General features: G+C 31.0%; 52 protein-coding genes (2 of these 52 cut by a window edge). 23 read left to right on the top strand and 29 right to left on the bottom strand.

What is annotated here, in order from left to right; genetic code table 11:
• The 6 genes from csm2 to MJ_RS08855 form a co-directional block, all read left to right on the top strand.
• Positions 1–183: the 3' portion of a type III-A CRISPR-associated protein Csm2 gene (csm2, locus tag MJ_RS08880; RefSeq protein WP_010871194.1), read on the top strand. The gene continues 219 nt to the left of window position 1, outside the view; 183 of the gene's 402 nt are visible here — the last part of the coding sequence; the start codon falls outside the window, past its left edge; it ends in the stop codon at positions 181–183.
• Positions 184–209: 26 nt separating this feature from the next.
• On the top strand, positions 210–956 hold the full coding sequence (gene csm3, locus MJ_RS08875; RefSeq protein WP_010871193.1) for a type III-A CRISPR-associated RAMP protein Csm3: 747 nt from the start codon (positions 210–212) through the stop codon (positions 954–956).
• Positions 957–1,007: 51 nt separating this feature from the next.
• Complete coding sequence (gene csm4, locus MJ_RS08870) at positions 1,008–2,138, top strand: type III-A CRISPR-associated RAMP protein Csm4 (protein ID WP_010871192.1); 1,131 nt, start codon at positions 1,008–1,010, stop codon at positions 2,136–2,138.
• A complete protein-coding gene (gene csm5, locus MJ_RS08865) occupies positions 2,128–3,249 on the top strand; it encodes a type III-A CRISPR-associated RAMP protein Csm5 (RefSeq protein ID WP_064496894.1) in 1,122 nt (373 codons plus the stop codon). Before csm4 ends, csm5 begins: the two co-directional genes overlap by 11 nt.
• Entirely contained in the window at positions 3,249–4,646 is a 1,398-nt protein-coding gene (gene csx1, locus MJ_RS08860) for a CRISPR-associated CARF protein Csx1 (protein ID WP_010871190.1), read from the top strand. Before csm5 ends, csx1 begins: the two co-directional genes overlap by 1 nt.
• A 127-nt stretch (positions 4,647–4,773) precedes the next feature.
• The gene (locus tag MJ_RS08855; RefSeq protein ID WP_010871189.1) at positions 4,774–6,150 is read left to right on the top strand and encodes a PFL family protein; all 1,377 of its coding nucleotides are present in this window, start codon (positions 4,774–4,776) and stop codon (positions 6,148–6,150) included.
• On the opposite strand, the gene MJ_RS08850 is transcribed toward MJ_RS08855, so the two are convergent.
• Entirely contained in the window at positions 6,147–6,827 is a 681-nt protein-coding gene (locus MJ_RS08850; protein WP_010871188.1) for a hypothetical protein, read from the bottom strand. The two genes, MJ_RS08855 and MJ_RS08850, sit on opposite strands and share 4 nt — an antisense overlap.
• Positions 6,820–7,434, bottom strand: a complete 615-nt coding sequence (locus tag MJ_RS08845) for a molybdenum cofactor guanylyltransferase (RefSeq protein ID WP_010871187.1) — start codon at positions 7,432–7,434, stop codon at positions 6,820–6,822. The genes MJ_RS08850 and MJ_RS08845 overlap by 8 nt, the downstream gene beginning before the upstream one ends.
• A gap of 94 nt (positions 7,435–7,528) precedes the next feature.
• On the opposite strand from MJ_RS08845, the gene MJ_RS08840 reads away from it, so the two are divergent.
• Positions 7,529–9,196 (top strand): ABC transporter ATP-binding protein, encoded by a 1,668-nt coding sequence (locus MJ_RS08840; RefSeq protein WP_010871186.1) that lies wholly within the window; start codon positions 7,529–7,531, stop codon positions 9,194–9,196.
• A gap of 47 nt (positions 9,197–9,243) precedes the next feature.
• Positions 9,244–9,804, top strand: a complete 561-nt coding sequence (gene pdxT, locus MJ_RS08835; protein ID WP_010871185.1) for a pyridoxal 5'-phosphate synthase glutaminase subunit PdxT — start codon at positions 9,244–9,246, stop codon at positions 9,802–9,804.
• Positions 9,805–9,822: 18 nt separating this feature from the next.
• On the opposite strand, the gene sepS is transcribed toward pdxT, so the two are convergent.
• The 10 genes from sepS to topA form a co-directional block, all read right to left on the bottom strand.
• Positions 9,823–11,442, bottom strand: coding sequence for an O-phosphoserine--tRNA ligase (gene sepS / locus MJ_RS08830; protein WP_064496988.1), 1,620 nt, complete (start codon positions 11,440–11,442; stop codon positions 9,823–9,825).
• Positions 11,443–11,455: 13 nt separating this feature from the next.
• Positions 11,456–12,529, bottom strand: coding sequence for an ATP-binding protein (locus MJ_RS08825; protein WP_064496893.1), 1,074 nt, complete (start codon positions 12,527–12,529; stop codon positions 11,456–11,458).
• Between the two features lie 13 nt (positions 12,530–12,542).
• On the bottom strand, positions 12,543–12,902 hold the full coding sequence (locus tag MJ_RS08820; protein ID WP_010871182.1) for a DUF5402 family protein: 360 nt from the start codon (positions 12,900–12,902) through the stop codon (positions 12,543–12,545).
• Positions 12,899–13,897 carry a peptidase U32 family protein gene (locus MJ_RS08815; RefSeq protein ID WP_010871181.1) on the bottom strand — a complete coding sequence of 333 codons (999 nt, stop codon included), beginning with the start codon at positions 13,895–13,897 and terminating at the stop codon, positions 12,899–12,901. The genes MJ_RS08820 and MJ_RS08815 overlap by 4 nt, the downstream gene beginning before the upstream one ends.
• 56 nt (positions 13,898–13,953) lie before the next feature.
• Positions 13,954–14,667 carry a fumarylacetoacetate hydrolase family protein gene (locus tag MJ_RS08810; protein WP_010871180.1) on the bottom strand — a complete coding sequence of 238 codons (714 nt, stop codon included), beginning with the start codon at positions 14,665–14,667 and terminating at the stop codon, positions 13,954–13,956.
• Positions 14,668–14,807: 140 nt separating this feature from the next.
• Positions 14,808–14,969, bottom strand: a complete 162-nt coding sequence (locus MJ_RS09540; RefSeq protein WP_162484773.1) for a hypothetical protein — start codon at positions 14,967–14,969, stop codon at positions 14,808–14,810.
• A 94-nt stretch (positions 14,970–15,063) separates the two neighbouring features.
• Positions 15,064–15,615, bottom strand: a complete 552-nt coding sequence (hpt, locus tag MJ_RS08805; protein WP_010871179.1) for a hypoxanthine/guanine phosphoribosyltransferase — start codon at positions 15,613–15,615, stop codon at positions 15,064–15,066.
• A 17-nt stretch (positions 15,616–15,632) separates the two neighbouring features.
• Positions 15,633–16,232 carry a PCI domain-containing protein gene (locus MJ_RS08800; RefSeq protein ID WP_064496892.1) on the bottom strand — a complete coding sequence of 200 codons (600 nt, stop codon included), beginning with the start codon at positions 16,230–16,232 and terminating at the stop codon, positions 15,633–15,635.
• 142 nt (positions 16,233–16,374) lie between these two features.
• Positions 16,375–17,532, bottom strand: a complete 1,158-nt coding sequence (locus MJ_RS08795; RefSeq protein WP_010871177.1) for a class I SAM-dependent rRNA methyltransferase — start codon at positions 17,530–17,532, stop codon at positions 16,375–16,377.
• Between the two features lie 15 nt (positions 17,533–17,547).
• The gene (gene topA / locus MJ_RS08790; RefSeq protein WP_064496891.1) at positions 17,548–19,821 is read right to left on the bottom strand and encodes a DNA topoisomerase I; all 2,274 of its coding nucleotides are present in this window, start codon (positions 19,819–19,821) and stop codon (positions 17,548–17,550) included.
• Positions 19,822–19,921: 100 nt separating this feature from the next.
• Here topA and MJ_RS08785 point away from each other — a divergent pair, with 100 nt between their 5' ends.
• The 3 genes from MJ_RS08785 (at position 19,922) to MJ_RS08775 (ending at position 23,063) form a co-directional block, all read left to right on the top strand.
• Complete coding sequence (locus tag MJ_RS08785; protein ID WP_064496890.1) at positions 19,922–20,701, top strand: SAM hydrolase/SAM-dependent halogenase family protein; 780 nt, start codon at positions 19,922–19,924, stop codon at positions 20,699–20,701.
• A gap of 86 nt (positions 20,702–20,787) precedes the next feature.
• On the top strand, positions 20,788–21,897 hold the full coding sequence (locus MJ_RS08780) for a 60S ribosomal export protein NMD3 (RefSeq protein ID WP_209320030.1): 1,110 nt from the start codon (positions 20,788–20,790) through the stop codon (positions 21,895–21,897).
• A gap of 8 nt (positions 21,898–21,905) precedes the next feature.
• The gene (locus MJ_RS08775) at positions 21,906–23,063 is read left to right on the top strand and encodes a class I SAM-dependent rRNA methyltransferase (protein WP_064496889.1); all 1,158 of its coding nucleotides are present in this window, start codon (positions 21,906–21,908) and stop codon (positions 23,061–23,063) included.
• Here the strand turns inward: MJ_RS08775 and purQ are convergent.
• The 7 genes from purQ to MJ_RS08740 all read right to left on the bottom strand — a co-directional run bounded on the left by purQ (position 23,060) and on the right by MJ_RS08740 (position 30,297).
• Positions 23,060–23,752 carry a phosphoribosylformylglycinamidine synthase I gene (gene purQ, locus MJ_RS08770; RefSeq protein WP_010871172.1) on the bottom strand — a complete coding sequence of 231 codons (693 nt, stop codon included), beginning with the start codon at positions 23,750–23,752 and terminating at the stop codon, positions 23,060–23,062. The two genes, MJ_RS08775 and purQ, sit on opposite strands and share 4 nt — an antisense overlap.
• Positions 23,753–23,895: 143 nt before the next feature.
• Positions 23,896–24,186 (bottom strand): DNA-binding protein HmvA, encoded by a 291-nt coding sequence (gene hmvA / locus MJ_RS08765; RefSeq protein WP_010871171.1) that lies wholly within the window; start codon positions 24,184–24,186, stop codon positions 23,896–23,898.
• Positions 24,187–24,251: 65 nt separating this feature from the next.
• On the bottom strand, positions 24,252–24,875 hold the full coding sequence (locus MJ_RS08760; RefSeq protein WP_064496888.1) for an orotate phosphoribosyltransferase-like protein: 624 nt from the start codon (positions 24,873–24,875) through the stop codon (positions 24,252–24,254).
• Positions 24,876–24,911: 36 nt separating this feature from the next.
• Positions 24,912–25,643 carry a 7-carboxy-7-deazaguanine synthase QueE gene (locus tag MJ_RS08755; RefSeq protein WP_010871169.1) on the bottom strand — a complete coding sequence of 244 codons (732 nt, stop codon included), beginning with the start codon at positions 25,641–25,643 and terminating at the stop codon, positions 24,912–24,914.
• A gap of 15 nt (positions 25,644–25,658) precedes the next feature.
• Positions 25,659–26,183 (bottom strand): DUF996 domain-containing protein, encoded by a 525-nt coding sequence (locus tag MJ_RS08750; protein ID WP_064496887.1) that lies wholly within the window; start codon positions 26,181–26,183, stop codon positions 25,659–25,661.
• A gap of 156 nt (positions 26,184–26,339) precedes the next feature.
• Complete coding sequence (gene smc / locus MJ_RS08745) at positions 26,340–29,849, bottom strand: chromosome segregation protein SMC (protein ID WP_010871167.1); 3,510 nt, start codon at positions 29,847–29,849, stop codon at positions 26,340–26,342.
• A complete protein-coding gene (locus tag MJ_RS08740; RefSeq protein ID WP_010871166.1) occupies positions 29,812–30,297 on the bottom strand; it encodes a DUF2507 domain-containing protein in 486 nt (161 codons plus the stop codon). The genes smc and MJ_RS08740 overlap by 38 nt, the downstream gene beginning before the upstream one ends.
• 385 nt (positions 30,298–30,682) lie before the next feature.
• On the opposite strand from MJ_RS08740, the gene MJ_RS08735 reads away from it, so the two are divergent.
• Both MJ_RS08735 and trmY read left to right on the top strand, forming a co-directional pair.
• Positions 30,683–31,528 carry a PhoU domain-containing protein gene (locus MJ_RS08735; RefSeq protein ID WP_064496886.1) on the top strand — a complete coding sequence of 282 codons (846 nt, stop codon included), beginning with the start codon at positions 30,683–30,685 and terminating at the stop codon, positions 31,526–31,528.
• A 129-nt stretch (positions 31,529–31,657) separates the two neighbouring features.
• Entirely contained in the window at positions 31,658–32,275 is a 618-nt protein-coding gene (gene trmY, locus MJ_RS08730; RefSeq protein ID WP_010871164.1) for a tRNA (pseudouridine(54)-N(1))-methyltransferase TrmY, read from the top strand.
• Between the two features lie 14 nt (positions 32,276–32,289).
• Here the strand turns inward: trmY and MJ_RS08725 are convergent, their stop codons facing one another.
• Positions 32,290–32,694, bottom strand: a complete 405-nt coding sequence (locus MJ_RS08725) for a hypothetical protein (RefSeq protein ID WP_162484772.1) — start codon at positions 32,692–32,694, stop codon at positions 32,290–32,292.
• A gap of 177 nt (positions 32,695–32,871) precedes the next feature.
• Between MJ_RS08725 and MJ_RS08720 the strand changes: the two genes are divergently transcribed.
• On the top strand, positions 32,872–33,654 hold the full coding sequence (locus tag MJ_RS08720) for a DUF7411 family protein (RefSeq protein WP_010871162.1): 783 nt from the start codon (positions 32,872–32,874) through the stop codon (positions 33,652–33,654).
• Here MJ_RS08720 and MJ_RS08715 read toward each other — a convergent pair.
• The 3 genes from MJ_RS08715 to MJ_RS08705 form a co-directional block, all read right to left on the bottom strand.
• On the bottom strand, positions 33,640–34,989 hold the full coding sequence (locus MJ_RS08715) for an ATP-binding protein (protein WP_064496885.1): 1,350 nt from the start codon (positions 34,987–34,989) through the stop codon (positions 33,640–33,642). The genes MJ_RS08720 and MJ_RS08715 overlap by 15 nt on opposite strands.
• A gap of 127 nt (positions 34,990–35,116) precedes the next feature.
• Entirely contained in the window at positions 35,117–36,088 is a 972-nt protein-coding gene (gene mch, locus MJ_RS08710) for a methenyltetrahydromethanopterin cyclohydrolase (RefSeq protein ID WP_010871160.1), read from the bottom strand.
• A 63-nt stretch (positions 36,089–36,151) separates the two neighbouring features.
• On the bottom strand, positions 36,152–37,396 hold the full coding sequence (locus MJ_RS08705; protein ID WP_010871159.1) for an RNA-guided endonuclease TnpB family protein: 1,245 nt from the start codon (positions 37,394–37,396) through the stop codon (positions 36,152–36,154).
• 199 nt (positions 37,397–37,595) lie between these two features.
• Between MJ_RS08705 and mptE the strand changes: the two genes are divergently transcribed.
• Together mptE and MJ_RS08695 are read left to right on the top strand one after the other, a co-directional pair.
• The gene (gene mptE, locus MJ_RS08700) at positions 37,596–38,321 is read left to right on the top strand and encodes a 6-hydroxymethyl-7,8-dihydropterin pyrophosphokinase (RefSeq protein ID WP_010871158.1); all 726 of its coding nucleotides are present in this window, start codon (positions 37,596–37,598) and stop codon (positions 38,319–38,321) included.
• A gap of 116 nt (positions 38,322–38,437) precedes the next feature.
• Positions 38,438–39,865, top strand: a complete 1,428-nt coding sequence (locus MJ_RS08695) for a DHH family phosphoesterase (RefSeq protein ID WP_064496884.1) — start codon at positions 38,438–38,440, stop codon at positions 39,863–39,865.
• 14 nt (positions 39,866–39,879) lie between these two features.
• Here the strand turns inward: MJ_RS08695 and MJ_RS08690 are convergent, their stop codons facing one another.
• Together MJ_RS08690 and glgP are read right to left on the bottom strand one after the other, a co-directional pair.
• A complete protein-coding gene (locus MJ_RS08690; RefSeq protein ID WP_064496883.1) occupies positions 39,880–40,569 on the bottom strand; it encodes a radical SAM protein in 690 nt (229 codons plus the stop codon).
• A gap of 16 nt (positions 40,570–40,585) precedes the next feature.
• Positions 40,586–42,145 carry an alpha-glucan family phosphorylase gene (gene glgP / locus MJ_RS08685; RefSeq protein ID WP_010871155.1) on the bottom strand — a complete coding sequence of 520 codons (1,560 nt, stop codon included), beginning with the start codon at positions 42,143–42,145 and terminating at the stop codon, positions 40,586–40,588.
• Between the two features lie 446 nt (positions 42,146–42,591).
• Here glgP and MJ_RS08675 point away from each other — a divergent pair, with 446 nt between their 5' ends.
• The 4 genes from MJ_RS08675 (at position 42,592) to MJ_RS08660 (ending at position 49,101) form a co-directional block, all read left to right on the top strand.
• Positions 42,592–46,002 (top strand): DNA-directed DNA polymerase II large subunit, encoded by a 3,411-nt coding sequence (locus MJ_RS08675; protein ID WP_064496881.1) that lies wholly within the window; start codon positions 42,592–42,594, stop codon positions 46,000–46,002.
• A gap of 33 nt (positions 46,003–46,035) precedes the next feature.
• Positions 46,036–46,914 (top strand): MBL fold metallo-hydrolase, encoded by an 879-nt coding sequence (locus MJ_RS08670; protein WP_010871153.1) that lies wholly within the window; start codon positions 46,036–46,038, stop codon positions 46,912–46,914.
• A gap of 287 nt (positions 46,915–47,201) precedes the next feature.
• Positions 47,202–48,548 (top strand): ABC-ATPase domain-containing protein, encoded by a 1,347-nt coding sequence (locus MJ_RS08665; protein WP_010871152.1) that lies wholly within the window; start codon positions 47,202–47,204, stop codon positions 48,546–48,548.
• A 97-nt stretch (positions 48,549–48,645) separates the two neighbouring features.
• Complete coding sequence (locus tag MJ_RS08660; protein ID WP_010871151.1) at positions 48,646–49,101, top strand: UPF0179 family protein; 456 nt, start codon at positions 48,646–48,648, stop codon at positions 49,099–49,101.
• Here MJ_RS08660 and rqcH read toward each other — a convergent pair whose 3' ends face one another.
• A complete protein-coding gene (rqcH, locus tag MJ_RS08655; RefSeq protein ID WP_010871150.1) occupies positions 49,102–51,117 on the bottom strand; it encodes a ribosome rescue protein RqcH in 2,016 nt (671 codons plus the stop codon).
• Positions 51,118–51,172: 55 nt separating this feature from the next.
• Here rqcH and MJ_RS08650 point away from each other — a divergent pair, with 55 nt between their 5' ends.
• Both MJ_RS08650 and MJ_RS08645 read left to right on the top strand, forming a co-directional pair.
• Positions 51,173–53,245 (top strand): ligand-binding sensor domain-containing protein, encoded by a 2,073-nt coding sequence (locus tag MJ_RS08650; protein ID WP_083774556.1) that lies wholly within the window; start codon positions 51,173–51,175, stop codon positions 53,243–53,245.
• 98 nt (positions 53,246–53,343) lie between these two features.
• The gene (locus MJ_RS08645; RefSeq protein WP_064496879.1) at positions 53,344–53,730 is read left to right on the top strand and encodes a toprim domain-containing protein; all 387 of its coding nucleotides are present in this window, start codon (positions 53,344–53,346) and stop codon (positions 53,728–53,730) included.
• Positions 53,731–53,851: 121 nt separating this feature from the next.
• Here the strand turns inward: MJ_RS08645 and MJ_RS08640 are convergent, their stop codons facing one another.
• Together MJ_RS08640 and MJ_RS09400 are read right to left on the bottom strand one after the other, a co-directional pair.
• Positions 53,852–55,390: an FIST N-terminal domain-containing protein gene (locus tag MJ_RS08640; protein WP_010871147.1), complete on the bottom strand. Its 1,539-nt coding sequence runs from the start codon at positions 55,388–55,390 to the stop codon at positions 53,852–53,854.
• Positions 55,391–55,606: 216 nt separating this feature from the next.
• On the bottom strand, positions 55,607–56,005 hold the full coding sequence (locus tag MJ_RS09400) for a transposase (protein WP_244409523.1): 399 nt from the start codon (positions 56,003–56,005) through the stop codon (positions 55,607–55,609).
• A 1,026-nt stretch (positions 56,006–57,031) separates the two neighbouring features.
• On the opposite strand from MJ_RS09400, the gene MJ_RS09800 reads away from it, so the two are divergent.
• Positions 57,032–57,205, top strand: a complete 174-nt coding sequence (locus MJ_RS09800; RefSeq protein ID WP_010871146.1) for a hypothetical protein — start codon at positions 57,032–57,034, stop codon at positions 57,203–57,205.
• 36 nt (positions 57,206–57,241) lie between these two features.
• On the opposite strand, the gene MJ_RS08625 is transcribed toward MJ_RS09800, so the two are convergent.
• On the bottom strand, positions 57,242–57,671 hold the final stretch of the coding sequence (locus MJ_RS08625) for a B12-binding domain-containing radical SAM protein (RefSeq protein WP_010871145.1). Its footprint extends 1,088 nt past the window's final position; the window shows 430 of its 1,518 coding nt (coding positions 1,089–1,518); its start codon lies beyond the right edge, outside the window — the gene reads right to left on this strand; its stop codon occupies positions 57,242–57,244.

Here is a 57,671-nt window from a genome sequence, read left to right as displayed (position 1 = left end):
AAATTAGCCTATAATTACGGAAAAGAGACAAATAGAAGAAAGAAAGAAGCATTGGAAAAATTAGCTGGGACATTTAGTGAGATTATCGACAAAATAGATAATGATTTGAATAAATTTAAAAACTTCAAGACATTCTTTGAGGCATTGGTTGCTTATCACAAAATCTATGCAAAATCACAATAAAATAAAATAAGTTGGGGGGATAAGTTATGGAAAACTTAACATTAAAAGGTAAAGTTATCTTAGAGGGAATTATTGAATTAGAGACAGGGATGCACATTGGGGGAACAAAAGAAACATTAAAAATTGGCGGAACTGACAACCCAGTTATTAGGGATGCTTTTGGAAGAATCCTAATTCCTGGTAGTTCATTAAAGGGAAAGATTAGGGCATTATTGGAGAGGAAAGATGGAAAATATAAAGAAGACGGTAGGGGAAATTATCTACCTCACGATTGTGGAGAATGTGAAATTTGCAAAATATTTGGTCCTCATGACTCAAAAAATATTAAAGAACCAGTAAGGGTTATAGTTAGAGATGCATACTTACAACCAGAGGAAAATAAGAAGGATTATGACTATTTGGAGATTAAAGTTGAGAATACAATAGATAGATTAAAAGGAACTACTATAAAAGGAGGAATTAGAAACATGGAGAGAGTTGTAGCTGGAAGTAAATTCAAATTTGAAGTTGTATTCAACATTTACAAAGAAAGTGATAAAGAATTAATCAAAAAATTCATTGAAGGAATGAAGTTGTTAGAGGATGATTATTTAGGAGGTTCAGGAAGTAGAGGTTATGGAAAGATAAAATTTAGGGATATAAAACTTATCTGCAAGCCAAAAGAATATTATGAAGGAAATGAAAACAGTAAAAAAGAGTCTGATGAAGTTGAAAGTTTAAACGAGTTAGAAAGTGAATTAGATAAAATTTGGGGAGGGATTAATTTTAACTAACAGTTTTAATTAATTTTAATTTTTAACTAAACTTTTTTATGGTGGGCAGAGATGAAAATGGTTGTATTGAAACCAAAAATAAACAGTAAATTTCATTTTGGGGAAGGAAGTTTGGAAAGAAACAGTAAAATTTTTCATTCAAATAGTTTGTTTTCTGCAATAGTGAATAATTACATTAAGCTATATGGAAGGGAAGATTTAGAGAAAAATATAGAAAAAATAAAGAATATTAGATTATCATCCCTATTGTATAAAATAAAGAACATCTACCTAATTCCAAAACCAGAACATCCAGAATTTTATAAATTAAAGGGAAATCCTGGAATTAAACCAAAAGACATTAAAAAAATTCAGTTTTTCTCAATAAAGGCATATAAGGAATTATTAGATAATGAGTTGGATTGGAAGAATAAAATAAAGCATATTGTTGATTATCAGACAATAAATAAGAGCATTGTTATTTCTGAAAAGGAAATTGAAGAAATAAAAAGAATTTTTGGTATAAAAGCAGAGAAACTTAAACATGCAAAAATTAGCTTAATATCAAAACATTTAGAGCAAAAAGTTGCTATAGATAGGTTAAAAGACATTACATTAGAAAAAGATGACAAAGGGCAACTCTACAACATCGAATTTATAAAACTAAATGAAAATGTTGAGTTCTATTTCTTAATTGATTACAACAATGAAGATAAAGAATTTATCAAAAAATTAGAGGCATCAATAAAATTAATAGAAGATGAAGGTTTAGGGGGAAAAAGAAGTATTGGAGCAGGATTTTTTGAGAAGGTTGAGATAGTTGATTTACCAGAGGATTTTAATGAAATATTGGATGAAAATTCAAAATACAACAATCTAGAATATAAAATGCTCTTGGGAGTTGGAATTCCTAATAAAGATGATATAAAAAATATTGAATATTACAAATTAATTGAAATTGGTGGCTATATATACTCATTGGAATGTTTAACAAAGCCAAAAAGGAATATTTTAGCTTTAACTGAGGGCTCAATTGTGAAAAATGACTTTATAGGGGATGTTAAAGACATATCCCCTCAAAATGATGATGACGAGCAGAATAAGAATAATGAAAACAACAATAAACTTAATCATAAGGTCTATACCCATGGAAAACCAATATTACTCCCATTTAATCCAAAGAGGGATAACTATGGAAGTTAAATGTGAATTAATAACTCCAATTTTCATTGGTTGTGGGGAGGAATACAGTCAATTAGATTATTTTATAGAAGATGGATTAGCTCATATAATTGATTTGGAAAAAGCAGTTTCTGATTTGGATGATTTGGAAAAGGTTGATTATATAAGTGGATTAATAGTTTCAAATATAGACAACAACAGGTTAAATCTAACAGCTAAAGATATTTTAGAAAGTGTTGGATTAAATCCTTATGATTATGTTATTAGGAAGATAGAAAGTGAGATTTTTAGCAATAAAAAAACAAGAGTTAAAAAATTTATTAACCAAAATAACACCTATTATATTCCAGGAAGTTCAATAAAAGGGGCTATAAGAACAGCCTATATATTCAACTATTATGATAAAAACCTTCCTGAATTGCTAAAGATATTAGACGATAGAAATATAAAACTACACGATAAAGGAAAAGAATTAGAAAAAAATGCAATATCAAAAGACATTCCAAAGGATTTCTTTAAATATCTTAAAATCTCAGATAGTTTAAATTTAGAAGGTGAATTTAAATTCATACATACAAAAAGATGGAATTATAGAAAAAAGAAATTTGATGTTCCAATAAATATGGAAGGGATGACAAAAGGAACATTTTCAATAAACATAAAAATTGAAGATGAATTTTTTAAAAATATCAATAAAAGACTAAAAACAAATTACAATCCAAAAGATGATGAGAAGAAATTTGACATATTAAAAAATCTCTGTAACAATTTTTCAAAAACAGTTGTTGAATTTGAATTAAAGAAAAACAATCCTGTTTATGTTGAAAAATCCTATGAAAAACTCTTAGCTGATATAAACAAAGATGATGCAATCTATTTGAACTTAGGATTTGGAGGGGGCTTTTTAAATAAAACAGTATATCCTTTATTATGGAAAAATGACGAAAATCATCTTTACTTTAGAAAAATAAAGAGTTTGTTTATCGCTCTAAGTGGTGGAAATAAGAACTTAAAAAATGCATGGTTAAAGGCAAATAGTTATTTAGATTTCCCAACAACAAAAACAGTTTATGTCAAAAATAACTCTGCTATTGCTCCATTAGGATGGATTAAGATGACATTGGTGGAATAATGCAAAAAATATTAATTGCTCCATGGGGAAATTTTTCAAGTTGGAAAAAAGTTATCTACTCATTTAATGGAGTTGAAAAAGAATCAAAAAGCTCTTTATCTGCCATTTATGATAAAATAAACCCAGATAAAGTTTATATATTGGTTTTAGATACTTTATCTAATTTAGAATCAGAAAATTATGGAGATATTGTAAAAGAAGTTAAAGAAAAGACAGAGAATTTTATAAAAGAAAATTTAAACATTGATAATTACGAGGTAATTGTATGTCCTGGAGTTGGGACATTTTATAACAAAGATTTTGAAAAATACTTTAAATTTTATGGGAATTTGACTGATTATTATTCTTTTGCCCTTTATGAATTGTCTAAAAGATTGGATGGAGATTTGGAAGTTCATTTGGACTTAACACATGGATTAAATTACATGCCTGTCTTAACCTATAGAGTAATTAAAGACCTCTTAGAAATTTTAGCAATAAAAAATAAGGTTAGATTAGTTGTTTATAACTCAGACCCCTATGTTGGAAGAGAAAAAGAAATATTAAACATCCACACTGTGGAAGATGTGATTATAAAACCGTCCTATGACATTAAAGGTATGACTTTGGATTTTTTAGACGCAACCAAATTTGTAGATAAAAAAGAAATAGGAAAAATAAAAAAAGAAATTAACATGAATCCAAAGATAAAAGAATTAAGAATAATGAAACAAAATATAAATGCATTTATAGCTTCTATTGTTTATGCTCTACCTTTAGTTTATTCAACATTCTTTGTAAAGAAAGATAAAATTGAGATTTATTTAAATGAACTTATTGGAGCATTTATTTCAAATATAAAAATTAATCCAGAAGATAAAATATTAAAAAGATACTTATATTTCGGAGAAGGATTTAATAGCTTGGTTAAAGCATATTTTGCTTCAAAGATTAGCGAAATTCCTCAATTGATAAAAGACGAGCTATCTTTAGAAGAGATTGATGAATTAAAAAATACCTTATTCAAAGAAAATCCAAACTCTCAATATATCAAAAATGAGATTTCATCCCTTTATAACATAATAAACACCAAATATAAAGAAGAAGAACTTAGTGAAATCTTAGGAAATTGGACTCCAATATATAAAATTAGAAGGGAGAATATTGACAAATTCAAGATTAGGAATTTCTTAGCACATGCTGGGTTTGAAAAAAGTGTAACTGAAATTTATATTTCCGTAGAAAATAAAAATGGAAAAATTGAACTTAGTGAAAAAACTTCGCTTAGATATAATAAGAACTACATAGAAGAAAAAAATGGAATCAAAAGGTTCATATTTAAATATAAGGACAAAAATGGAAAAGTAGAGGAGATAAATATCTTAGAAAAAATTGAAGAGATTCTACTAAACAAATAAAATCTCTTTTTAATAAAAAGATAAATATATTCCAATTTAATACTTTTTAATAAACTTAATAATAACTAAGTTTATATAATAAACTGTTTCTTAATTATGGATTAAATTAATTTTTATAGGGATAACCATGTTCAGACCAGAAGAGATTATAGAAACAATCAAAATGATTAAAATGGAAAACTTAGATTTGAGAACAGTAACGTTAGGATTAAGTTTGAGAGACTGTGTTTCAAAAGATTTAGACGAATTAAAGGAAAACATATACAACAAAATAACATCTTCAGCTGAAAATTTAGTAGAAACAGCTGAAAGAATCTCTGAAAAGTATGGGATTCCAATAGTTAATAAGAGAATAGCAGTTACACCAATATCATTAGTCATCGGTGGAGCTATAAAGGATTTAGATAAAGAAGAGCAAATAAAAGCTTGTGTTGAGGTTGGAGAAGTATTAGATAAAGCTGCTAAGAAAGTTAGAGTAGATTTTTTAGGAGGATATTCAGCATTGGTTCATAAAGACGCAACAAAGGAGGATAGAGCTTTAATTGACTCTATCCCATTTATGATGGAAAAGACAGAGAGAGTTTGCTCCTCAGTAAATGTTGCCTCAACAAAGACAGGAATTAATATGGACGCTGTAAAGAGAATGGGAGAGATTATTAAAGAGACAGCATTCAGAACAGAAAAGGCTATTGGATGTGCTAAGCTTGTAGTTTTTGCCAATGCTCCTGAAGACAACCCATTCATGGCTGGGGCATTTCATGGAGTTGGGGAAGGAGATAAGGTTATAAACGTAGGAGTTTCAGGGCCTGGAGTTGTTAGGGCAGTTATTGAAAAACTGCCAGACGCTGATTTTGGAACTTTGGCAAATGAAATTAAAAAGGTAGCTTTTAAAATTACAAGAGTTGGGGAATTGATTGGTAGAGAAGTATCTAAAGAGTTGGGAGTTAAGTTTGGAGTTGTTGATTTGTCATTAGCTCCAACTCCAGCAAGAGGAGATAGCATTGCCAACATCTTAGAAGCTATGGGTTTGGAAAAGTGTGGAACCCATGGTTCAACAGCAGCATTGGCTTTATTAAACGATGCCGTTAAAAAAGGAGGGGCTATGGCTACAAGCTATGTTGGTGGATTGAGTGGGGCATTTATTCCAGTCAGTGAAGATAGTGGAATGGTTGAGGCAGTTGAGGCTGGAGCCTTAACCTTAGAAAAATTAGAGGCAATGACTTGTGTTTGTTCTGTAGGGATAGATATGGTTGCCATTCCAGGAGATACCCCAGCATCAACAATCTCTGCAATAATAGCTGATGAAATGGCTATTGGAGTTATAAACAACAAAACAACTGCTGTAAGGATTATTCCAGTTCCGGGCAAAAAGGCAGGAGAGTATGTTGATTATGGTGGTTTGTTAGGAAAAGCTCCAATTATGGAAGTTAATAAATACTCATCTGAGAAGTTTATTAAAAGAGGAGGTAGAATCCCAGCCCCATTGCAGGCATTAACTAACTAAATATTAAAAATATCTTTTAGCTCTTTAAAAATCTTATTCTTCTCTTTCTCAATCAATTTATCAAGTATGTAAATGTTGTATTCTTTAAAGATATCTTCCTTTTTTAAATTTCCATAGAAGCCCTTTGTTGAAGCTAAAACGCCAAAGTTAATATTTAGTATTTTCATAATACCATAAAGCTTTAAAATGGCATTTGAGCTTATATGTCTGTTTTTACATTCAAAAATAAAGTTTTTTCCAAAAACATCAACAAATAAATCTATTTCTGTAAAAATATTTCCTTTATAGCTAACATCCAAGTTTCTAATAACCTTTGCATCTATGTTATTTTCTTTAAAGAACTCTATGAGAGTGTAATACATAAATAACTCAAATAGAGTCCCAGCATCTAATGAGCAGAAATCTTTAAAATCCTTTTTTATTTCATTTATAAGCTCTAAAAAGTAAATATCATTTTCTTTAATTTTTTCAGTTATTTCTTTAGGTTTATGGCTTTCTTTAATTTTAGGCAGCTGAAAATTATGCTCCAACATGGCTTTTCTATATCTTATCTTTGATAGAGTCAGATTAAAAAGTTTGTAAAGATTGTTTCCATTATCAGAAGAGAACCCAGTAAGTTTATATTCCCCAAATTTAATCCTAACCTCTTTCTCATTTTTTAGCTTTAATTTATTCATTATCCATCAACTCTTCTATTGTATTTATATTTTTGAAAATTCTCTTACTCTCATCCAATTCTTCAGCTTTTATGTATAAAGGATTTAAATATGAGATAAAATACCTAATCGATAAGTTTTTATCCTCCATAATAATTTTATTTAGAATAGATAACGCATCCCTTTTATATAAAGCAAAGAGTGGCTCTATATATCCATTTTCATGTTTCGGAATTATACATAGATTGTTGTTTTTTTCAGCTATACTAATATTAGATATTAATTTTTTTAAAGCTTCTTTATTTATATAAGGGCAGTCACAAGGCAGAACAACAAACCACTTGGCATTTAAAACTCTCATGCCGCATAAGATACCCATTAACGGCCCTTTACCTTCAATTAAATCAAAGGATATTAAGCATTTATATTTGGTTAAATATTCTTTCTCCATCTCTAAATCAATAGAATTTTTTGCAAAGACTGTAACAAAAGGGATATTTAAACTTTTTAAAATATCTGATGGATAGTTTATTAGATATTTCCCATTAAAAACTCTGAATGGCTTTTTCCCACCAATCCTCTCTCCCTTACCACCAGATAAAATTATGCCAGCAATGATGGTTACCACCTAAAACCTAAAACTTTTTGCTAAGTTTATAAGTTATTAACATATTTAATAATTATTACTGCAAATATTATCATCACAGTTATGGGTGATAACCATGATTACAGTTAAAGTAAAAAATCTAACAAAAAAATACGGAGATTTTAAAGCGTTAGATAAGGTTTCATTTGAAGCTAAGAAAGGAGAAATCTTAGGAATTGTTGGAAAAAGTGGAGCTGGGAAATCAACATTAATAAGAATTTTAAGAGGAAGTTTAGATTATGATGAGGGAGAGGTTGAGATTTTAGGTAGAAAAGACAACTTTAAAGAGATTACAGCTATACACTTGCAAAGAAACTTCGCACTATGGGCAGAGCCAGTTATAAACAACATAATTAGAAAGCTTTATGCAATAAGAAACAATGCTGATGAACAACTTCCACTGGAAGAAGAATGGGAGGAGTATGAAAAAACAGCTATAGAAATTTTAAAATTAGTTGGTTTAGAACATAAAAAAGATGCCTTTGCAAATATACTGAGTGGAGGAGAAAAACAAAGGCTAATCTTAGGAAGACAGATAGCTAAAATCTATGAAAAAGGAGAGGGAGTCTTATTATTAGATGAACCAGCAACAATGGCATGCCCAGCATCAAAACAAAAGTTATTGGATGTGATTAAAAACATCAGAGACAAGTTAGGAATAACAGTTATAATAACCTCCCATTTACCAGAAATCCACAGATACCTTTGCGATAGGTTAATTCTATTAGAAAATGGAAAAGTAAAAATGGATGGAGATGTTGAAGAAGTTTTAAATGAATTCTTAAAGAAGATGAAACCCCCATACAAAAGAACACCTAATATAAAAGATAACGCAATAATACAAGTTAGAAATGTTTCTAAAAGATATTACGTTGTGCATGGGGGAGAAACATTAAACTTAAGAAACGTCTCATTCGATGTTAAAGAGGGAGAAATTCTATCAATTATTGGGCCAAGTGGTGTTGGGAAAACTGTAATTATGAGATTAATGGCTGGTTTAGAGTTACCAGATGAAGGAAAAATTATAGTTGATGGTATTGATATAACTAACTATGGATGGGAGAGAATAGAGCTTAGAAAGAGAATTGGAATTATGCATCAAGAGTTCTCCCTCCCATATTACCAAACAGTTGAAAATCTATTAAAGTATAGATTAGGACTTAAAGGAGAGAAAGCTATTGCCCATGCAAAGGCAAAGGCTGAAGAACTTGGATTATCTCCAAAGATTGTTGATGCACTCTACCAATTAATAGACGTCCCAGAATCTGAGAGAATTTCAAAGCTTCAAAAGATGGGATTGACAGAGGATATAATCTATAAACTCTTCCCACCAGTAGTTGAGAGCTTTGAACCAGAAGAAATCTTAGAGGCTTTAGATTTAGGAAAAGATATTTTAAAGAAAAAAGTTATCGAACTAAGTGGAGGGCAGAAAGTTAGAGTAGCTATGGCTTTACAGCTGATAACAAAACCAAAAATCTTGTTCTTGGATGAGCCGTTTGGAGACTTAGACCCAATAACTTTAAGAGATGTTGCCAACTACCTAAAGATAATCAATGAGAGATTTGGAACTACAATAGTTTTAGTTTCACACTGTGTAGAGTTTATTAAGGAGATTAGTGATAGGGCTATACTCTTAGATGAGAACAGATTAGTTATGGAAGGGAATCCAGAAGAAGTTTGTGAAGAGTTTATAAGAAGAAGTAACGCAAGGTTTATGAAGGAAGAATTGAAATGCAAAAATTAAAATAATTTTAAACAATATCTATCGGCTAAATTTCAAAGAGGGATAATATGATTATTGGTGTCTTAGCAATTCAGGGAGATGTTGAAGAGCATGAGGAAGCTATTAAAAAAGCTGGTTATGAGGCAAAGAAAGTTAAAAGAGTAGAGGATTTAGAAGGAATTGATGCCTTAATAATTCCAGGAGGGGAGAGCACAGCTATAGGCAAATTAATGAAAAAGTATGGATTATTAGAAAAAATAAAAAATTCTAATTTGCCAATATTGGGAACTTGTGCTGGAATGGTTTTGTTATCAAAAGGGACTGGAATTAATCAAATTCTACTGGAATTGATGGACATTACAGTTAAAAGAAACGCCTATGGAAGGCAGGTAGATAGCTTTGAAAAAGAAATTGAATTTAAAGATTTAGGAAAGGTTTATGGAGTATTTATAAGAGCCCCAGTGGTTGATAAGATTTTAAGTGATGATGTTGAGGTTATAGCAAGAGATGGAGATAAAATTGTTGGTGTTAAGCAAGGAAAATATATGGCTCTATCATTCCATCCAGAGCTATCTGAAGATGGATATAAGGTTTATAAGTATTTTGTTGAAAACTGTGTTAAAAAATAAAAGATTAAAAGATTATTTCTATTTTATCTCAACCTTTGCATTTAAGAAAACTGGTCCCCTAACATCTATAACCTTATTCTCCCCCATTATCTGTTTTAAAGCCAATTCATCAATTTTTAGGTTTATGTCACTCAAACTTCTAACTATTGGGACTCTGAACTTAAATTCATCCACATTTGAAACTAAAGCCTCTTCAATCTTAGCTACTAATTTATAGATAATCCCATCTATGTATCTAATGTTTGTAGAAACTCCTTCTTCCTTAGCTTTCTTTAAAATTGGGATATACTGTTCTTTAACCCCTTCAAACGTTGGCGGAATGCCATATATATTTCCATCATAGACATAAACCTCATTTAACACAGAAGGACCTAAAAGCTTTTTATTTGGTTCATTCTCAAATATTTCTACTTTAATTACTCTTCTCTCCCCATTGAAATTGAATTCCCTTTTAACTTCAACTGAACATGGGCTTTCCTTATCTTTATTTGCTATGCATATATCAATAAGCTCATTTGCAAAGTTGTAGAATTCATCCAATATAGGAACTTTATCAACTCTTATCATCCCAGCTATATCTCTATCACTCAACCTGTATTCATAAAATTGAGGATAAACCATTGCCCTAACATCCTCATAGCCGTAAATAATCATTGCCAACCTCTCAACTCCTAAGCCAAGGTTCATAACTGGCACATCTATGTTATATTTAGCTAATGCAATTGGTGAATAAACTCCAAAGGTTGCTACTTCAATCCACTCTCCCAACTTTGGATGATAGGCATAAACCTCTGTTTGAGTTTCTGGTGTATAATACTTACTCTTTTTCTCATCTGGCTTAAACTTAAATTTTGTAAATCCAAATTGAGCCAACAATCCTTCAGCAACTACCTTTCCATCATCTACACTAACATCTTCACCAACAACTACACAAGATGCAGAGTGATAACTCATTAAATGGCTTCTATCCTCTCTTTGCTCCCTTCTAAAACATCTATCTATAGAGAATAACTTTAAAGGCAGTTTTCTCTTCTTTATTAAACTGCTTAGAGTTATAAACCACCCAGATGTCATGTGGCTTCTTAAAGTTAGAGTTGTTGATTCTGGCTTCAAATCTTTAAATTCAGGAAATGCAGTTTCTAAAACCTTCAATCCCATTTCATTACTCACATTTAAAGCTTTGGCAATCTCAAAGACTAAATCATCCCCATCTATAGCTCCTTTTTTGTATAAATGTAAAACTTCTCTCAACCTCTCTTTTTTCTCCTCATCTATATCTATGCCCAAATTTTTTATAATCTCAACCTTCTCATTTCCTAAACCAACATCTGGCCTTGGTAATCCAGCCAAGTAAAAACATCTATCTAAAACTGCCATTGCTTCTGGTCCAAATTGCTTATAAATCTCCATCTCATCAACGATAACTGGATTAATCATCTCTTCAAATCCCATTCTTAGATAAGCTTGTCTTAATCTCTCTATCGTCTCCATCACTGGATGTGGCTTTCCATAGACAGGCTTTAATCTTGGATATTTATTGTCAATATGTTTATCCTTTATTAATGCCCTTGTCTCTCTCCATGCCGTCTCAAAATCCTTCTCTGCTAACTCTAAAACCTTTTTTATATCAAATCTCATTTTATCATCCCTTTTATGTTTTAATTTCATCTAATATCTCTCTAATTGCTAATAAATCTAATTTACTTTGAGGCTTTAAGATGCCTTCCTCAATATTCACAAATAGGATGTTTTTCTTAACAGTCCAAACAATCTCTTCACTTATCTTTTCATAAAATATCTCATCCCTATTTTTAAAGTTTTCAAATAGCTTAATAACTCTCTCAAATAGCTCTTTATTATCATCCTCCAAGGAATATAGCAAATCCTTTAACTGCCTCTTTCTAACTCTAAGAGATTTTTTGCAGAATTCTTTAACATCCTCTCCTAATAGTTTTTCTTGAATTGCCTCAACCAACTTTATTGGTTTGCCTCCAAAGTAGTGCCAAACAATATCTATCTCTTCATCATTAAAGTTATGCTTCTTTAAAAAAGCCTTTGTTGTTTTATAGTCAAAGTCATCAACTAAGTAGTATTTACACCTATCTTTTAATGTTCCTTCGTTATAAACCCTCTCTATAAATAAACTATCTGAACTTAGGCAGAGGACGTGGCATAGATGTTTCTCCTTAGTTAAATCTATAAAGAAGTTAAACAACTCATAAATTAAAAAGCCATTTATTTTTAAGTCCCCTATTTTTTGTAGTTCATCTATAATTAGAATTGGTTGTTTGCCTTTCTTCTTAATATCTTCAAAAATTTTAGTTAAATATTCAAAAACATTTTCAGAATTTTTTGTTGATAAAAATTCATTTAAGGTATTTTTAGGGACTGGAATTCCAGTTAATATCGTTGATTTAACATCAATATTCTTTGGTAAATCATTAATAAAACTTAAAAGATATTTTTTAAGCTTTTCAATAAATGTCTCCTCATAGGTATTAAACAAAACTTCAATAAAATCCTCATACTTAGAAATAAAATGCTCTCTAAGGTTTATGTAAAAAACAACATACTTATCCCTATCAAGCTTATTCTCTATAATATGCTTTATTAATGTAGTTTTACCACTGTTTATAGGGCCATAAATAAAATAAATCAAATTAGGCTCAAAAGATAGAACTTTAACTAAATAATTGATTTCTTTCTCTCTGTCAAAGAATTCCATACTATCAACCAACTTAAAACTTTAAGCTAATTAAATCTGGCCTTGGCTTCTTAAATCTATATTCCTCTCTGCAAATATTACAAAACTCTCTAACTCCAATATTGATGATGTCATCACTTCCAGGCAGAACTCTAACAAATATCCAATCAGCATTTATATCATAACTTTTAGCCAACTCCTCCAACTTATTTAAAATCTTCTCTTTAAATATCTCAACGTCATCAACAAAAAGCCCCCTAACAGTTATCATAATTCCAACACAACCACACCTTGAGGCAAAGATATCCATTTCTGAAATAAAAATCTCTCTACCCAATAGCTTTATAAAAAACTTTTCAATCTCTTCCCTATCCTTCAAAATCTTATCTTTCAATATTTCACCTTTAAAGCCTTCTCTGCCAATTCCTTACAAAAGTTGCATTTGCTACATAATTTATTGCATGATTTCCAATACTCAATAGCTCCATCTAATGCCCTATTGTCCAAATAATAGAAATGCTCCAACTCTCTTGGGCAGTCCAACAACTCCATCAAATTACCATCCCACCTTTCATTTAGATAAGCATTTATAACTCTCTTTATCCAGCCAATTGGATGGCTCCTTCCAGATATCTTAAATATATCAACTAAACCTTTATAATATTTCAAATCCTCTGGTCTTATGAAGGGGCTTTTTATTATTAGCTCTTTCTTTTTAATTCTTAGGTTTATGCATTTGTTGTAATAGTAATCATCCAACGCTGGGATATTCTGGGCGTTTGCATGTGAGAAGAAATTAAAATGCTGTATTCTCATGGGACATTTGTATAGACAAGCTTCATTAACTAAAATCTTTAGCTTACAGCTAACATTCTCCCTAATCTCTTGGATTATATCAAAGTGTCTATTTATTGAACTATCTAAGGTTATAGCATAAACTTCCTTCTCATCCCAAAACAGGGCTTTATCTAAGCTATCCACTAAGGCTATGCATGAGACATTAACCTCTAATCCATTATTTTTAGCTAAATCTACCAAATAAGGGTCTGATAGGGCAACACTATCAACACCAATGTTTTTTAGTTGGCTGAATATCCAGTTTATATAGCTAATGCCTTTTGGTGTTAAGTGCATTCCACCAATGCAAGATGCGTTTATAACAACCTCAAACCTAACGTTATGTTTTTTGGCATAATTAACTTGTTTAGCCAAGTCTTCAAAATTTGGTTTATAGAGGGTTGCTCTTCCAGTTCCTACAAACTCTGGAAAGCCTACATAGACTTCAAAACTCTCCTTTTTAAGCTTTTTATTTATCTTTCTAAGTTTGTTAATCTCATTTACAATGATTTTTAAAGATTCAAAGTCTCCGGGATGTGAGATAGAGAACAATTAAATCACCATAAAATTGTTTTAAAGTAAATTAATAAACAAATAGAATTTAATACCTATTCTTCATCTTTAACATAGTTTCTTAAAATCCCAATACCTTCAATCTCACACTCCACAACATCTCCAGCCTTTAACTCTCCAACACCTGGAGGAGTACCAGTGGAAATGATATCTCCAGGATAGAGTGTCATTATTGAAGCGACAAACTCAACCAATTCATAAACATCGAAAATCATATTTTTTGTGTTTGATTTCTGCTTTATTTCTCCATTAACCCTACACTCAATATTTAAGTTCATTGGGTCTATGTCTTTAACTATTCTCGGTCCTATTGGGCAGAATGTATCAAATGATTTAGCTCTTGTCCATTGTCCATCCTTCTGCTGTAAATCTCTCGCTGTTACATCATTTAAAATTGTATATCCCATTATATAGTCATTTGCCTCATCTTTTTTGATATTTTTGCATTTTTTTCCAATAACTATGGCTAATTCAACCTCATAATCAACTCTCTTAGATATTCTTGGTCTTATTATGTAATCTTCGTTATAGATAATTGCTGAAGTTGGCTTTAAGAATATTATTGGATACTCTGGAATTTCCATATTAAGCTCTTTTGCGTGGTCTATGTAGTTTAAACCTACACAGATGATTTTTGTTGGCTTAATCTCTTTTATATTCAAGCTATCACCAATCTTTTGCTTTATTGAATTTAAATTTAAATCAATTATTTTATATTTTTCTCCTAATTTCTCAAATGAAATAATCATCTCCCTAAATGCATCTAAAACTCCCCTACTGAATTCATCACCCTCATCTAAATAATCATCAACATAGTCCTCTAAAATTATAAAACAATCTCTTAAATAATAAGTTAATGATTCATTATCAACCTCTGTTTTTGGGAACTTTAAAATCTCTTTTTTAACAGCTCCATTAATTCCTCCTCAAAATCAATATTAAGAGATAGTTCTTCAATATCAAAACCAAAGCTTATAGCCTCATCTCTAAAAGTGTCTAAAATAATACACAAATAAAAGTCCATTGTTATATAGATTAGGATTTTTCTCACAGATTGATTTTACTTCAAAAGCTTTCTTTATCAGTTTTTCAAAAAATGATTTTAATAGAGATTTTAAGGACTTTTTCATATTCCCCATCCTTAATTATAAAATAACAACCTTTCCATCTACAACATCAATTTTAACCAAGGTTTTTATCTTATATCCGGTTTTTTCTTCAACTATCTTTTTCCCTTCTCCTCTTTCAATAACGCAAATAATGTCTTTTATCTCTGCTCCAGCCCTTTTTAAAGCATCTATTATTGCAATCATTGTTCCCCCAGTTGAGATGACATCATCTATAATAACAACTTTATCTCCCTTCTCTATTCCGTTTAGATAGAGTTGCCCTTTGCTATATCCAGTAGATTGAAAGACAGGAATCTCTCCTGGTAATTTATATTCTCTTTTCCTCATAATCACGTAAGGTATATCTGTGTATAAAGAGAGGGTAGTTACCAAAGGAATACCCATTGCTTCAGCTGTAACTAATTTGGTAGCTCCTTCAAAGTCTCCTATCTTTATTATTCTTGTTGCTACCTCTCTCAATAACTTTGGCTCAACAACTGGAACTCCGTCACTTATTGGATGAATAAAGTAATGATACTCCCCTCTTTTAACAATTGGGCATGATTTTAATGTTTCTTCTAATAACAATCTTCCACCTCCAAAGGTTATAATACCTTATAAACACCAGGTCTTGGTTCGAATATGTCTCCTGATTCTTTCAACTCAGATAAATATTTTTCTAAATCCTCTTCTGGGATGTTAATTTTTTCAGCAAGTTCTTCATAAGTAATTTCACCAACATTTTCAATAATAGCCAAAATCTTATCTTTTATGACATCAGAATTTAAAATTTCAGTATATACTTCCTCCTCTAAACTCATCTCCTCATTCTCCTCTTCATAAAGTTCAGCCCTCTCTAATAAATATTTCCTTGTCTTTTTAATTTCTAAATCTCTAAGTTTTATCCATCTTTCATCTCTCTTTCTAATAATCTCAGCCATGATATATTTCTCTCCATCATAAGTTCTTGGTCTGCCAATGACATCAACTATGTCTCCCTCTTCAATATACACTGGCTTTTCTTCAAAGTATCTGACATTAACTCCATCCACGTAAAAGGATATGATGTTTCCAACGTTTATATTCTCAACTTTTCCTAAAATTCTAACTCTCCTAACTTTTCTTCCCTCAATAATTAGGGCGTTATCAACAACCTCATTATTTAAAAACTCTTCTGGATAGATTTTATAAGCAACATATCTCATTTTTTCACCTGTTTTATATATAAGTGGGACATTAATTGGGGCTGAAAGCCCCAACTTGATGGGCGTCGGGTATCCCAATAAGGCGGAGCCCTATGGTAAGCTACATATCTCATTTTTTCACCTGAAACCTTTAGTTAGTAATTTAAATTTCTTCTACACTTAAAAATAAGCATTTTAGATACTCAGTCCCTTTAGAAGTTATTGGATGGTCTGGGCTTTGAGAACCATACTTTATAATCTTAGCCCATTTTTTTGCCTTTAAGCAAGCGTCTATAACCAAAGCTTTAAAAGCGTCTGGTTCTAAGGGTTGAGAGCAAGAGCATGTAACCAACAACCTATCAGCTAATTTAGCTCCAAATCTATTTAGCATGTGATATCCTTTTATAGCAGATTTTAAAGCTTTCTTTGATTGAGCAAAAGCTGGAGGGTCTAATATAACAACATCAAACTTCTCCCCATCCTCTATAAACTCCTCCATAACTTTAAAGGCATTCCCCTCAATAAATTCATATCTATCTTTTGGAATATTGTTTAACTCCATGTTTTCTTCTGCCAATTTTAATGCCTTTTTTGATAAATCCACTCCTACAACCTCAGCTCCTCTTATCGCTGCATGAACTGAAAATCCACCAGTGTAACAACATATATCCAAAACCCTATCTCCCTCTTTTATAAACTTCTCAAGCTCTAACCTATTTTCTCTCTGGTCTAAGAAAAAGCCAGTTTTCTGCCCATCAAATGTAACTTTAAATTTTGCCTCTCCCTCTTGAATGATAGTTTCTGTTTTCTCTCCAGCCAATATTCCTTCTACTTCTGGTAATCCAGCTCTCTTTCTATTCCTTCCAGAACTTTTTTCATATATGCTGTCAATGCCTAAATCTAAAAGAGTTTCAACAACAACATCCTTCATCTTCTCAATACCATAGTTAAATATCTGAACTGTAGCTATGTCATTGTATTTATCAATAACTAAGCCATTTAACCAATCTGACTGAGTATAAACCATTCTATAAGTATCTTTAAATCCTAATTTTAGTCTATATTCATTTGCTTTAATTATCTTCTCTCTTATGTAGTTTTCATCCAAATCTTCTTTTCTCAAAGTCATTATTCTTACTTCTTTTGGATTTTTAAAACCTCTCCCTAAAAATTTTCCTCTCTTTGAGTAGATATCAACAACTTCTCCAATCTCAATACTGTCAAAGTCCTCTTTATTTAAAATATTATCCCTTGGAATGATTAAATTTCCTTTTTCTATAGCAGAATATCCTCCAAAATCAACATATAGCTTTGTAGTCATAGCTAATTCACCATTTTATTTTTCTTCTTTTTCATTTAGTTTTAGTTTTTCAGTATATCTACACTTTGGATAGTTAGAGCAACCAACAAACTTTCCAAACTTACCTTCTCTAACAACTAAATCTCCTCCACATTTAGGGCATTTTCCTACAACTTCTTTTTTATTTATTGGTTCTGTATATTTACACTTTGGATAGTTTGAACAACCATAAAATGCTCCATAAACTCCTTTCTTTAAAATTAGCTTAGCTCCGCACTTTGGGCAAATCCTATCTTCTTCTTTAACCTCTACTTGTTTTAAAGGACATTCTGGATTTATGCATATCTCTCTATCTCCTATTTTTAAAATAGGTGATTTACATGCATCACAAACTTTGTTTGGAATTTTTATCCTACCTTTATCTGGTAAGGAGTATTTTACATCACATTCAGGATAGTTAGAGCAGCCAACAAACCTGCCCTTTTTATGTCTTATTAAAATTAAGTCTCCTCCACATTTAGGACATTTTCCAACAATTTTTGCTTTTTTATTTGTGGCATCTAAGTTTTTGATAAGGTAGATTCCAATATCTTCCTCTTTCTTTTTAAATTCTTCCAATATTTTTCTTAATCTTTTTTCAGCCTCATCTAAAACATCATCCTTTTTAATTTTTCTAAACTGTATTTTCTCCAACTTTTCCTCTAAATCCCTTGTCATCTTTTCATCGATAATTTCTGGGCAGAATCTTTTTAATGTCTCGATTACTGAAATTCCTAAGTCAGTTACTTTTAAAGAACCATCATCAATGACATAGCCCCTTTTTATTAATTTGTCTATGATCTCTGCCCTAGTGGCTTTTGTTCCCAGCCCTCTTTTCTCTAATTCCTTAATTATGCTTGCAACAGTGTATCTTTTTGGTGGTTGCGTTTCTTTTCTTGTTATTGTTATCTTTTCAACTTTAATTATGTCATTTTTCTTTAATGGGGGCAATTCAATCTCATCAAATTTTGGGAAGTAATAAATTTCATGCCATCCTTCTTTTACTGTCCTTGAACCAGATAACTTAAACTTCTCTCCTTTAATGTCAATTTTTACATTTAAATATTCCCTCTCTGCATTATCCCAAAAAGCAGCTAAAGTTCTTCTTGCAATTAAATCATAAATCTCCTTCTCTTTTTCTGAAAGTTCTTCCTTTGGAATATCTACAATGTGTATAGCTGGATGTGCAGGGTCTTCTTTCTTTCCTTCAACTGGTTTTAAATTCTCTTTTAAAATTCTCTCTGCCCATTTTCCATAAACTGGATGATTTTTTATTATATTTAGAATATCTTCCAAATACTTTCTATCTTTTGGAAGTTTTTGGCTGGATGTTCTCGGATAGCTAATTAGAGCATTCTCATAAAGCTTTTGGGCAATTTCTTGCGTTTCCTTTGGAGATATTTTAAAATAACTATATGCCTCTCTCTGTAGAGTTCCTAAGTCAAAAGGTGGAAGTGGCTTTAACTTTCTTTTTGTTTTCTTTATTTCAACAACTTTGGCAGATTTTTCATCTTTTATTTTTTCATAAACATTTTTTGCCTCTTTTTCATTCCAAAATTTCTCTTTCTCGTGTATTGCCTTTAAATTATCTTTTAATAGTGCCTCAATAACCCAATACGGCTTTGGGATAAATTTTTTAATTTCCAATTCTCTTTCAGTTAAAAAAGCTAATGCAGGACCTTGAACTCTTCCAACACTCATCGTTTTCCATCTATTCACTGCCCTTATGGCGTTCATCAAAGCTCTCGATAGGTTTATACCAAAATACCAATCTAAAATATGCCTGCTCTCTCCTGCATCAACTAAGCCGTAATCAATCTCATCCGGATTTTCAAATGCTCTAACTATCTCTTTTTTTGTTAATGATGAGAATCTCATTCTCTTTGCCTTTTCTCTTCCACAACAATATTTTAATGCGTGATAACCTATTAGCTCCCCTTCAATGTCCCAATCTGTTGCTATATAGAACTCATCTGCATCTTTTGATAGTTTTTTTAATGCCTTTATGTATTTATTTACATACTCTTTTCCCTTATCAACACTTGCAGGCACCCATTTTATATCAAATACTGGATAAAAGCCAAATTCTTTATTCTCTTTTTCAACTAAGGTAAATAGATGCCCAACAGCACTTGCTACTATAATTTTTTTCCCATCTCTTTCTAATTCATAGTATGGAACTCCATCAATGCTTTTTTTCTTAGCTTTTCCTAAAGCGTTTGCTATCTTTTTGGCAACACTTGGTTTTTCACAGATTATTAACGCTGTCATAATTTCAGCCACGCGTATCTAACTGAATATATTATAATTTATATATGATTTCTTTGTAATTAGTTGTAGTTGTGGTAAATAAATATTTTTGGGGATTTATATGAGGGATGATATTTTAGATATCATAACCTTAACAACTGACTTTGGAACTAATGAGGGATATGTTGGAGCTATGAAAGGTAGAATTCTAAATATTTTAAAAAAGTATAATAAAGATGCAAAAATAATTGACATCTCTCATGAAATAAAACCATTTAATATATATCACGGTGCTTATGTTTTATTAACAGCTATTCCATACTTTCCTCCTTCAGTTCATGTTGCAGTTATAGACCCAACGGTTGGGAGTGAGAGAAAATCCATCGTTATTGAAACAAAAAGTGGGTATTATTTAGTTGGGCCTGATAATGGATTATTTACCTACGTAGCTGAAAAATTGGGGATAAAAAGGATTATTAAAATTGATGAAGAAAGATACAAACCATCTTCAACATTTCATGGAAGAGATGTTTATGCTGTTGTAGGAGCTGAGATTTTAATCAATAATGGCTATGATGGGGAAGAATTGGATGAGATGGTTAAGATAGATGAAACAAAAAAGAGAGTTATACACATTGACAGATTTGGAAATATAATAACGAACATAAAAAAGGATGAAGTTACATTTAAATATTATGATACCATAATGATAAAGATAAGGCATAAGAATGGCATTGAAAAGATTATAAAATGTAAGTTTGTTAAGTCCTATTTTGAGGAAAAGAACAACTTTATATGCTTAATAAATAGTGAAGGATTTTTAGAAATCTCCAAGTTTATGGACAATGCCTCAAAGTTATTGAATGTTGATTATTTAGATGAGATTGAGATTATTTATTAAATGTATTTCATGAAAGAATTTTATTTTATTTTTATACCTACATGATAATGGTAAATTTACGGATAATAAATTTTATTGGTGATATTATGAAGATTAGGGGAATTTGCTACAGATGTGGAGCTGAAGATGAACTTATAGATGGACTCTGCCCAATTTGCTATGCTCAGGAGCATCCATTAATTGAAGTTCCAGATAGAGTTGAGATAGAAGTTTGTCATATGTGTGGTTCTTACAAAAGAAAAATTTGGCAAACACCAAAAAGTGAAGAAGCATTTGAGATATTGAATGAAATTGCTTATTATGCAACAAAAGACGCTATTAAAAAGAAAAGTGTTATGGTTGAAGTAGAGATTTATCCTGAAGTTACCCAACTTCCTGGAGGGAAGAGAAGTAAGTTAATTATTCCAGTGCATATTGTAGCCAGGGGAAGATTACCGGGAGAGAAAGAAGACAGAACCTATGAGAAAGATATAGAAGTGCATTTAAGGATGGTTCAGTGTCCAAGATGTTCAAGATTTATGTCTAACTATTATGAGGCAACCTTACAAGTTAGGGCTATGAATAGATATTTAACTGAAGAGGAGAGAGAGGAGTTGGATAACTTTGTTAGAGAAGAGTTGGCTAAAAGATTAAAGAAGGATAGAATGGCATTTATAGCAAAATTCATTCCACAAAAAGAGGGATTGGATTATCAGCTTGGTTCAGTTGGAGCTGCAAGGAATGTAGCTCAAAGAATTAAAGAGAAATATGGTGGAAAGATTACTGAAACTGCTACATTAGTTGGAGTGGATAGAGATAGTGGAAAAGAACTTTATAGAGTTACTGTTTCTGTAAGGGTTCCTGAATATAAAGTTGGGGATGTCGTTGAGTATAAAGATAAATACTACTTAGTTACTGCGATAACTGAAGATAAGGTTTATATGAAATCTATTGATTATAAAAGAGAAAAAATCGGATTAGCTTGGCATATAGCAGAGAAGGAAACAAAAATGGCAAAAAAGAAGGATGAATTAGACACTGCAACGGTTATAGCTACAACTCCAACCATTATGGTTATGGATGACAAAAGTTATGAGGTTTATGAATTTGATAACATTGGAGATGTGAAGATTAAAGAGGGTGATAAAGTTAAGATATTTAAAAAAGAAGGGGTTTCTTATTTGGTAAATAAAATAGAGGGAAAAGATAAACAATAACTTTGGTGATGATATTGATTAAATTAGAGATAGACAGAAGGGCTTACAATTCAATAAAAAATTTTTCAAGGTTAGTTTATACAAAAGCCATAAAAAATAGAGGGGATTTACCAAAAAAAGAGGAAATCGTTACTTTAACTTATAATGGAAAATTTGTTGCTAAGGCTTTATATAACCCTAAATCAGTAATTTTAAAAATTTTAACTACTGAAGATGAAGAAATTGATTATGATTTCTTCTACAAAAGAATATTTAACGCTAAAATTTATAGAGAAAATATTTTAAATTATAAAAACACTTACAGATGGATTTATGCTGAAGGAGATGAGTTACCAACAATAATATTTGATAAATACAACGAGCTCGGAGCTATGCAGTTGATGTCAAAGCTCATTGAAAAGGAGTATTTAAAAGATATTGTTGATATTTTATTTGAATTATCTGACTTAGAAACAATATATGTCAAAAGAGGAAAGAAAGGGGAAAGAATTAGGGACAAAATCTTTGGAGATAAAAATAAATTTGAAACAGTTATTAAAGAAGGAGATGCTAAATTTAAAGTGAATGTTAGAGGGCATAAAACAGGCTTTTTCTTAGACCAGAGGGAGAATAGATTATATCTTGAGAAGTTTATAAAAGAGGGAGATAGAGTTTTAGATATCTGCTGTTATACTGGAGGTTTCTCTGTTCATGCAGCGATAAGAGGAGCTGAAGTTGTAGGAGTAGATTTGTCCAAAAAGGCATTAAAATTGGCAGAAGAAAACATAGAGTTGAACAATATTCCAAAGGACAGATATGAGTTTATTGAAGGGAATGCCTTTGAAGTTATGAAAGAGATGATTGAGGATAAAGAGAAGTTTGATGTTGTTATATTAGACCCTCCAGCTTTTACACAGACAGAGGATGACATAAAAAATGCCCTAAGGGCTTATGCATCTTTAAATTATTTGGGGATAAAGTTAGCTAAAAGAATATTTGTCACTTGCTCTTGCTCTCACCATGTAGATAAAGAAATGTTTAAAAGAACAGTTATATCTTCTGCCTTTAGAGCAAAAAAAGAGTTAATTATGATTGATTATAAAGGACAAGCTCCAGACCATCCAATATCTATAGGAAATAAAAATCTTGAGTATTTAAAATGTATTTTCTTTTATGTTAAGAATTAAATCCTCTTAGCATAATCTATCATGCCCTTAAACATTTTCAACCCATCATCTGAACCAAGAATCTTTTCACTTGCTCTCTCTGGGTGTGGCATTAATAAAACGCAGTTTTGATTTTCATTGCAAACTCCAGCTATATTATCAATAGAACCATTTGGATTTGCTTCTTCAGTTACTTCACCAGTTTCATCACAGTATTTAAAGACAATCATGTTATTTTTATACATATAATCTAAAGTCTCATCATCTGCATAGAATCTTCCCTCAGCATGGGCGATAGGAATTTTTAAAACCTCTCCTTTTTTATAATATTGAGTGAATGGTGTTTTGTTATTTTCAACCCTAATATAAACCCATTTACAGATAAATTTTGCATTTAAGTTGTTTGTCAAAGTTCCTTTTGAAAATCCCGCCTCTAAACCAATTTGAGCACCATTACATATTCCTAAAACTGGCTTTCCTTCTTCAACCATCTTTTTTAGACCTTTAATTATAGGAGTTCTTGCACTAATTGCTCCTGCTCTTAAATAATCCCCATAGGAAAATCCTCCTGGAATAACTGCTCCTTTATAGCTATCTAAATTTTCTTGAGTAAAGAAAACAAGTTCTGGCTCTCCACCAGCTAATTTAACTGCATGACATACATCTAAATCACAATTAGTCCCTAAGAATTTTGTCACTGCTATCTTCATGCTCTCCCCTTGTTACTAATCCTGATGTTATTAATCTATAGTTCTTTTCAAAATATTTTGTAATAACTAAGGCACTGATGAACTCCTTCCTAATGGAAGGAGTTCAAACTTCCTTAATAAATTTTATTCACTTTTGAAAAGAACTATAATTCAGATGTTATTACATTCAACATCTCTTTAATTAATATTGGCATCTTATCAGTTCTTTCACTAAGTTCCATAATCTTTCTCTTTAATCTTTCATCATCACACTGTTTAATATCTCTTGCTTTAATTGTTTTTCTCCCTTCCTTTCTTGCATTTTGCTCTGCAACTTCAGTTGTTATCTTTATAATTTCTTCAAGCATATTACAGAGTTCATCAACCGCCTCTGCAGAGATGTTAAAGTCTGTGTGTTGTTTCATAATCCTCTTTACTGTAGCTTTTGGTAACATAAATATATACCTCCAAAAATTTTTGAAATAAAAATAATAAAAATAAAGATAATAAAATGTTTATTTTATTTTTGCTCTACATTTACAGCCCCTATTCTAATCAATGGAATTAAAGGAACGCCTTCAATCTCATCCAATCCACTTTTATCTATCAATACAACTACTAATTTTGGGCTGCATACTTCTTTCAACTGCTTTATACACTCCTTTAAAGTGCTTCCACTTGTTACAACATCATCTATGATAACAGCTCTCTTGTAATTTACAGCTGAGAAGTTTTGTGATATTGAACCAGTTATCTTTTTCCCTTCTTCAGATATATGCTTCTTTGGTATGTAGATAGTTAATTCTTTACCTAATTCGGAAGCTACCAAAGTAGCTATAGGAACTCCACTTGTAGAGACTCCAACAACGGTATCGAATTCGATATTCCTGCTCTTTAAAATATCAACTATTATTGAGCTAATGTATTTTAACCTATTTGCTGAGCTACCAATATTTTTCCAATCAATGAATATATCAACATTTTCAAGCTTTATAGCTTTTTCCTCCTCTTTTAACAATTTCTCAGCATTTAAAACCAAATATCTTGCTGTCTCCATTGATACATTTAGTTCCTCAGCAATCTCTCCAATTGTAAGTCCATTACTTTTTAACTCTATAACCTTTTTTAATAATTCTTTATTCATAATCTCCCTCATTCAATAATGATTTTACAGTATATGTTATAACATCCCCAAATACTTATGCATTTGTATTGTTAGCATAACATTATCTTTCAAATACTCTCCACATGCTTCCATAATTTCAAACAATTTCCTTTGAGAAGGAGATTTTATATTTCCATGGGGGGTTACTGGTTGAATGCATAAAGTTATATTTCCTATATCACTCAAATCCTTTGCTATTATTTTTACATCCTCTATATTTGTCTCTTCCATTATAACAACCTTTGCATAAATATCAGAATTTAAATTATACAGCTTTTTTATTGTTTTAAGCTCATTTTTATAGAGTTTTTCATAATCTTCATCTTTTATATACTCAAAATGCTCTTTCAACTTTATATCAATGGATGCGATATCAAAATAAAAAATTCTCTCTGGAAACATCCCATTGCTCTCTAAGAAAGTTCTGTATCCTTTATCTTTTAAAATTTCAGCGATTTCTTTTATTTGTTTATGGTAGAGTAATGGCTCTCCTCCTGTAAAAGATACTGCAAACAAATCTGGTGTTTTTAGCTTATCTATAGCGTTTATTATGTCTTCAATCTCCATCTTTTGCAGAGTTTCAAATTCTCCACTTCCAGGGATTTTTTCCACTCTATTAAAATATCCTTTGCTCTCTTCATCGCAATAAACACAGTTTAATGGACATCCAGCAAATCTCACAAATATAAACCTTCTCCCTATATATTTTCCTTCTCCCATTATTGAGTTAAAAATTTCCCTTATCATCTTACCCCATTTTATTTAATTCTCACTTTTTAAATCATCAGGTAAAGAGAAATATGCAACAATCTCTAAAATTTGGGCAACAATTATTACAATAATCCCAACAATCACTATTAAAAGTAGTGTTCCAATAAAATACAGCAATCCACAAATTCTAAATGAATCAACACCAGTGTAATATGAAACCTTTTCATAACTTTTCTTTATAAAGTAACCTCCAATAACTGAAAGGATATAAAACAAAATAACACCAACTAAAAAAGATGACATTGCCGTTAGTCCATAATCTAGTGGGATAAATGAAAGAGATACAAAAGAAATTCCTACTGCAAAAATTACAATTAATACAGCTATTATCCATAAAACAACACCATATAAATATTTTTTAAACACCTCATCATCATTAAAAATCTTTGAAATCTTATTTAATGCCAGCAGTATTAAAACATATCCAGCAATAGCTAAAATTCCCCCAACTGCATAAGAAACTAAATTTAATACCGCCCCAATACCTCCTAAATATTTAGCTTCTTTTAATTCCATTTTAATCACCTAAAAATAAACTAAAAATAAGCCTCTTAGAATCTATAATCTAATCCCTACAACTTTACTTAATCCATTTTCACACCATAGGGCTCTGCCCTATTGGAATATCCGGGATGCACTGCCTCGCTAACGCTTGGCAGTGCCTCTTAAACCTTATAATCTAATACCAACAACTTTACTTAAACCGTTTTCCATATAAACACCATAAACAACATCTGCCTTACTAACCATCTGTTCTCTATGGCTTATAACTATAAATTGGCTGTCTTTAGAGGCGTTTTTAATCATATCAGCAATTAAAGAGACGTTTTTTACATCTAAAGCGGCATCAACTTCATCCAATACATAGAATGGCGAAGGATTTAGCCTTTGAATAGCAAATAAAAATGCTAAAGCTGTTAATGATTTTTCTCCCCCACTCATAGCATCTAAGCTTAAAAGCTTTTTGCCTCTTGGAGATGCATCTATCAAAATCCCTCCTTCAAATGGATTCTTCTCATTCTCTAAGCTCAGCTTCCCAATACCTCCAATCTCCTTATATACTTCCTCAAAGTTCTTAGCTACCTTGTTAAAAACCTCCATAAAGACTTCTTTCTTTTTATTTTCAAGCTCTTCCATCAATTGGAGATATTTTTTCTCATCTCTCTCATACTCTTTTCTTTTTTCTATCAACTCCTTGTATCTCTCTGCCACATAGTTATAGTCTTCAATAGCCCTCATATTAACTGGTTCTAAGCTTTTTATCTCATTCTCAAGCTCTCCTATATATATCTCAAGTTCTTCAATGTCTTTTTTCTCCAACTCTTTACTTACATCAACTTTTTCGCATAGATAAAGCTTTCTCTCCTCTTCCTCCAACTTACTTTCATACTTCGCCTTTTCAACCATGAGTTCGTTTATTCTGTTTTCAATGTCTCTAACTTTCCTTAATATCTCTCTTCTCTCTCTTTCTAAGGTTTCTATCTCTTTCTCAAGCTGTTCCTTTTTTTCGGTCAGCTCTTTTAGGTTTTTAGCTAATTCCTCATATCTCTTCCTCTTCTCCTCCAATATAGATAGATTTTTTTCAATACTCTCTTTATAGAACGATATATTCTTCTCCAATATGACTTTTTTATTTATTAGCTCAGAGACTTTCTTATTCAGTTCCTCAATCTTTGGAATTAATATCTCTTTAACTAAAGTAAGCCCTTTATCAATCTCATTTTTTAATTTGGCTTTCTCTTTCTCTAAAATCTTTAATTCCCCTTCAATTTCGTTCATTCTCTTTAAGTTTTCATCACTTTCATACTCCTTCAGCTCATTAATTATCTTCTCCCTTCTTTCAATCAACTCATTTATTTTACTCTCAATTTCATTAATCCTATTTAAAATCTCCTCCCTCTTAAGATTCAACTCCTCCAACTCCTCTAAAATATCTTTATTTTTCAACTCCAACTCTTTTATCTTTATAGTGTTCTTTTCAGCAATCTCTCTCTTCCTCATTTCATTCTTTTTAATTATCTCTAATGTATTTTCAATCTCCATTTTTTTGGCAGAACTTCTCTTTACTATCTTACTTAATCTCTCAATTTCTTCTTTTATCTTCCTCAACTCACTCTCAATGGCTATAATTTCATCAGCTATCTTATTCAGCTTACTTAAATCAACATCAACCTTTATCTTTGCCTTACTTTTAAAAGTCCCTCCAATCATCGCCCCACTCGGCTCTATAACATCTCCATCTAATGTTACAAACCTCACCTTTCTGTATTTTTTAGCCAACTCCTTAGCTATATCAATATTTTCAACAACTACAGTGTTTCCAAACACATACTCAAAAACTCTCCTATATTTTTCATCAAACTCCACTAAATCAATAGCTCTACCAATAACTCCATCTTCATCAATATAATACGCCTCTCTGCCCTCAATTCTATCCAATGGCAAAAACGTGGCTCTTCCAAGCTTTCTCTCTTTTAAATACTTTATAGCTCTAACTGCATCATCCATTCTCTTAACAACTATATGATTCAGCCTATTTCCAGCTGCTACTTCTATAGCTGTTTTATACTCAATTTTTGTCTTTCCTAAATTACCAACAATGTCGATAATTCCCGGTAAGTTGGCATTCAATATCTCTCTAATTGCCCTATCCATAGATAGCTCTTCCATCTCCTTTAAAGCCTTGATTCTTGCATTCTCTTTAACATACTCAGCATGTAACTCATCCAATTTAGCTTGTAGTTCTTTCTTTTTTTCCTCAAGTTCTTTAATCCCCCTCTTTGAAAACTCAATCTCAACGTTTAAATTTTCAAGCTCTAAATACAATGGCTTAGTATCAACGTCTTCAACAGTTTCAAGTTCCTCCTTTAACTTTTTAATCATCTCATTGTTTTTTTCAATTTCAAAATTCTTTCTGTTTATCAAATTATCTAAATCATTTAATTCTTTTTTTAGCCTATAGAGTTCGTTCTGGTTTTTAGCTATTTCATCAGCTATCTCCATCTCAGATTCTTTTAAGTGTTTGATGATGCTCTCGCTTTCAGCAATAGCCTCTTTTAATCTCTCTTTTTCATAGTTGAGATTCTTGATTTTCTCTTCAATTTCTTTTATCTGCTGTTCTTTCTCAATAATGCTGTCTCTATTTTCAATAATCTTCTTTTGAGTTTCTTTAATCTCCTTCTTCTTATTTTCAATTTCAACTTCAACCTTTTTTAGCTCATTTATTGAGCTATCTAAAACCTTCTTATCGTTCTCAATCTCTACTTCAAGCTCTTTAATTGATTTATGAAGCTCTAAAACTTCTTCATTGCCCTTCTCGTTGAGTTCATTTATGATGTTGTTTAATCTAAGCTTTAAATTCTCAATCTCTACATCAATTTCTCTAACCTTGCTTAAAAATTCATTTTTAAGCTCTTCCAAATTTTTAATGTCATTTTGGATGTTCTCTAAAAGAACATTTAGGTAGCTAACTTTTTTTAATATCAAAGCATACTTAGCAGCTTTTAGCTCTTCATTTAATTTTATATATTTTTCTGCATCTTCTTTCTCTTTTTTAAGCTTCTTTAAATTGTTTTCAACCTCACTAATCCTTATATCAATCATCTCAATTAACTCTCTGGCTTTTTTTAACTCCTCCTCTGCCTTCTTCTTTTTTTCATCAAACTCTGCTATTCCACTAATCTCATCGATAATCTTTCTTCTCTCAATTGGTGAGATATTGATAATTTTCAACAAATCTCCTTGTGAAATAACATTATCTCCTAAAAGCCCCAATCTTCTAAATAAATCAATAATTTCATGCTTAGTCATCTTCTTTCTCTTCTCCTTATCGTTCTCTTTCCAAACTAAATAATAGTCTGTCTCTCCACTACTCTTTATCCTTCTTAAAATTCCTACTTTATCAGCATTAACATTGAAGGCATTATTCTCATTTGTAAAATATAAACAAACTTCAGCAAAATCTGCCCTCTTTCCGTTGTGGTAGGTTATCAAACCGCTGAATCTATTTGCTCTCAATTTTTTAGCAGAGGTTTTTCCAAGCACAAATAATATAGCATCGACTATGTTAGATTTTCCACTACCATTAGGCCCAACTATGGCTGTAAATCCCTTTGGAATATCTAAAGATAATTTTTTAAATGATTTAAAGTTTTTTAGTTCTATTTTTTCCAAAGTAACCATTACAATCACCAGATGATGCAAAACAATTTTCACTTTTTTTATTATCAACTAATCTAACTTCAAATTGGCAGAATTTATTTCCCAATCCCCAGCAATGAGTTTCTATTATGTAACACTTTTTATTAAATACATTTTCTATGTAACCTGCCAAAAACCCTGCCTCAAAATGACATAAGGGCTTTCCAACATCTGGCAATCCAGAACAGCTTATACAATCATATATTCTAATCTTTATAGGATTTTCACTAACCATTTCAATTCTTCCAAGTTTATACTCTTTATAGAAGTTACTTAATTCTTTAAAATTCTTAAAATTCAGATTTTTACTAAGTTCTTTACCAAAATAATACATTAACATTTCATTGTCAATACCAATATATTTCCTCAAATTCATAAATCTTAAAATTCTAAAAATAGACACATCTACATTTCTCCCAAGTTCTTCCATTCTCCACTACGGGAGTATTTAGGAATTTTAACTGATCTTCTCTCCACCTAAAGGGTGGAGGTTCCAACACGGAACACCCTGCTACTTATCGTCGCCGATAGGTCACAGGGCAGGTTGGTGTCATCGGGCAGAGTCAGAGCTACCCTCAATAAAGCATTATACTAATTTCAAGTATATAAAACTAATGTTTGTCTCGCCGCCTCCCTATCTTCGAGCGTAGCAAGGAGAGTTAATGAAATTCGAAGGATTTCATCTGAATCCTCTCCGAGCTAAAGCTTGGAGCTTCCTTAGCAACAACTAATGGTGAGTTTATAAAATATATACTTAAACTATTTATATGAAGCTTAAGTATAATAATTCATAAAATATGAATTTATGGGATAATATGTTGAGAGGTAAAGAAGCTACCTTAGCTGGGATAATAAGGGTCATCATTGAAGAAGAGCCAGAGACACAAGATGAAATTGCTGAAAAGCTTGGAATAAGTAGGAGGTATGTTGCTAAGCTTTTAAAGCCATTGATTGATGAAAAAATCGTTAGGCATCCATATATTGTAGATATGAGTAAATTGCATAAGATAAATTTAGAGTTTGACGAATATATCTTAATGAAAGAAATAAAAACTACCTTAGAAAAAATGGAAAAAACACTTTTAAATAACTTGGATTTGGTTTATACGGCTTTAAAAAATAGTGATAAGAAATTGGCTGAGGATATAATCATTAAAGACTATGCACTGAATAAGATGGAGGAAGAGGTTAGGATACTCTTAAGTATGAATGCTTTAAAATATTTGCCTGGAGCTTATGCCAATGCTTTGGCTACAATAGCATCAAATCTTGAGAGGTTGGGGGATTATATAGCAAACATTGCTGAAGAAGTAGTTCATGGACTTAAATTAGATAAAGACATTGAAAATGAAGTTAATATGATATTCACCCTTCTCAAAGAGATGCTAACTGAAGCTATAGACGTTGTTAAAAGTAAGAAAAAGGAGACAAAAATTCATGAGCTTGAGGAAAAGTTGCATAAAAACCTTGAGTTATTGCTAAACAAAGTTTTAGAAAATAAGAGGGAGGATTTAAACTTCTATGTTCAGTTTGGTATGTTTTTAAAGGACATTGAGAGATTTGGAGATAGATGTGTGAATATTGTAGATATTGCGTTAGAGTTATATCACAACATACCAAGAAATCCAATTCCTGAGAGGTTGAAAAGGGGAATGTTATAAGGGAATTTTTAATTTACACCTCTGAGCATAAGCGAAGAGGTGTTAGCTTTGATGAAATGGAAAGCTTTGCTTTCCAGCTACAAATCCGTTAGGATTTGTTAAACTTTATTAAAGTTTCGGAGGGATGTTATGAGAGAATTTATATTCAAAGCAAATAAAACCATAACCTCCTCAGATATAAATTTAAAGGATTTACCTGGGAGTTGTGGAAGGTTGGATTTGTTATGCAGATGTGTGAGTGACGCTTTCTTTTTATCCCATGATATAAGGAGGGACGTTGTTTTCTATGCTGTTCTTTATGGACAGCCAAATCCTCCTGTTTGCATAAAATTTGTTGGTAGTGAGTTAAAAAAGGTTTCTCCAGATGAAAGGAATATAGCAATATTTATAAAAAAAGCCCTTAAAAAATTTGAAGAACTTGATGAAGAGCAAAGAAAGGATTGGAATCAATCAACTCCTGGAATTTACGTTAGAAGATTGGGATTTAGGAATTTAGTTTTGGAAAAGTTGGAAGAAGGAAAGAATATTTATTATTTACATATGAATGGAGAAGATGTTGAGAACGTTGATATAGAAAATCCAGTTTTTATAATTGGAGACCATATTGGTATTGGAGAGGAGGATGAAAGGTTTTTAGATGAGATTAAAGCTAAAAGAATCTCCCTATCTCCATTAGAATTGCATGCAAATCATTGTATTACTATAATACACAATGTTTTAGATAAGAAAAGAATATGTGAGATTTAATATGTTGTTAATTGTTAAATATCTAATTTCAAAGTTATTTCCTCAATATTATTTAAATCTATAGTTGTTTTACCATTTATAACCAGAGTTCCACTGTTTATGACTAACTTGTTATCATCATAATCTTCAATATTTGGTGTATTTAGATTATGAGTTATGATAGAATCATCTTTTAGTTTAAGTCTTATTTCAATAATATTAATGTTATCTCCATTTTCCTTCTTTCTTCGTAATTCATTAATTAAGCCTCCTAATTTTGTAATTTCAGAATTTCTTTCATCTATTTTTTTGTCATCCAACACATTATCTACTACTATATCTCCACTGGAATTTTCAAGATTTACTTTAATATTATATGGAGAATTCTTGTCTAATGGTTCAAAGAAAGGTCTGTATTTTGCTGGTATATATAGAGACAAATCCCCACCCAAGCGTAAAACAAAATACATAATACTGTCTCCCTTAATAACAAAATACACAATCCCACCTCTTTAATATAGTCATTAGTATTATATATTGACATATTAGTATAATCAAAAAAGAAGAAATATATTAAACTTACGTAATTACATATAACAATTTTTGAGGGTTAAGTTATGAATTTTGAAAAAATTATAGAGGAAAAAGTAAATCAAAAACTCAAAGAATTGAGGCTAAAAAACTCCTTAGAAATTTTAGAGAAATTAGATATTAATACAGAGCTTAAAGAAGCTTTAAAATCCACGCTTTTAAAGAGATTAAATGGAGAGAAAGAGTTTTATAAAATTTCCATTGATAAAAAGCCAAAGGCAGTTGTTGCATTTAGTGGAGGAGTTGATAGCTCTACATCTGCAATAATAGCAAAGCAGATTTTTGATGTTAAGGCAGTTTCTTGCTATTCAAAATATATAATGACAGATGAGATGAGAGAAAATGCCAAAAACATAGCTAAGAAGATTGGAATAAGTTTAGAATTTGTGAGTATTGATTTAGAGGAAGTTTATAAAGGAGTTGTTAATGGTAAATTTCATCCCTGCGGTAGATGCCATAAAGTTATCGAAAATGCAGTTATAGATTATGCCAAAAAAATAGATGCTGAGTTTGTTATATTTGGTGATTTATTAGCTTTTGGATATTTAGCTTTATATAGGGAGGATGAGATTTTTAGATTTAATCTACCTTCTTTTTTTGCCCTAACAAAGGATGAAGAGAGGGAGATATTAAAAAACAATGGCATTGAGCTAAAAATGAGTTATGGCTGCCCATTGTTAAAAATTTACCATAAACATAATAAGGGATATAAATTTACAATTCAAAGGATTTTGAGGGAAGTTAGGGGAAGGGTAGTTAATGAAGAAGAAGGATTCAAAAATATAGTTGAGATTTTAAATCAGCAATAAAAAACCCTTCCAGGGAATATATAAGATGTTACCTTCAACTTTTAACTCATCACCGATAATTATGCCCTTAGAAGCTTTAACCCTCTCCATACTCTTTAAAACTTGTTTTGATGATTTTTTGCCTAAGCCAACCTCGATAACAATCTTCTCCATATATGGAGAGATTAAAATAAAATCAGCTCCTCCTTTTTTTGGTTCATAACTTAGGCTATATCCTTTCTTTTTACAAAATAAGTATAGATAAAACGCTACAACATCTTCTAATAAAGAGCCATAACAAACATCATCTATCACAACTCCCATTTTATGCCATAATGCTGTCTTTATAGGAACTGGGAGGAATTTTATCTTTTGGGATTTTCTAACCTTTTTGTCCATTGAACCATAAGGATAGATTTTAAATAACAATTCACACTTTTCTAAGACATCAACTAAATTTATCAAAGTTCCTTTTGCGATTTCAAGGGTATTTGCTAAACTTTCATAGCTGTATCTCTCTCCCTTTGGATTGGCTAATAGATATAGCAATTTAAAGGCTTTATCTAACGTTTCCATGTCAAATTCTTTCACTTCTCTAACATCCTTATAAATAATCCTCTCTAACATTGTATAGATTTTATTATAAACTTCCAATTCATCATCTTCCAAAGCAAAGGGTAAAGAACCAATCCTTAAATATTTTTTAACATCTTCCTCTAAGATTTGGGAATAAACTTTGGCATACACTTTTTTGAAGTTGTCTAAGTTGTTATTTAAAATTACCTCTTCAAATAGGCTTTCAATCTTGATATTTTTTGTTAAATATAAATATTCTCTAAAAGTCATTGGATAAATAGGTTTATGCAATGCCCTCCTTGCCAAATCTGGACTTTCTCTAAGCTTTAAAGCAGATGAACCAGTAGCTATTATAAAAATATTGGTGGTGTCATAGAGGTTTTTTAAAACCAAATCCCAATGCCTTTCATACTGAATTTCATCAAGCAATAGGATTATCTTCTCTTCGTATAGATTGATACCAAAGATTTCTGAATAAGCTTTTAAAGCATCCATTAATTTGATGTCGTTAAGTTTTAACTCATCCATTGAAAAGTATAAAACTCTATTAGGCTCTATCTTTAATCTTGCATAGTGATAGATTTGAGATAAAAGTGTAGTTTTTCCCAAGCCTCTAAGTCCATACAAGAGGATTAACTCCTTTTTATCATTCTCAATGTATTTATCAACCTTTTCTTTTAAAATATCATAATCAAATCTCTTCTTCTCTTTGTTGTATCTTGAGAGTATTAAAGGAGTTTTTGCAATGTGGTTTAAAATATAGTCATTCAACTGAACCATAATACCACCAGTATAGCCATTTGATTGAACCAATATATAAAGGTATGGGAAAACTAAAAAAGCTCTAATCATTTTAATACCTAAAAAATAGCAAAAATATTAGATAATTAAAATTAAAAAAAGTTTTTTATAACTCTGTCCAGCCTAATGATTTTTTAAGGACTTCTGCATTGACCTTTCCAGCTCTATAGACTTTTCCAGTTGTCATATCGTTAATTACAACCACAGCTGGAGCAAACATTCCTTTGTCAATCTTGTAGAAGTCGTAATCAGCAGCTTTAAACACTTCCATGAATGGTTTTCCATAATCTTTTGAAGCACAAGATGGGAGAGCTTTGCATAAGCTTTCAATGTCATCGTTTTCATCACTCTTAATGTAGTAGTAGGTTATCCCACCATACAATACCATATCGTTTGTAGCTCCCATCATTGCGAAATCATCCCCTATTATTGGAGCAATTGGAGCTAAACCTGCCGCATATTTAACTTTATTAACATCAAACTCTAAAACTTCTAACATCTTGTATGTTCCGTTCTCAACGACTCTTCCACTAATCTGGATTGAACCAACTAATGAAGCAGTTGGAGCAACTAACAAATAAACGTTTTCTACTTCAACACCACATTCTTTAGCTACATATTCAGCAACTTCTTCATTTGGCAATTTTGAAGCCTCTAAACATAAAACAGCAACATCAGCATCATCTTCATAGCCAATCTCTTCATAGGTCTTTTTTGGCTTTTTAGCTAAAGCCCTTGCAGGTCCTGAACCCATAGCAAAGTATTTTCCAACTTTAACTGCCCATCCTGCCTTTTGAGCTCCCAATGTAGCAATTGCTGGATGTGATGTCTTTATCTTAACATAAGGTAAGGTTATGCCTTTACACTCACATGGTGATAAGGAGATGCCAACATGAGCTAAACCTCCCAAACAAATCTTTGTGAATAACTTTCCAGCTTTCCAGCTTCCAGGGACATTAACTCCACAGTCCAAAACAGTAGCTCCATTTTCTAATTTTATGACGTCAATATTTATCTCTTCTTTATTTTCTATCATTTTATTTACAATTTCTAATGCCTTTTTATTTACACTCAGCATCTTATCACCAATGGAACATGTAGCTTTATATGGGGTTCTCCCAACATGGTCAATTATAGATATTTAGGCAATTTCATTAAAATATTTTCCGTTATAATCTACTATATAAATCACGTTGGGATTGGGTGTCATCAGTTTCCCAAAGGAAACCTCTACCCCTGTCGTGGTAACCCCCGAGCCACCCATAATCTCTTTAATATTCCCTAAACCTCTTTTAAAAATATTATAGCAACCAACTAACTGTCTATTAAAAGAGTTTAAACAATTAGAGCAATAAACAACCTGTCCTTCTTGGGACTCCATTCTACTCCCGCATATAGGACAGATTGTTGATGTGTAGGCAGGATTAACCAAAATAACAATTGTTTTATAACTTATTTTTTCAATTAGGCCATTCCAATTTACTCTATCTATTTTTCTATTGAAGTATTTGCTTTTATACATTCTTCTTTTATTTAAATCCTCAAAAACAAAAATTGCATCTGGAAATAATCGAGATAGTTGAATAGTTAGTTTATGTAAGAAATCCTTAACCCTATTTCTTCTTCTTTCGAACAACCTATTTATCTTTCTCATAGCTCTCAAAGGAAACTTTTTAAGTAATTTTTTAAGAAAATCAATTTTTCTATCATAAACCTCCTTAATTCGATGTAATTCAGTTAAATCTACTCTAGTCCAACCTTCTATCGGATGAAATAAGTCAAGAGACCTTAGATTGCTATCCACTCCAACGATCATCCCTTTATCTGAATAGTTTAGGTTATCTTTGAAAGTTAAAAATGTTTCCTTTTCTTTTAAAATAATTTCTCCAATGGTTAAATTTTTAACCTTATCAAAAAACCACTCATTTTTAATATTTAGAATTAGGTAGTCCTTTCTTGGTTTTATCGTTATCCGTATCTCTCCTTTTTCTTTATCGTATTTTATTAGGGTTGTCTTAACTCTAACGAATAGCCTTTTTGCTATCGGTTTTGTTTTAGTTCTATAGCCCCTTTTGTAGTTAGACGCCCAACTTTGCAGGATAGAATAGGAGGTTTTTATAATCCCATCGATGTAGTGAGAAGCATAATTCCAGTTCTCTAAGAGTTTGTTTCTTAACTCTCTTTTAAATTCGTTTGATTTTGGTAATTTTGGATTATCTTTTTTAGTGTATTTGATATTATTCCAAATCATGTCTATGCATTCGTTTAATTTGTTCTTACACTCAATTAAAAAAGCTTTAAGTGGGTAGTTATGGCTAACTTTGTAGGATAGAACGACTTGGTAGAGCAATTCTTTATTATCCTTTAATTTTGTTTTATTTGACATATTAATCGTTATTGTATTTTGTATGATATTATACTGTTATATACTCAAAAAAGTTTTCCTCTATGTTACATTTGTTTATAGATTAAACAGTTTTGGAAGGTAGATAAATATATCTTATATAACTTGTATTTGTATTGTTTTTATAGTTTATGATTTAGGTTGATTTAAGCAGAGTAATCAAATAACTAAATGTGATAATATGGACATGAAGGAGTGGGAAATATTTTACAATAAAATTATGGAGGATTTTGGATTTGATAAAGACAAAGATGTTGAAAGTGCAGTAATCCTTAATAACATTTTAGAGAATGCCAATACAATACCTGTTGATAAGCTTAAAGATATTATTGAAGGTAGAGAAGTTTTTATCTTTGGTGCAGGTCCATCAATAAAAAAACATATCAACATTTTAAAAGAATTAAGGGAAATAAACTATAAGAATCCTATAATAGTGGCTGATGGTGCATGTAAAGCATTTTTAGAAGAAAATATAATTCCAGACATTATTGTCTCTGACTTAGATGGAGATTTAGAGGCGTTATTTGAGTGCAATAGAAAGGGTTCTATAATTGTAGTTCATGCACATGGAGATAATATTGAAAAAATTAAAAAGTATGTCCCAAAACTAAAAAATGTCGTTGGAAGTTGTCAAATACCAAATTATAAGGAGTTAAATTTGAGAAATGTAATCAATTTTGGCGGATTTACAGATGGAGATAGGTGTTGCTTTTTAGCCTATCATTTTAAAGCTAAAAAGTTAATCTTGGGAGGAATGGATTTTGGAATTTATATAACTAAATATTCCAGACCTAATATAAAAGAGGACATAGCAATAGGGGATGAAATAAAAATTAAAAAGTTGGAATATGCTAAAACATTAATAAATTATTTAAAGGATAAAATAGAGATTGAATTTTTAAAATAATTTAGGAAGGTTTATATACCATTCTAAATAAGTAATAGAAGATATGCCAATGTAAGTGTGACGATTATAAAAGAACTAATTTATACATTAATAACCAAATATTACACGTGATGAATATGATAACCGTAATAGGTTTTGGTTCTTTTGGTAGAAAAGTTGTAAATTTCATTAAAAATAAAGAACCAATTACGATTATTGATAAAAATATTGATGATGCTGATGATTTAGTAAAAGAAGGAGTAACTGTAATTGTTGGAGATGCCACTCAAGATGAAGTGTTGAAAAAAGCTAAAATTGAGAATGCAGATATTGTATTAATATTAACAAATGAACCAGAAGTTAATAGAAGGATAGCTGAAAGAGTTTGTGAGCTAAGTCCAAACTCATACAAAATTGCAAGAGCCATTCCAAGATATCCAGAACTTTATATGGGGCTAAATATAGATAAGATTATAAACATCTTAGAGAGTGGAGCTAAAGACATTGCAAAGGAAGTTGAAGATGCAAAATTAAAGAGAAAATTAATGCAATTAAAATCTGTGTTAATAGAAGGAAAGAAAAGATGCATGAAGTTGGAAAAAACAGAAGAAGAAAAAAAAGCTCCTCTTCTAATCTTAACACATATAAACCCAGACCCTGATGCTATAGCAAGTGCCATGGCTTTAAAAACACTTGCTGAAAGATGGGGAGTTGATTCAGACATTGCATATGGGGGAAATATTGGTTATGATGAAAATAAGGCAATGATAAATTTGTTAGGGATAAAACTTTTAAATGTTGAAGATATTGACTTAGATAATTACTGTGTCATTGCAGTCATAGATACATCAACATCAAAACAACTACCTATTGAACTTCCAAACATTGATATAATTATAGACCATCACAACAACACCGATTTAACTGCCAAATATATGGATGTTAGACCAGAAGTTGGAGCCACTGCTTCCATTTTAACACAATATCTTATGGAATTGGATATAGAGCCATCAAGAAACTTAGCCACTGCCTTATTTTATGGAATCCAATCAGATACTGACTACTTTAAAAGAGAAACGTCAAAATTGGATTTTGAAGCAGCAGCATACCTTCAAAGCTATATAGATGCTTCTATCTTAAATATGATAGAGAATCCAGAAATTTCAACAGAGGTTATGGAAGTTTTGGCTAAGGCAGTAATGAATAGAAGAGTAGTTAAAGGTAATATTGCCTTAGCTTATGTTGGGGAAATAAGTAATAGAGATGCTCTACCAAAAGCAGCTGATTTCTTATTAAAGATGGAAGGGATTTCAACAACATTCGTATTTGGTATTGTTGGAGATGAAATTCACATATCTGCAAGAACTAAGGATTTAAGGTTAAACCTTGGAGAGATATTAAATAAGGCATTTGGTGGAGGAGGACATCAAACAGCTGCAGCTGCCAAAATTCCTTTAGGAATATTTAAGGCAGTGTCTGATAAAGAAGCTTTAAGAAAATTAGTTGAAGAGGCAATTAGGGCTAAGATATTGGAAGTTATTGGTATAAAAGAAGAGGAGAAATAATTAAATTAAATAATTTAAATAATAACTTTCTTAGATTTTTTATGTCTTTTAAAATCTAAGGAGCAAGATACGTTAGAGAGATATTTTAAGGCTATTTCTTTTGCTTTTAATATTTTATCTTCATCAGGTTTTTCAGCATTCAAATTGTTGTTATATTTTACATATCCTGTAATTCTATAAGGTAAATCCCAATTGCTTAAAAACTTAGCTATTTTTTCAATTTCATCTAAATCAACAATATTTGGAATTAAGACAGTATCTATTTCAACCTTAAAATTGAATTCATCCCTATATTTCCCTATATAACTTATACAATCCAAAACTTTTTTGTTAGAGCATGAAGTTAAATATATATGTTTATTTTCATCATAAGCCTTTAAATCAATATGTATCTCATCAACTTCAAGCTTATCAAGCATATCTTTTAAATAATATCCATTTGTAGATAGCATAAGATAAAAACCCTCATCTTTTAACAGCTTTGTTAGTTCAGACAAGTCATTTTGTAAAGTTGGCTCTCCACCAGCAATTAAGATTTTATCTAATTTATAGTTCTCATTAACTTCTAAAATTTTATTTAAAATCTCATCTACACTATATTTTTTACAGGATAATGGTTTAAAGAAGCAGTATTTACATTTAAAGTTGCATCCATAAGTTAAGAGCGTTATCTTATCACTTAAAGATATATGGGAAATTAGCATTAAATCACCAAAAATTTTACTTATACAACTTCTCAGCATACTCCTTAGCCATTCTCTCAGCATCAAAGTATTCAACAATATGATTAACGCAGTTACAAGCTTTCATCCACCATCTTTCAGTATCATACATGTCAGCAACTTCTTCTAATAAATTGTATATGCAGTTAGCCACATAGGCATCATCATCCCTAACTCCATCGCCAATTGTAAAGCTATCATCCGGATACATTTTAGCCCATTCTACATGCCATCCATCTAAGGTACTCATGTGAATAGAAGCGTTCATAGAGGCGGTCATTCCAGATGTTCCAGATGCCTCATGATTTAGTTTTGGTGTGTTAAGCCAAATATCTGAACCCTGCTTTAACATCTTACTCAGCTTTAGTTCATAACCAGTTAGTATAGTAGCTCCTTTCATATCTCTTGTCTTTGATACAATCCAATTAAAAGTAGCTATCATGTTGTGGTCATTTGGATGGGGTTTCCCAGCCCAAATAACCTGTATTCTTTTCTTTTTCAACAACTCAAGTAATCTCATCTCATCATGAAGCAATATATGAGGTCTTTTATAAGCTGTGAATCTTCTTGCCCAAACAACAGTTAGTCTATCTTTTTTAAAAATCTTTCCAGTTTGGTCTGCTACTTCCTCAAATAGAATTTCTTTTAGTTCCATTTTTCTCTCTCTCAACATATCAATATCATATTTTTTTGCCGCCTCTCTAATAACAGGGTCTTGCCAGTAGTATTTATCTTGAGCGTTAGTTATAGCTACTATTTCACATCTATCCTTAACCCAGCTCCACATTCTATCGCAAACTTCTTTATGCTTTTTAGAGACAGCATTGGCTCTTTTACAAACTCTTAATGCACAAACTGTATAGTTAAATGGATTTCCTCCTAATTTTTCAGCTAATTTTACATCAACATTTCCAAAGAATCCCATGGATTTTAATAAGTTAATGTCTTGGGTTTCATTTCCTTCTGGTAAAGGTGTGTGAGTTGTGAAAACAGTATGTTCTCTTGTGTATTCAAGCCCATATTCTTCTATCAGCTTAAAGACTAAAGGTAAAGGATGAGGCTCATTCATGTGGAAGAGCTTTACATTTTCACACTCTTTGATAACTTTATATCCTCCAATTCCTAAAACAATCTGTTGTGCTATATGAAGTATATTGTTGGCATCATACAAGTTGTGAGTTATAGTTCTTGAGAAATCATCATTTTCTGGAATATCTGTTGTTAGAAAATAAATAGGGCATGTTCCAAAAACATCTTCTTCTAATTTATAAGCTTTAACCCAAACAGTGTTGTTGTTTATTGTAACTGGGACTTTTAATTTAATGTCTTCCAAAAAATCATAGTATTTTCTTATATATTCAACTTTCATCTTCCCTTCTCTGTCTCTTAATTGGTCATAATATCCATAGCTCCATAATATTGAAACTCCTACAAGAGGTTGATTCAATCTTTTAGCCGCTCTAAAATGAGAACCAGCTAAAAATCCTAATCCTCCAGCATAAGTTTTTAATGGTTGGTGAATTGCAAATTCCATACAGAAGTAGGCAGTTGGTTTCATTAATCTCCCCCAATTTTATTTTTTTAGGATTATTCATAATAAATTTTTATTAATTGAAAGACGCCAAAATGAAGTTCTTTATTTTTTAAGTAATGCCTTAAAAATAATATGAACTTAATGAAATCAATCTCTTTGCCATACTGTTTATTTAATATAATCCAGCCAACAATCCATAGTATGATTATTAAATATATTACGAAAAATAAAACTACGACTAAACTAATTAACATTACAATCCCTCAGAAATATTCACTGTTGCATGAATTAATATCTATTTTATTTATGTGGTTTATTTTTTATGTTTATTCCTTATATTCCTTAAGTTTTATTAGTTGTAAATATTTGGATATTCAATTTATATATGGCAAAGGTCTTATACTTAGTTGAAAATAAAATAAGTAAAGGAAAATTATCAAATTTTAAAAATATTTAAGTATGTGATTGTTATGGTTCATGTTGCATGCTCCGAAAATATGAAAAAGTATTTTGAAAACATTGTTGATGAAGTTAAAAAAATTTACAGAATAGCTGAAGAGTGTAGAAAAAAAGGTTTTGACCCAACTGATGAAGTTGAGATTCCTTTAGCTGCTGATATGGCTGATAGAGTTGAGGGATTGGTTGGGCCGAAAGGAGTAGCAGAGAGAATTAGAGAATTGGTTAAAGAGTTAGGTAAAGAACCAGCTGCATTGGAGATAGCTAAAGAAATTGTTGAAGGAAAATTTGGAAACTTTGATAAGGAAAAAAAGGCAGAACAGGCAGTTAGAACTGCATTAGCTGTATTAACTGAAGGAATTGTTGCTGCTCCATTAGAGGGAATTGCAGATGTTAAAATCAAAAAAAACCCAGACGGAACTGAATATTTAGCTATCTATTATGCAGGACCTATAAGAAGTGCTGGGGGAACTGCTCAAGCTCTATCTGTCTTAGTTGGAGATTTCGTAAGAAAGGCAATGGGTTTAGATAGATACAAACCAACAGAGGATGAGATTGAGAGATATGTTGAGGAGGTTGAGCTTTACCAATCAGAAGTTGGGAGTTTTCAATACAACCCAACAGCAGATGAGATTAGAACAGCTATAAGAAACATCCCTATAGAGATTACTGGAGAAGCTACAGATGATGTGGAAGTTTCAGGGCATAGGGATTTGCCAAGGGTAGAGACAAACCAACTGAGGGGAGGGGCTTTATTAGTTTTGGTTGAGGGAGTTTTATTAAAAGCTCCTAAAATATTGAGGCACGTTGATAAATTAGGAATAGAGGGATGGGACTGGCTTAAAGATTTGATGAGTAAAAAAGAAGAAAAAGAGGAGGAAAAGGATGAAAAAGTAGATGATGAAGAAATAGATGAAGAGGAAGAAGAAATTAGCGGATACTGGAGAGATGTTAAAATAGAGGCAAACAAAAAGTTTATAAGCGAAGTTATTGCTGGAAGGCCTGTTTTTGCCCATCCATCAAAGGTTGGTGGATTTAGGTTGAGATATGGAAGGAGTAGAAACACTGGTTTTGCTACTCAAGGATTTCATCCTGCCTTAATGTATTTGGTAGATGAGTTTATGGCTGTTGGAACCCAGCTAAAAACTGAAAGGCCGGGAAAAGCTACATGTGTTGTGCCGGTTGATAGCATTGAACCACCAATTGTCAAGCTAAAAAATGGAGATGTTATTAGAGTTGATACAATAGAGAAAGCTATGGATGTTAGAAATAGGGTTGAGGAAATTTTATTCTTAGGAGATGTTTTGGTTAATTATGGGGATTTCTTAGAGAATAATCACCCATTATTGCCAAGTTGTTGGTGTGAGGAGTGGTATGAGAAGATATTGATAGCTAATAATATAGAGTATGATAAGGATTTTATAAAGAACCCAAAGCCAGAGGAAGCTGTTAAGTTTGCTTTAGAAACAAAAACTCCACTACATCCAAGATTCACCTATCACTGGCATGATGTTAGTAAGGAAGATATAATCCTATTAAGAAATTGGTTGTTGAAAGGAAAAGAAGATAGCCTTGAAGGAAAAAAAGTTTGGATTGTTGATTTAGAGATAGAGGAAGATAAAAAAGCTAAAAGAATCTTAGAATTAATTGGCTGCTGCCACTTAGTTAGAAATAAAAAGGTTATAATTGAGGAGTATTACCCTCTACTCTACTCACTGGGCTTTGATGTTGAAAATAAAAAGGATTTAGTTGAAAATATAGAGAAAATCTTAGAGTCAGCCAAAAATAGTATGCATCTTATAAACTTATTAGCTCCGTTTGAAGTTAGAAGAAACACTTATGTATATGTTGGAGCAAGGATGGGAAGGCCAGAGAAAGCAGCACCAAGAAAGATGAAACCTCCAGTTAATGGTTTATTCCCAATAGGTAATGCTGGAGGGCAAGTGAGATTGATAAACAAGGCAGTTGAGGAAAACAATACAGATGATGTTGATGTTTCTTACACAAGATGTCCAAATTGTGGAAAAATTTCATTATATAGAGTTTGCCCATTCTGTGGAACTAAGGTAGAGTTAGATAACTTTGGAAGAATTAAAGCTCCATTAAAAGATTATTGGTATGCCGCTTTAAAGAGATTGGGTATAAACAAGCCAGGAGATGTTAAGTGTATTAAAGGGATGACATCCAAGCAGAAGATTGTTGAACCATTAGAAAAAGCTATATTGAGGGCGATAAATGAGGTTTATGTCTTTAAAGACGGAACTACAAGGTTTGATTGCACAGATGTGCCAGTAACCCACTTTAAACCAAATGAGATAAACGTTACTGTTGAAAAATTGAGAGAGCTTGGCTATGATAAAGATATTTATGGCAATGAGTTAGTTGATGGGGAGCAGGTCGTTGAGCTAAAACCACAAGATGTTATCATCCCAGAGAGTTGTGCAGAGTATTTTGTTAAGGTAGCTAATTTTATAGATGATTTATTGGAGAAGTTTTATAAAGTTGAAAGGTTTTACAACGTAAAGAAAAAAGAGGATTTAATTGGGCATTTAGTCATTGGAATGGCTCCCCACACATCTGCTGGAATGGTTGGAAGAATAATTGGTTATACAAAAGCAAATGTTGGTTATGCTCATCCTTATTTCCATGCTGCAAAGAGAAGAAACTGTGACGGGGACGAAGATTCTTTCTTTTTGCTATTAGACGCGTTTTTGAACTTCTCCAAAAAATTCCTACCAGATAAGAGAGGAGGACAGATGGATGCCCCATTAGTCTTAACAACCATATTAGACCCAAAGGAAGTTGATGGAGAAGTTCATAATATGGATACAATGTGGAGCTATCCATTAGAGTTTTATGAAAAAACCTTAGAAATGCCTTCACCGAAAGAAGTTAAGGAGTTTATGGAGACAGTTGAAGATAGATTAGGAAAGCCAGAGCAGTATGAAGGTATTGGCTATACTCACGAAACATCAAGAATTGACTTAGGGCCGAAGGTTTGTGCTTATAAAACATTAGGTTCAATGTTAGAAAAAACCACTTCCCAATTATCAGTTGCTAAGAAAATTAGGGCTACAGATGAAAGAGATGTTGCTGAGAAGGTTATTCAATCCCACTTCATCCCAGATTTAATTGGGAATTTAAGGGCTTTCTCAAGGCAGGCAGTTAGATGTAAATGTGGAGCTAAGTATAGAAGAATACCTTTGAAAGGGAAGTGTCCAAAATGTGGCTCTAATTTAATATTAACTGTCTCAAAGGGAGCTGTTGAGAAGTATATGGATGTTGCAGAGAAGATGGCTGAGGAATATAATGTAAATGATTATATAAAACAAAGATTAAAGATTATTAAAGAGGGGATTAATTCAATATTTGAAAATGAAAAAAGCAGACAGGTTAAGTTGAGTGACTTCTTTAAGATAGGATAAATTTTTAAATTTTTCTAAAAAAGTGGTGGAACTATGAAAGTCATTCCCTTAGCTTCTGAAAGCTTGGGGGTTAGGTCTTTAGCAACCTATGTTAAAACAAAGGATGTGGGGATTTTAATAGACCCAGGAGTTGCCTTAGCTCCAGATAGATATGGTTTAAAGCCAAATGATATAGAATTTGAAAAATTGAGAGAGATGAGAAATAAAATCAACGACTATGCGAAAAAATCTAATGTTATAACTATCTCCCATTACCATTACGACCACTACACTCCATTTTTTGATGATATATACTTGGAATCAAAGGATTATGCTAAAGAACTATACAAAGACAAAATTCTATTAATAAAACATCCAACTGAGTTTATAAATAAAAGTCAGATGAATAGGGCAAAAAAATTCTTAGAGAGCGTTAAAGATATTGCAAAAAAGATTGAATTTGCTGACAACAAAACATTTAAATTTGGGAAGACAGAAATAAAATTTTCCCCTCCATTCCCACATGGTAGGGATGATAAATTGGGATATGTCTTAATAACAACAGTTAAAGAGGGGAAGTTTAAATTTATGCACACCTCTGATACTCAGGGAATAATATTTGATGATATTAGAGATTACATAATTAAAGAAAAACCTAATCTAATACTTATGGGAGGCCCGCCAACATATTTGATGCATAGATATGGAAAAAAGAATTTAGAAAAGACAAACGAAAACTTAAAATATATAGTTGAAAATACTGGGGCTGAACTTATAATTGACCACCATTTATTGAGGGATAAAAAGTTTAGAGAAAAGATTAATGTTGATTTTAAAACAGTTGCTGAATTTTTAGGAGAAAAGAATTTATTGTTAGAGGCATATAGAAAAGAGATTAAGCAAGGAAAAGATATTAATGAGTTGTTTGGATAATACATCAAGAATAAGAATAAAGTTATTACGGTATAACTACCAAATATTTTAACCTCGATGATGAAAGTTACCCCCACTGACCTTTTTGGGATGAAGAAATCGGCACTGTCTGAGAGGTATTATTTATTAAAAAATTTTAAGAGGCATCATCGAGCGTAGCGAGATGATGCATCCCTGGGTATACCAATAGGGCGGTAGCCCTATGGTTCCGGCACTGTCTGAGAGGCGTTATTTATTAAATCTTTAAATTTTATTATCTTTATAATTAAAAATTATTAGGGATTTTTATGTTTGTAGATGAGGTTATAAACAATTTAAAAGGAAATGAATTTCTAAACACCACTCTTTTAACTAAAAGTAATAAAAATAAGCTATATTATGCAGTAAAACAGCCAGATGGTAATATAAAAGTAGTTCTTCCCTTTGTTTTTGAAAATAAAAATTTTTTAAAACTTTCTGAATATAAGGATGGAATAGAAGGAGCTACACAAAGAGTTATTGAAGAGATAAAGCAGGAAATAATTAAGAAAAAGAGATTTCTTCCTTTAGCTGGATATTTTGGTAGAATATATAAAGCTCTTTATGAACCTTTAACAGTAGTCAATTGTAATTTAAATTTGGGTTATGACTTGTGGAAAGTTGATAAATACAACTACATCGAAGGAGATAAAATTTATTTAATGCTTAGAATGATTTTTAAAGAAAAAGACAGTAAAGAAATTGTTAAACAAATCAATGAACTTTGTAATGACTTAGATAAGTTCATTAAAAAAATTCCAATTGATTTATTAATTGATGAAGCTAAAAATATAATAAATCAAAAATACCTTAGGGACAAGTTGGATGAGCTTGGTTTAGTTTGCTTTATAGCAAATAATTCAAAGCCGGCAAGGAAATACACTGAAGTTAGAAGGCATTATAGGATAGCAGGGCCTAAAGATGTAAATATTCCTTTTGAATGTCCAGAAGAACTTGAACCTATAGAGATAGAGCTTAAATATGGTAAAAAAGTTAAAGGATTAGGGATAAAAAAGAAGGAGATATTTATAATAACCGGAAGAAATGCTCAGGGAAAAACAACCCTTCTGCAGGCAATAGATAGTGGGAGAGACGACCATTTAATTGGAGATGGGAGGGAATTTATAATAACCACTAAAAGTTTATCTAAGGCATCAACTGGGAGTATGGAAATGAGTGGGCAGGATATAAGCCTATTTTTCCAAAAACTCCCTCCAGGAATTAAAGGAAGCCCTAAAGCAGTTTATGGAACTGCCTCTGGCTCAATGTATATGGCTTATCAGATACAAAGAGCTATAAAAAATAAAACTAAGCTTATTTTAATAGATGAGGATAATTCAGCGGTTAATTTATTAGTTAGTGGTGTCTTAAGTAAGTGGTTTGAAGGAGTTAAATCGTTGGCTGAGATAATTATGGAAGATAGAGAAAAATTAGGAGATAGCTCTTTTATTATAGTTACAAGTTCGTTGGATTTATTAACTGCTTTGGGAGATAGGGCTATTTACTTAGAAGACCATAAAGCTAAATATCTTGACTTAACTTATTTTAGGGAGGAGTTGGGGAGATATTATTTAGAGTTGGCATCTAAGTTTATTGGAGTAAAAATACGGGAATGAATTTTTGTCATAGAAACACATTTATTTTAAATAATGAAGTAAATATTAATTTTGTATCGTTATCAACATTTAACATTTAATTCTGATTGGGATAATTATGAGCAAAGAGAGCAAAATAACTCTAATTGGTAGTAAATTAGCAAAGACGGGAGGAGAGTTTATATACTTAGGCGAGATTGAAGAGTGTAAAAATTGCAAGTTTAAAAGACTATGCCATGGAAATTTGGAAGTAGGAAGGAAATATAAGATAGTCTCAGTTAGGTCAGCAAATCATCCTTGTATAGTTCATGAGGGAGGAGTTAAGGTTGTTGAAGTAGTGTTAGCTGATTTGACAATTATGATTGAGTCAAAAAAGGCACTTGAAGGAGTTGTTTTAAATCATGAACCAATAACTTGTGATAACTTTGATTGCGAGTATTATAGTTTTTGCAATTCCGAGGGAATAAAAGAAGGGGAAAAATACAAAATAAAACAGGTTTTAAATGAGAAAATAAACTGTCCATTTGGAAACTCATTAAAAAAAGTTATAGTTGAGTTAGTTGAAAATAAATAATTATTTTTTAACTATTTCGCATCCCCCGGGAGGAAGAACTCTCAAAATATCTTCATCATCAATTCCGTAATCTTTAAATATCTCTTTTAACTCTTTAACAACCTTTCCCTTCTCCTTATTTGAAGGTTTTAATAAAACCCACTTAATAAAACTCTTTTGTAAAGTTTTTGGAGGTGCTGTTGTTATTTTTACATCTCCATCGTATTCAATAACTCCAACACCTAATTCTAAAGGTGTATTTCTATAATAATGCCTCTCTCCTCTAATTACAAATGCCCCTCTTTTTAAATATTCCCCACTCTCAGCTGTTTTTGATATCTGCTCTGGCTTAACCCAGTAGGTATCTATAGCCCCATATCCAAGCTTCCAAGCCCTTGAATGAGAGACGGAGAATTTAGCAACCTCTTCCAATGTCTCTTCATCAACCTCTTTACCTTGAGTTTTTATAACTGTGAATGGAGCCCCTTGGATATCTGCGTGGAATACAATATCATCTTTATCAGTATATTTTTTGATAATAATCTCGTTTGTTATTGCATCTTTTCCAGCAATAACTAAGAATCCATTAATAACAGTCCATTTAAATTTCTCATACCACTTTCTTTCCTTCCTAATTTTTTTCTTCATCTGCATGGATTCTTTTTCTTTCAACTCTTCCTCTCCTTTCTTTTTAAGCTCTTCTATCTTCTTTTTAGTTAGCTCAATAGCATTTTCTATTCCTTCAATTTTATTTCTCAACTTTTTAGCCTTTTCATAGTAGCTTTCAGCATTTTCAAATGCATTTTTTCTTATATCTAAAGAAACTCTTTCTTCTATAACTTTATCATCAACCTCAGATTTTAATCTAATAATTATCTCTCCAATATTTTCATTTATATTTTCAATCAATCCTAAAATTGGATGCTCTTTATTTTCTCTAATTATCTTTTTTATTCTTGCCCAATCCATTTTTTCTCTTGCCTGCCTTATAGCATTCAGCAATTCTTCAACAATTTGATAGTTTGCATAAATTAAATCCCCTTTAATTTGGTTTTTCTCTGCATCTTCTTTATACTTCTTCAATGTCTCTAACTGCCTTCTCAATATATTTTCTTGTCTCTCAATTTCTTTCTCAATTTTTGATTTTTCTTTTTTAACTACAACTTTTGTTAAAAATTTGGCAAAGTAGTCATCAACAGCCTCTAAAAAGCTGTTATAGTACTTTTTCTCTAAACCTTTGTATTTTTTTAAATCAATAGGCACAACGTCAAAGTATTCATTATCCTTTAAAACAATCTGTGGCTTTCTATTGTTAAAAATTTCATCAAATAGATTTTTAGAAGCTTCAAAGAGCTTTTTAATTTCTTCTTCACTTAAATCTCTCTTTTTCTTGTCTATTTCAGCTCTTTCACAAATCTCTTCAGCGTAAAGTCCTCCAATACCAAAGACTCTTGATATTAATCTAACGCATTCAACCCCTTTATTATTCAAGAAATAATCTTTAAAAACCTCATAGGCGATAGAAAACTCTAAATTATATGGATTTAGTGGCTTTTGTGGAGGGAATTTGTATTTTTCCTTAGGGACTATATTTCTCGTACTCCATCTCTCAACCCTAAGCGGAGCTATAATTGTATCCTCATTATTTAAAAATATGATATTTCCATCCCCAAACAGCTCAGCAACCAATTTATAAATCCCATCTCTTGTTTCAAAGTGGAAAATAACTACTCTATCAAAATTTACCTGCTCAATTTTTATTAATTTGGCATTTTTTAAATATTTTCTTAATAACATGGCAAAAGAGGGTGGAAGTTTTGGTTTTTCCCTCTCATAATTTGTTAAAGTTATATACTTATATTTACCAATGCTTATAACAAGCTCTCTACTCCCGCCCTCAGGAACATGGATTTTTAATATCAACTCTCTGTTTTGCTCATTATCAATCAAAAACGCTTTATCTAATCTACCGTTAATGAGGTTTTGTAATTCATCCACAACACAGCACACATCAACATTAGTTATCTCACTCTTCATAATCTCACCAGAAAATATTATATTTTTCTTTAGGATATTTTATTATTGTGATAATATGGAGAGGGAAGAGTTTTTAAAGTATTTAAGACAGGGGAAATATGATAAATTAGCTAAGTTAATTAATAGTTATTCAGATATTTTAAGTTTTTTAGATGAGTTATTTACATCTAACAAAAAAGATGATGTAAGAAGAGCATTGTTGGTTTTAAAAAGGTTAGATAACGAGGTAATTGAGAGATATCTATATTATATCCTCTTAAATTTAAATGAAAAAAGAATTATAGCCAAAGAGGCGGAAGAAATATTAAAGAAAATAACCAACAAAGAGAGTGTTGAAGAGGCAATACTTGAAATTGCAAAAAAACCTTTGGATGAAAAAATAGTTTATTTATTCCTACAAAATATGAAAGAAGGAAATATTTTCTTTAGAGCCATCCTTGAACATACAAAAAGTAAAAACATGGAAGAAAGTATAAAAATCTTATTAAAAAATTATAATTCAGAGATGATATTAAAAATCTTAGCTAATAAGTTATATTCCTCAGAAAAAGATGAGAGGGAACTTACAATAAATATATTGTTGAATATAGTTGATTCTTTAACTGACGAACAAAAAAATATCCTAAGGGGTCATTTAAGTGTCTCCTTATTGGGGGATGAAGATAAGAAGCTATATAGAAAATTTAAACAGCTATTTGAAAAATTGGATATTCCAGCTGAGTTATCAGATGAGCAAATAAAATCACTACTAAAATCTCATGGAAAAACTACCCTAAATATAATTTTAAGAGAAAATATCAAACTTCCTGCTAACTTTTACAATAGAGAGTTTTTAAAAGACTTTTTATATACTGGGGATGAAGAGAAGCAGTTTGTTGGAGTTAAATTAATATCATTAAAAAAAGATTCAAAAAAGAAGGTTGATTTATTATTTAGATTTTTAAATTATGGATATGGGAAAGCAAAAACCGCTGCCATAAGAGAACTTAAGAAGATAGCTCAAAATAATAATGAGTTAAAAAAATATATAGAAAATAAAACATTGATGTATGCAAAAAAGATGAATTTAGGATTAAAAATATCATCTCTAAGAATATTAAAAGAATTTGCAAAAAAAGAGCATTTAGAATTTTTAATTAATGAACATAAGCGATTGAAAGAGTTAGTTTATAAATTAGAAGAAGAGAAATTTATGGGAGGATTTAGACATTTGTTAATGATGGAAGAGGAAATAAGGAAATGCAATGTTGCCATGAGATTGATAGAGGAGATTGTAGCAGAGATTTGTTTAAAAAATGATATCCATTATAATGATTTAAAGATATCTGAAAAACTTGGTTATGAATTTTATAGAACAATGGAATTAATAGGGGTTAAAAATCTAAACCTAATAGATATTCATGAGTTTTTAGAAGATGTTAAAAGAGATGGAGAACTTATAACTTATTTGTCTGGGATTGTGATTAACAACAATAAAATAGATGATAATTTAGCTAAGAAAATTTTGGAGGTAACTGAAAAGGCAGAGATGGAAGATAAAGATGTATTAAATGCAAACAAAATTATGATTTATGCATCTTTAAATAGAGTTGATAAGATTGGAGAGATTATAAATATGGCGGAAGGTTATTATTCAAAATTAGCTTTTATCAATGGGGTTAAAAAGTTTATTGATGAGAAATTGTTAGATGAAGAAAAAATAAATTTATTAATTCCAAAGATTGCTGAAATGATATACTCAACAAAGAAATTAAGACTAATGGCTTTGGAATTTTTTAAAAACTACCCAAATGAGCTTGTTCTTCCAATATTGATTAATGAAATTGGTAATTATAGGGGAGAGGATAAATTAATGATAGATGTTATATCAAACGTTATATTTAAATATCCGAATAACATACATAGTATTAGGGAGTTGTTGAATACAGATAAGAGAAACTCTGCTTTAAAAATACTGCTTAAAGTTAGTGAGAAAAGACCAGAGCTTTTAGAAGATTTTATATATTTGCTTGCTGGAATGTATAGTTCTGCAAATGAAGAGGATAAAAAGCTAATAAAGAAGATTTTGAAAAATATTACTACTGAAGAACAAAAATTAATCTTAAAACCGATAATTGGGGATTTATAACTTCCGTTACCTTCATAGGCATAATTAAGAGGCACTGCCGAGCGTAGCGAGGTAGTGCATCCGTTTTGATCAACCTTTTAGTAAAAGGTTGGATGGCTATGAGAAGGGATGAATACTTTGAAAAATTATTAGAAGTTATTGAGGAGTTAAAGATTGAAGCAGAGGAAAAACCAATTATTGTTGAAGGAAAGAGAGATGTTGAAAGCTTAGAGAAGTTAGGAGTTGAAGGAACTTTTATTATAATAGCTAAAACTCCTATTTATTTAATAGCTGATGAACTTGTAAGGAAAAGAGTTAAAGAAGTTATTCTATTAACTGACTTTGATAGAAGAGGCAGAATGTTGGCTAAAGCCATAATAGAGGAGTTTAGACATAGAGGAATTAAAGTAAATACAAAAATTAGGCATGAGATATTTATCTATACAAATAGTGGTATTAGAGATATTGAAAGCCTATTCTCATATGTGAATAAACGATTATTCTGATAAATAAGGAAACCGCTAAATTAGTTTTTGATCAACCTTTTTTCTAAAAAGGTTGATAGAAAGCTTATTTTCGTATGTAAATAAAAGGTTATTTTAATAAAGAGCAAATAGATTAATTAGTTTAAAGTAATCTTAATAACTTTTTCCTTTTAATTTTCTTAACCATGTTTTCATGCTCTATTTTTTCATGAGTTTTTTGTAAAATCTCCTTTATGTTATCAATATAATATAACTTTGGTTTCCCACTTACAGACTTTATAATCCCCTCTTTCTCTAATTTGTTTAGTATGTGGTAAAGCTTAGTTTGAGACAAGTTCGTTAATTGCAATAACTCTTTAGCTGTTAGCTGTTTATTAATTAGATTAACAATTACTTCTATCTCATCATCTTCAAAATTGAAATTTTTTAACTCTTCTCTCCAGTTTATATTACTACTTTGCGATAATTCAAATATAACTCCAGTAAATGATAAATTATTGTGGAATCTTATTAAGTCCTTTGCTATGGTTTCGCCATAACTTAGCCAGCCAATGCAATTGTCCTCTATAACATACTCTTCAACTTTTTTACCTGCTTTATAGAAATTTAGGAAATATTTAAGAATATCTTCTTCAAACTCCCTAAACATTGAGTTTTTTAGCACTTCTCTTCCATAACATTCATTTATAAATATTAGTGGATTTTCAAAATCTTCAGCCTTTTTTAGTTCATCAACAATTGATTTTACCTGCTTTTCAATATCCGTTTTCATTAATACAAGGAAACTTCCTTCTAATATATCCCTCCTAAATACTAAAGTATTTTCTTCAACTCTTTCCAAGAAAGCAGTGATATAATTCCCATTAATGTCCATAAATCCAAGAGGATGCACTAAGTAAAAATCTAAACGCCTTAAATCTCTGTAGAAATATTTTTTAATAATATCCATTGGTAGTTTTGTATATTCTGAGAGCATCTCTAAATATCTTTGATAAGCTGGCTTTCCATCTAATTCATAAACTACTTTCCCCTCAGCTTTAGTAACCCTTGCATATATATCTGTTGGCTCATATCCATGTCCATAAATTAAATCGAACTTTAATTTTCCTCCAACAACTCCAAATACACAGCAATCTTTAACAACCTCCCCTTTGTAAATTTGGAAAAACTTATCAAATGAACCATCATCTGCAGCAGTCCCTCCGATAATTGGGATTGTAAGTTCTCTCCCTAAAACATCTAATATCTCCTGCTCACTATCTACATTCCAATCAAAAAACACGAATCCTAAAAAATTATCATCTATATCCAATTTTGGATATTTATCTCTGATACAGGTTTTTATTTTATCGGCTATCTTCTTACCTACATATTCAGCCTCCCTATCTACTTTTTCACAAGATATTGCACTTTTGTAATACTCATCAAAAGCTAATATTAAAACCCCATCTTCTTTTATGTAATCTTTTCCGCTAAATGTTCCTCCTGTAGAACATCCAATGAGATTATCCAATGGAATATGTTGTTTCATTCCATCAAATACCTGTTTTAGTTTATCTCTCTCTAATATTGACGTTATAAATATTATTAAAGATGCTCTTCCCACATTTCTTTTTATTTCTTCTCCAATTTCAATTCCATCTTTTATAGGATTTTTTATTTTTTTGTGAATGTATATCATTATAATCCCCAGATATATTTAGCTTTTTCTTAGAAATTAAGAAAATAAATACTAAAAAATATTGACTTAGCTTAATAAGGACGTAATAACTTAGTGGTAGCTACTATTAATAAATATATTACTATTAAATATTTATGTATTATAGTATAAATCTTGAGACATGTGTTTATAATTTAATATAACCGTAGTTCTCATTACACATTTAAATGTTTTTATTCATTTATTGATTCTTTTATGTTGTATGTTGTAAGCGATTGTGAAGAGTAAAAGCTTAGCACTTAAACCTTTCTTGCTTACAGCTCGGATGTGCCTTGGGAATGACTCTGCCAATTTGGATAAGTTTGTTTCGATTGCCTTTCTTAATTTATTCAGCTCTTTATATTTTTTAGCTTCTTCATTCGGTTTTATCATGTTTTTTCTTTTTATTGGGATGAAATAAACGCCTCCGAGTTTAAATAGATTTTGGAGACCTTTATCAATATAGCCCTTATCTCCGATTATTACACAGTTTTTGAAGTCCCTAATGATTTCTTTATAATTTTCCTCTAAAATATCCTTATCGTGCTGATTTGCTGGATTTATAAACAGTAACATTAAATACTTCCCATCGGTAATGAAAGTTGCTTTATATCCAAAATACCAACATTTTTTCGATGGATTGTAACCAATACTACTGTTTTTTTAATAAGCTTTGAAATTCCTATCCTCTCATGTCGAGTTTTCCTCACAAGCTCTTTTGTTTTAATTGGCATTGCATCGATGAACAACATTTTGGGAATCGGAGCGAAGCGAAGAGCAACGAAATCACAAAGTGATTTCGTCTAATAATTGTAAATATTCAATTAAAAACTCATATCCACATTTATACACTCCTGCAAAATATATCATGCATAAAACCGAAAAGATTATTAAGTCGATTAGAGAGATTATCTCTCTAAGGATATAGGGTGATTTATACTTTGCAACTATCGGATAAAACTTAGCTCGCATAAGCTTTATTAAACGCTTAACTCTCGGAATTTTTGATTTTTTGATAACGCTATCACCTCCACTATTTTTTATCGATATATTAAAGTTAAGAGTTTATATATTTATCTATTTGATGGGAACTAAGGTTATAACGATTTTGATAATTTTGTTAGCTCCATTTATTGCAGAGTTTTATATAAATAATCAAGGACAATTTATGGACATTTAGATTTAGTTGTTAATGTTTTAGTAATTTTAATAATTGGATATATAATGGATATCATCTCTAATGGCATATTGGGCTTTCAAAATCAGAAATATTTTGGAACAATAAAATTTTGTTAAAATTTCTTAATTTTGGTTTTATCTGCAGTATTTATCTATATTTATCTATATTTTTGGGGTGCATGATGTTTTTGTTCCAACGTATGCATACACGTTAGTCCAGTTTTAATGATTTTAATTTATGAATACATATTTATCAAAAGGATTTTTCCAGATTTCTTTAGAGAGAAATTTTTATTTTCAAAAAATTAATTAGGGATTTATTTTCTTATGGATTACCCGTTATGATGGGTAGTGCTGGAAGTTTGGTTTTAGGATATATTGATGGAATTTACTTAACTTACTTTACAGGTTTTAAATGCTGTTGCTGATTATAGGAATGTTGCTATGCCAACTGTTAATATTCTAAGTTATTTTGCCTTTTCTGTTGAAGCTGTTTTATTCCCAATGAGTTCTGAGTTATGGGAGAAGGGTTATAGAGAGGCGTTGGGTTATGGTGTTGAGAAAATTTGCCTATATTCTTTTGTTTTAGTTCTACCAATAGCAATATTGATGGCTTAGTTTCCAGAAGTTATTATAAATTTATTCTTTAATGCTTTAATATTTACATAGCCAAGTTTTTAAAATTCTTCCTTCTAAATACTTTTCATAAGCTTTAATTATTTTAACTTTCTTTGTTTTTCCAATAAATTTAGCTCCATCTTTAACAACAACCATCAACCCACTATCTGGAAGATAGCCAATAGCATCTCTTTTATTTCTAAAGTGTCTCTCTGATATTATAACCTCTAAAACTCTTCCAATATATTTTTTCTTTATCTCTAAATTTATTTTATTGGCTGTTTCCCTAATTAGTAGAGAATATTTCGTAATATTTGGTTTAAAGTTTTGAAATGCAGACATTGGAAGGGGTCTAAATTTATAGACGGTTATTTTATCAATATAATTTTTAATCTTATGCATAAAATTAACTGTGTTTTTTGCTGTCTCTTCATTTTCTCCTGGCAATCCATAGATAAAATAAACC

The organism is Methanocaldococcus jannaschii DSM 2661 (genome assembly GCF_000091665.1).
GTDB lineage: Archaea > AGJL01 > Methanococci > Methanococcales > Methanocaldococcaceae > Methanocaldococcus > Methanocaldococcus jannaschii.
Note: the sequence above shows the minus strand (reverse complement) of the source record. Positions and strands in the feature narration are given on the sequence as shown.

What these genes read in the sequence shown, in the direction of transcription:
- csm3 (WP_010871193.1), top strand. Translation starts at nt 210, where the DNA reads ATGGAAAACTTAACATTAAAAGGTAAAGTTATCTTAGAGGGAATTATT.
- csm4 (WP_010871192.1), top strand. Translation starts at nt 1,008, where the DNA reads ATGAAAATGGTTGTATTGAAACCAAAAATAAACAGTAAATTTCATTTT.
- csm5 (WP_064496894.1), top strand. Translation starts at nt 2,128, where the DNA reads ATGGAAGTTAAATGTGAATTAATAACTCCAATTTTCATTGGTTGTGGG.
- csx1 (WP_010871190.1), top strand. Translation starts at nt 3,249, where the DNA reads ATGCAAAAAATATTAATTGCTCCATGGGGAAATTTTTCAAGTTGGAAA.
- MJ_RS08855 (WP_010871189.1), top strand. Translation starts at nt 4,774, where the DNA reads ATGTTCAGACCAGAAGAGATTATAGAAACAATCAAAATGATTAAAATG.
- MJ_RS08850 (WP_010871188.1), bottom strand. Translation starts at nt 6,827, where the DNA reads ATGAATAAATTAAAGCTAAAAAATGAGAAAGAGGTTAGGATTAAATTT.
- MJ_RS08840 (WP_010871186.1), top strand. Translation starts at nt 7,529, where the DNA reads ATGATTACAGTTAAAGTAAAAAATCTAACAAAAAAATACGGAGATTTT.
- pdxT (WP_010871185.1), top strand. Translation starts at nt 9,244, where the DNA reads ATGATTATTGGTGTCTTAGCAATTCAGGGAGATGTTGAAGAGCATGAG.
- sepS (WP_064496988.1), bottom strand. Translation starts at nt 11,442, where the DNA reads ATGAGATTTGATATAAAAAAGGTTTTAGAGTTAGCAGAGAAGGATTTT.
- MJ_RS08825 (WP_064496893.1), bottom strand. Translation starts at nt 12,529, where the DNA reads ATGGAATTCTTTGACAGAGAGAAAGAAATCAATTATTTAGTTAAAGTT.
- MJ_RS08810 (WP_010871180.1), bottom strand. Translation starts at nt 14,667, where the DNA reads ATGATTATTTCATTTGAGAAATTAGGAGAAAAATATAAAATAATTGAT.
- MJ_RS08800 (WP_064496892.1), bottom strand. Translation starts at nt 16,232, where the DNA reads ATGAGATATGTTGCTTATAAAATCTATCCAGAAGAGTTTTTAAATAAT.
- MJ_RS08795 (WP_010871177.1), bottom strand. Translation starts at nt 17,532, where the DNA reads ATGACTACAAAGCTATATGTTGATTTTGGAGGATATTCTGCTATAGAA.
- topA (WP_064496891.1), bottom strand. Translation starts at nt 19,821, where the DNA reads ATGACAGCGTTAATAATCTGTGAAAAACCAAGTGTTGCCAAAAAGATA.
- MJ_RS08785 (WP_064496890.1), top strand. Translation starts at nt 19,922, where the DNA reads ATGAGGGATGATATTTTAGATATCATAACCTTAACAACTGACTTTGGA.
- MJ_RS08780 (WP_209320030.1), top strand. Translation starts at nt 20,788, where the DNA reads ATGAAGATTAGGGGAATTTGCTACAGATGTGGAGCTGAAGATGAACTT.
- MJ_RS08775 (WP_064496889.1), top strand. Translation starts at nt 21,906, where the DNA reads ATGATATTGATTAAATTAGAGATAGACAGAAGGGCTTACAATTCAATA.
- purQ (WP_010871172.1), bottom strand. Translation starts at nt 23,752, where the DNA reads ATGAAGATAGCAGTGACAAAATTCTTAGGGACTAATTGTGATTTAGAT.
- hmvA (WP_010871171.1), bottom strand. Translation starts at nt 24,186, where the DNA reads ATGTTACCAAAAGCTACAGTAAAGAGGATTATGAAACAACACACAGAC.
- MJ_RS08760 (WP_064496888.1), bottom strand. Translation starts at nt 24,875, where the DNA reads ATGAATAAAGAATTATTAAAAAAGGTTATAGAGTTAAAAAGTAATGGA.
- MJ_RS08755 (WP_010871169.1), bottom strand. Translation starts at nt 25,643, where the DNA reads ATGATAAGGGAAATTTTTAACTCAATAATGGGAGAAGGAAAATATATA.
- MJ_RS08750 (WP_064496887.1), bottom strand. Translation starts at nt 26,183, where the DNA reads ATGGAATTAAAAGAAGCTAAATATTTAGGAGGTATTGGGGCGGTATTA.
- smc (WP_010871167.1), bottom strand. Translation starts at nt 29,849, where the DNA reads ATGGTTACTTTGGAAAAAATAGAACTAAAAAACTTTAAATCATTTAAA.
- MJ_RS08740 (WP_010871166.1), bottom strand. Translation starts at nt 30,297, where the DNA reads ATGGAAGAACTTGGGAGAAATGTAGATGTGTCTATTTTTAGAATTTTA.
- MJ_RS08735 (WP_064496886.1), top strand. Translation starts at nt 30,683, where the DNA reads ATGTTGAGAGGTAAAGAAGCTACCTTAGCTGGGATAATAAGGGTCATC.
- trmY (WP_010871164.1), top strand. Translation starts at nt 31,658, where the DNA reads ATGAGAGAATTTATATTCAAAGCAAATAAAACCATAACCTCCTCAGAT.
- MJ_RS08720 (WP_010871162.1), top strand. Translation starts at nt 32,872, where the DNA reads ATGAATTTTGAAAAAATTATAGAGGAAAAAGTAAATCAAAAACTCAAA.
- MJ_RS08715 (WP_064496885.1), bottom strand. Translation starts at nt 34,989, where the DNA reads ATGGTTCAGTTGAATGACTATATTTTAAACCACATTGCAAAAACTCCT.
- mch (WP_010871160.1), bottom strand. Translation starts at nt 36,088, where the DNA reads ATGCTGAGTGTAAATAAAAAGGCATTAGAAATTGTAAATAAAATGATA.
- MJ_RS08705 (WP_010871159.1), bottom strand. Translation starts at nt 37,396, where the DNA reads ATGTCAAATAAAACAAAATTAAAGGATAATAAAGAATTGCTCTACCAA.
- mptE (WP_010871158.1), top strand. Translation starts at nt 37,596, where the DNA reads ATGGACATGAAGGAGTGGGAAATATTTTACAATAAAATTATGGAGGAT.
- MJ_RS08695 (WP_064496884.1), top strand. Translation starts at nt 38,438, where the DNA reads ATGATAACCGTAATAGGTTTTGGTTCTTTTGGTAGAAAAGTTGTAAAT.
- MJ_RS08690 (WP_064496883.1), bottom strand. Translation starts at nt 40,569, where the DNA reads ATGCTAATTTCCCATATATCTTTAAGTGATAAGATAACGCTCTTAACT.
- glgP (WP_010871155.1), bottom strand. Translation starts at nt 42,145, where the DNA reads ATGAAACCAACTGCCTACTTCTGTATGGAATTTGCAATTCACCAACCA.
- MJ_RS08675 (WP_064496881.1), top strand. Translation starts at nt 42,592, where the DNA reads ATGGTTCATGTTGCATGCTCCGAAAATATGAAAAAGTATTTTGAAAAC.
- MJ_RS08670 (WP_010871153.1), top strand. Translation starts at nt 46,036, where the DNA reads ATGAAAGTCATTCCCTTAGCTTCTGAAAGCTTGGGGGTTAGGTCTTTA.
- MJ_RS08665 (WP_010871152.1), top strand. Translation starts at nt 47,202, where the DNA reads ATGTTTGTAGATGAGGTTATAAACAATTTAAAAGGAAATGAATTTCTA.
- MJ_RS08660 (WP_010871151.1), top strand. Translation starts at nt 48,646, where the DNA reads ATGAGCAAAGAGAGCAAAATAACTCTAATTGGTAGTAAATTAGCAAAG.
- rqcH (WP_010871150.1), bottom strand. Translation starts at nt 51,117, where the DNA reads ATGAAGAGTGAGATAACTAATGTTGATGTGTGCTGTGTTGTGGATGAA.
- MJ_RS08650 (WP_083774556.1), top strand. Translation starts at nt 51,173, where the DNA reads ATGGAGAGGGAAGAGTTTTTAAAGTATTTAAGACAGGGGAAATATGAT.
- MJ_RS08645 (WP_064496879.1), top strand. Translation starts at nt 53,344, where the DNA reads ATGAGAAGGGATGAATACTTTGAAAAATTATTAGAAGTTATTGAGGAG.
- MJ_RS08640 (WP_010871147.1), bottom strand. Translation starts at nt 55,390, where the DNA reads ATGATATACATTCACAAAAAAATAAAAAATCCTATAAAAGATGGAATT.
- MJ_RS09800 (WP_010871146.1), top strand. Translation starts at nt 57,032, where the DNA reads ATGCCAACTGTTAATATTCTAAGTTATTTTGCCTTTTCTGTTGAAGCT.